The sequence below is a fragment of the Agreia sp. PsM10 genome (assembly GCF_030433855.1).
Taxonomy (GTDB): Bacteria; Actinomycetota; Actinomycetes; order Actinomycetales; family Microbacteriaceae; genus Agreia.
In genome coordinates, this window is sequence record NZ_JARUXC010000008.1 from 113421 (window position 1) to 158174 (window position 44754).

Genomic DNA, 44754 nt, shown 5'->3' on the forward strand with positions numbered 1-44754 from the left:
AACGCGCGCGTTCGGCGACGATCGCCTCCTGCTGCGCCGGCGTGTACCGTGAGGCGGCCGGCGAGGTCGAGGCCGGTGTCGAGGTCGACACGCTCACGCCTCGACCGCCTGCAGGGACTCCTCATCGGCGCCCGCGTGCAGCAGCGAACTCAGCTCGTCGCAGGCCGCGTGGAACTCGGGGGTCGAGAGCAGTTCGCGGCGTCGGGGCCGCTCGAAGTCGATGGTGATGTCGCCCACGATCCGCCCCGGCCGGGGCGACATGACGATCACGCGGTCGGCCAAAAAGGCCGCCTCCGAGATCGAGTGGGTCACGAGAAGGGCGGTCGCGCTCGTGGCACTCCAGAGCTTCTGCAGCTCCTCGTTCATGCGCTGGCGGGTGATCTCGTCGAGGGCGCCGAACGGCTCGTCGAGAAGCAGGATCTCGGGTTCTGCGACGATCGCCCGCGCGATCGCGACCCGCTGGCGCATGCCGCCCGACAATTGCGACGGTCGCGCATCCGCGAAGCCGTCGAGCCCGACGAGCGTGATCAACTCGTCGATGCGGCTCTTCGGAATGCCGACGCCCATGACCTGGCCGGGCAGGCGGATGTTGTCTCGAACGCTGCGCCACGGCAGCAGCGACGGGTCCTGCAGGGCGAGGCCCAGCCGATGGGCGGTGCGGATCGACGAGGGGCTCTCGCCGTGGATCGTCACCTCGCCCGCCGAGTACGACTCGAGGTCGGCCAGGATGCGGAGGATCGTGGACTTGCCGCAGCCCGACGGGCCGAGGAGCGCGGTGAACGACCCCTGGGGCACGGCGAGGGAGATGTCGTCGAGTGCGAGAACATCGCTCTTCTTCGACGAGTAGACCTTCGTCAGGTTGCTGAGGGTGAAGCCGGTGCCGTCCACGTCGGGTGTCCTTGTCGTCGAGTGCGGGTGGTGCGAGTGGATGCCGCGGGTGGGGGGCGTCGGGTGCGCCCCCACCCGCGGCGGTCGGTTCTACTGCAGGCTGGACTTGCCGCCGTAGATGTCGTCGAGCAGGGAGTTGTCGAAGAGCGACGAGTCGACTCCGGTGATGCCGAGGGTCGTGAGCGTGTCGACGTTCTTCTCGATGCCCTCGTCGGACATCCAGAACAGGCCGTGCTCGTCGGTCTCGTCGGTCACGAGCAGATCCATCTGGCGCTCGGCCTGCTTGGTCTGCTCCTCGACCGTGAGGCCTCCGTCTTTCGCGTAGTCGTTGACCGTGAGGTCGACGGCCTCGGTGGGATCGGCGACATAGCTCTGCCATCCCTCGATCTCTCCCTTGAGGAAGCCCTCGATGGCCGCCTTCTTGGCCGGGTCCTCGAGGGACTCCTTCGTGACGGCGTAGACCTGCGCGTAGACATCGAGCCCGAAGTCGGCGGTGAGGAAGGTGACTCCCTCTTTTCCGGTCGACTCCTCGTAGGCGATGGGCTGCTCGCTGTAGAAGACCCAGAGGCCGTCGACCTCGCCGCTGACCAGCGGGGCGACGTCGAAGCCGACCGGCACCGACGTGACCTTCGAGGCGTCGACGTCATTGACCTCGAGCAGCGCGTCCTGCGCCGCCTCGTCGCCGCTGGGAACGCCGATCTTCATCCCCTCCATGTCGGCCGGGGTGGCGATCGGCTTGTCGGGGCTCGAGAGGATCGCGAGGGGGTTCTTCTGGAATCCTGCGGCGATGATCACGAGGTCGGCGCCCTGCTCGTTGGCACGGGCGACGGTGTCGGCGTTGCCCATTCCGATGTCGGCCTGGCCCGAGACAACCGCGGCCATCGAGTCGACGTCGGGGCCGCCGGGCAGGATGTCGACGTCGACGCCGTTTTTGGCGTAGTACCCCTCGGAGTCGGCGACGTAGCTGCCGCCGAACTGCACGAGCGGGATCCACGAGGTCTGCAGGGTGAGGGCGACCGGACTGTCGGAGGACGGGGTCTCGGAACTGGCACTGCTGCTGCAGCCGGCGAGCGCCAGCACGGCCGACAGGCCCAGGGCGGCGCCGGCGAGCAGCCTCGTGGGGCGTCGGGCGGGGGAGGGGCGGGAGGTGCTGAGGGTGAAGGGGGAACGGGAGTGCATTGATTCTCCTAAGCGGGTGGGAGGCTCTGGCGGGCATGCGGCAGGCGCACAGGACTGTGGTGCGGGTCGGGCTGCAAATCGTTTTGCGACTTCTCTGTCCGACGCTACGGGCAGTGTGTTTCAGCCCGATTTCTTCCTGTTTCTGGACTGTAAAAGAAAGGCGCTCGCCCGCTCGGGTCGTACCTCTCTTATGCGGTCGAGTTTTCGGTCGCAACTCGTTTTGCAAAATGCGACACAGGGTCGTGAGTGCGCGGTTCTCTCGGTTACTGTGAGTTCGTGACCGACACCCCATCGAAGCCGTGGACCATGCAGCAGATCGCTGCCGCCGCCGGCGTGAGTGTCACCACCGTGTCGCACACCCTCTCGGGAAAGCGACCCGTGAACCCCGCGACGGCCGAGCGCATCCAGAAGCTGATCGCCGAGTTCGAGTACGTTCCCGACTCCGGCGCCCAGCGCCTCAAGTCCGGGCGCAGCGGAATGATCGGCCTGGCCGTGCCCGACATCTCGCACTGGTACTTCGGTCGCATCGCGCGCGGCGTCGAGGAGGTGGCCGACGAACTCGACTACGGACTCATCATCTGCAGCACGTCGAACTCCGACCCGCGCCGGGAGAAGCGCTACTTCAACCTGCTGCGCACCCGGTCGATCGAAGGGCTGATCTACACCGCGAGCAGGGAGATCTCGGCGAGCGACGAACTCGTGCGGGTGTCGGGCAGCTCGCCCATCGTCTTCGCCGACGAGAGGGTCGACGCCCTGCCCGACGTTCCGTCGGTCACCTCGAGCAACTTCGTGGGGGCGCAGGTGCTCGGCCGGCACCTGCGCGACCTCGGGCACACCCGGGCCGTCATCATCGCCGGGTTCGCGGGCCTGCACTCGACGATCGAGCGCACCAAGGCCATCAAGGAGTCGTTCCCGAATGCGCTGACTCTGCACGGCGACTTCGAGCTGAAGTCGGGCTACGACCTCGTCTCCGACCTGCTCGCCCACGAGGTGAGGTTCACCGCGCTCTTCGGCTGCAACGACTACATGGCGATCGGCGCCATGACCAGGCTCCGCGAGGCCGGCCTGCGCGTTCCCGAAGACGTCTCCGTGGTCGGGTTCGACGACGTCGACATGGCCGCGATCGTCACCCCGGGGCTCACCACGGTACGACAGGACATGGCCGAGATCGGCCGACGCTCGGCGCACCTGCTCATCGCCGGGCTCCACGCGGGCGGCTTCGACGCCGTCGAATCGGAGTCGCTGCCGACAGAGCTCATTCTGCGCGGCTCGACAGGCCCCGCGCCGCAGTAGGGCCCGTCGCCCGCATCGAGCGCGGGTGTTTCCGGCCACCGCGCCGGCTCGACCACCGCGGTCGGCGCGAACACCCGCGCTGCCCTTCGACAGGCTCAGGGAACGGCAGCCTGCCCTTCGACGGGCTCAGGGAGCGACAGGCTGAGGGAACGGGCGCGCCCTACGCGTTATCTCCGCCGGTCTCGTCGACGGCCTGCATGTTCTGCCGGTCGAAGCCCACGCCGTCGTCTCCCGACCACAGCCACTGGGCCACCTCGGGAATGTCCTCGCCGTGCTCGCGCGTGTACTGCCGGGCGCGCATGCGGGCATCCTGCATGTCCTGCCGCAGCGCGGCGGCCTTCGACCCCAGCCCGGGCACCCTGTCGATCACGTCGATCACCAGGTGGTACCGGTCGAGGTTGTTCAGCATGAGCATGTCGAACGGCGTGGTGGTCGTGCCGTTCTCGATGAAGCCGCGCACGTGCAGGTTCGCGTTCGCCGCCCGGCGGTAGGTCAGGCGATGGATGAGCCACGGGTAGCCGTGGTAAGCGAACACGATGGGCTTGTCGGTCGTGAAGATGGTGTCGAAGTCGCGGTTCGACAGGCCGTGAGGATGCTCGGTCTCGTCCTGCAGGCGCATCAGGTCGATCACGTTCACGACGCGCACGCGCAGCTCGGGCAGGTGCTTGCGCAGAAGGGATGCGGCCGCGAGCGTCTCGATGGTCGGAATATCGCCGGCGCACGCGAGCACGATGTCGGGCTCGTCGCTCGGCCGCTCCGTGCCGGCCCAGTCCCAGATCCCCAGGCCGCGAGTGCAGTGCGCCACCGCCTCCGGCATGCTGAGCCACTGCGGCCCCGGCTGCTTGCCGGCGACGACCACGTTGATGTAGTCGACGCTGCGCAGGCAGTGGTCGTAGGTCGACAGAAGGGTGTTCGCGTCGACGGGCAGGTACACCCGAACGACGTCGGCCTTCTTGTTCACGACGTGGTCGATGAAGCCCGGGTCCTGGTGGCTGAAGCCGTTGTGGTCCTGCCTCCAGACGTGGCTCGAGAGCAGGTAGTTGAGGCTCGACACGGAGCGACGCCACGGAATCGATCGCGCGACCTGCAGCCACTTGGCGTGCTGGTTGAACATCGAGTCGACGATGTGGATGAACGCCTCGTAGCAGTTGAACAGTCCGTGTCGGCCGGTGAGCAGGTAGCCCTCGAGCCAGCCCTGGCACTGGTGCTCCGACAGCATCTCCATGACGCGACCGGCGCGGGCCAGGTTCAGGTCGACCGGCAGGATCTCGGCGTTCCACTGCTTGTCGGTCGCCTCGTACACCTCCTGCAGGCGGTTGGATGCCGTCTCGTCGGGCCCGAAGATGCGGAAGTTGTCGGGGTTCATGCGAATGACGTCGGCGAGCCAGCCGCCGAGCACCTTCGTGGCCTCGGCCGTCTCGTGACCGGGCGCCGTGACGTCGACCCCGTACTCGCGGAAGTCCGGCATCCGGAGCTCGCGTCGCAGCAGCCCGCCGTTCGAATACGGCGTCGCGCTCATGCGCAGGTAGCCCTCGGGCGCGAGACCGGTGACGAACGGGGTCGGTGCGCCGGATGAATCGAAGAGCTCCTCCGGCTTGTACTTCTTCATCCACGACTCGAGCAGGCGGGTGTGCGCCTCGGTGTCGCGGGCGCTCGCCAGCGGAACCTGGTGCGCGCGCCACGTGTTCTCCACGGGCAGGCCGTCGATCTCGGCGGGGCAGGTCCAGCCCTTGGGCGTGCGCAGGATGATCATGGGCCAGCGGGGAGTTCCCTCGAGGGTGCCATCGGCCGCGTCCTGCTTGATGGCGGCGATCTCGTTGAGCACGGTGTCGAGCGTCTCCGCCATGCGGGCGTGAACGAGCAGCGGATCCTCGCCGTCGAAGCCGCCCGACACGATGTGCGGGTTGTGTCCGTAGCCGCGCATCAGCGCGAGCAGGTCTTCTTCGGGGATGCGCGCCAGCACGGTGGGATTGGCGATCTTGTAGCCGTTGAGGTGCAGGATCGGCAGCACGACGCCGTCCTGCAGCGGGTCGATGAACTTGTTGGAGTGCCACGCCGTGGCGAGCGGGCCGGTCTCGGCCTCGCCGTCGCCGATCACCGCGGCCACGAGGAGGTTCGGGTTGTCGAACGCGGCTCCGTAGGCGTGCGAGAGGGAGTAGCCCAGCTCGCCGCCCTCGTTGATCGACCCGGGGGTCTCGGGCGCCGCGTGGCTCGGGATTCCGCCGGGGAAGCTGAACTGTCGGAACAGCCCGCGCATCCCGTCGACCGACTGGTCGATCTTCGAGTAGATCTCGGAGTAGGTGCCGTCGAGCCAGGCATTGGCCACCATGCCGGGGCCGCCGTGGCCGGGGCCCGCGATATAGAGCGTCGGCAGCGAACGGTGCCGGATCATGCGGTTGAGATGGGCGTAGACGAAGTTCAGACCGGGGGTGGTTCCCCAGTGGCCGAGCAGGCGCGGCTTCACGTCGTCGCGGCTGAGCGGACGTTCGAGCAGCGGGTTGTCGAGCAGGTAGATCTGTCCCACGGAGAGGTAGTTGGCGGCCCGCCACCAGGCATCGACCTGAAGCAGCGCCTCGCCCTCGAGCGGCTCGGCCGGCCGCTGATACCAGGGGTTGTGCGCGTCACGCGGAATGACGGGCGACTGCATGGCGTCGATGGTGGATGCGGAACCGGTCATGGAACGTCTCCTTAGGCACTGCACGGGGTAGTGCTGCTCATCCTAGGCGCGCGGTGTGTCCATTCGGGAGGAGCTTGACGACCGTGCAGAACGGGATGCGCGCCACGCCTTCCACCGGGAGAGCGCGTTCGCGAGGACCCGCTTCAGCCACTGCCCCACGCGGTGCGCGGCGGGGAACTCGGTGCCGAGAATGGCGATTCCGAGGAACACGATCAGCCAGCCCGGACCGGGCAGGGGCACGAGGATGAGCCCTCCGATCACGACGATCGCACCCAGCACTCCGACGGCGAAGCGGTAGGCGAACCGGATGCGCGGGTGCCGCTCGACCCAGGCACGGGCACGGCGCAGGGCGCGGCGCACCGGATTCTGCGGGCTCTCGCCGATCTCGATCTCTCGGGTGAGGGTGTCGGTCATCGCTTCACGGTAGGCGAGAACCCTCCCGGTTGCCTGAGCAGAGCGTCGCTCCGTGAGCCTGACGAAGGGCATGCGTCCCGTTCCCTGAGCTTGTCGAAGGACATCCAAAATCTTTGTTTATCTTGCTTTCGCAGACAAACAGACATAAAGTCACATCACAACACAGCCAGACGCAGGTTCACGGACGAATCGAAAGACGAGGTCAACGACGACATGTACGCCATCGAGCGTCATCAGCAGATCGGCGAGGCGATCGGCGCGCAGGGCCGCGTCACGGTCACCGAGCTCTCCGAGCGATTCGGCGTGACCCCCGAGACCGTCCGCCGCGACCTCGATCTGCTCGAGCAGCAAGGCGTGCTGCAGCGCGTGCACGGCGGCGCCGTCGCCGGATCGAAGATCAGCCTGGCCGAGTCGACCGTCGCCGACAGGGCCGACAAGTCCCGCGACGCGAAGCTCGTGATCGCCAGGGCCGCCCTCGGCATGATCGGCGACTCGTTCCGCGGCTCGATCCTGCTCGACGCGGGAACGACGACCGGCGTGCTCGCGGAACTGCTCGCCGACTTCAGCCCCGCCCACGGCCACCCGCTGACCATCATCACCAACTCGGTTCCCATCGCGGCCGTGCTGCACCTCAACCCCGCCATCGATCTGCACCTTCTCGGTGGCAGCGTGAGGGGTCTCACCAGCGCAGCCGTCGGCGCATCCACCATCGAGCAGCTCGATCGGCTCCGCCCCGACATCGCCTTCCTCGGCACCAACGGCGTGAGCGCAGCCTTCGGCCTCAGCACTCCCGAAGAGAGGGAGGCGGCGGTCAAGGCCGCGATGATCCGCCGAGCCCGACGCTCGGTCGTTCTCGCCGACTCGACGAAGCTCGACGAGGAGGCGCTCTATCGGTTCGCCGAGCTGCGCGACCTCGACACCCTCGTCTCGAACGTCGACCCCGCCGGAACGCTGTCGGCCGCCCTCGACGCCGAGGGCGTGGAGGTGATCGTGCCGTGATCGTCACCCTCACCGTGAACCCCTCGTTCGACCGCACCGTCGAGCTCGACGCTCCGCTCGAGCGCGGTCAGGTGCAGCGCGCCGTCGTCACCGGCCAGGAGCCGGGCGGCAAGGGCGTGAACGTCTCGCGGGCCCTGCATGCGGCCGGATGCGACACCCTCGCCATCCTGCCCGGCGCGTCGGCAGACCCGCTGGTCGTGGCCCTCGAGGCGTCGGGCATTCCAACGGCGACCGTGTCGATCGACGCGCCCATCCGCTCGAACATCACCCTGACCGAACCCGACGGAACGACCACGAAGCTCAACGATCCCGGCGTGCACCTGAGTGCCCAGACGGTGGCCGAGCTCATCGACGTCGTCGTCGCATCCTGTGCCTCGGCGTCGTGGCTCGTGCTGGCCGGCTCGGTGCCTCCGGGCGTGCCCGACACCTTCTACGCCGATCTCGTGCGGGCCGTGCGGGCCGCGCCGAACTCTGCGGACTCGGCAGGGCCGCGCATCGCCGTCGACAGCTCGGGCGCGCCTCTCGCCGCCCTCGTCGCGTCGGGGGAGAGGGTCGACCTCATCAAGCCCAACGCCGAGGAGCTGCTGCAGCTGGCCGAGTCGCAGGGCCTCGACACGGGGTCTGCGACGCACGAGGAACTCGAGGCCGATCCGGCGCTCGCGGTGTCGCTCGCCGAGGCCCTGCTGTCGCCGGCCCTCGGTGCGGTGCTCGTGACGCTCGGATCGCACGGAGCCGCGCTCGTCGACTCCGGCGCCGCCTGGTTCGCGCCGGCCCCTCGGATCGTCGCCCGCAGCACGGTCGGCGCCGGGGACTGCTCGCTCGCGGGCTACGTGCTCGCAGACCAGAGAGGCGACCTGCCTGCGGGCCGCCTCGCCCAGGCGGTCGCCCACGGCGCCGCAGCCGCATCACTCCCCGGCACGACCGTGCCGAGGCTCGACCAGACGCATCCCGAACAACTCACCGTCACCACGCTTCCGCGCATTCCAGCGGAGCGAATCACCCTGTAAGGAGAACAACGATGTCTTCACTCATCACCCCCGGGCTGGTGATCCTCGACGAGGATCTCGGCACCGACCGCGCGGCCGTCATCCGGCGCCTCGCGGGGCTCGTCACCGCATCCGGTCGCGCGAGCGACACCGAGGCGCTCTTCGCCGACGCCTGGGCTCGCGAGAGCAAGACCGACACCGGCATCCCGGGCGGCATCGCCATCCCGCACTGCCGCTCGACGGCCGTGCTCGAGCCGACGCTCGCCATGGCCAGGCCGGCCCCCGCCGTCGACTTCGGCGCATCCGACGGCCCCGCCGACATCATCTTCTTCATCGCCGCGCCCGACGGCGCCGACCAGGCCCACCTCGTGCTCCTGTCGAAGCTCGCGCGCTCGCTCATCAAGCCCGAGTTCGTGACCGCGCTGCGGGAGGCTCCGAGCGCCGAGGCGATCGTCGAGCTCGTCGACGGTGCGCTGGCCGACGAGCCGGCCCCCGCGGCCGAGCCCGCCGGAGCATCGGCCGCCTCGCCCGCCTCAGCGGCCACGCCCGTCGCCGACGCTCCTGCGGACCGGCCCATCCTCGTGGCCGTCACCGCCTGCCCCACCGGCATCGCGCACACATACATGGCCGCCGACTCGCTCGTGGCGGCCGCGAAGCGCGCCGGCGCAGAGCTGCACGTCGAGACGCAGGGGTCGTCGAGCGTCACGCCGCTCGACCCCGCGATCATCGCGAACGCCGTGGCCGTGGTCTTCGCGGTCGACGTCGACGTGCGCGACAAGGCACGCTTCGCGGGCAAGCCCGTCATCAAGGCTCCGGTCAAGCGCGGTATCGACGAGCCCGACCAGATGATCGCCGAGGCGCTCGCCGCCGCGAACGACCCGCAGGCGCGACGTGTCTCGGGAGACGGCGCCGCGGCATCCACCGGCACCACGACCGACGAGCACGTGGGCCAGAAGATCAAGCGCTGGCTGCTCACCGGCGTCAGCTACATGATCCCGTTCGTCGCGGGCGGCGGTCTGCTCATCGCCCTCGGCTTCCTGCTCGCCGGCTACGACATCAACAGTCGCGCGACCGACATCATCCTGCAGAACAGCCTCTTCAACCTGCCCGACGGCGGCCTCGGAACCTACCTCGGTGCCGTCGCATTCGCCATCGGTGCGGCGTCGATGGGCTTCCTCGTTCCCGCCCTCGCCGGATACATCGCCTATGCGATCGCCGACAGGCCGGGCATCGCGGTCGGCTTCACCGCCGGCGCCGTCGCGCTCATCATGAACGCCGGATTCCTGGGAGGCCTCATCGGAGGTCTGCTCGCCGGATTCATCGCCTGGGCGCTGGGCCGGCTGCAGGTGCCGCGCTGGCTTCGCGGCCTGATGCCCGTGGTCATCATTCCGCTCGTCGGCTCGATCTTCGCGTCGGGGCTCATGGTCATCGTGCTGGGCGGCCCGATCGCCGCCCTGATGGCGGGCCTGAACGACTGGCTCTCGTCGCTCACCGGAGCGTCGGCCATCGTGCTCGGTCTGATCCTCGGAATCATGATGGCGGCCGACCTCGGCGGTCCGATCAACAAGGTGGCCTACTCGTTCGCCGTCGCCGGTCTGGCAGCGGGTTCGATCACGAACCAGGCGCCGTGGCAGATCATGGCCGCCGTGATGGCCGCGGGAATGGTTCCGCCGCTGGCGCTCGCCTTCGCGACCCTGATCGACAAGAAGCTGTTCAGCCAGGCCGAGCGCGAGAACGGCAAGGCCGCGTGGCTGCTCGGCGCCGCCTTCATCTCGGAGGGCGCGATTCCGTTCGCGGCCGTCGACCCGCTGCGCGTCATCCCCGCCGGAATCGTGGGCAGCGCCCTCACCGGTGCCATCGTGATGGGCACCGGAGTGACCTCGCAGGCACCCCACGGAGGCATCTTCGTGTTCTTCGCGATCGGCAACCTGGCGATGTTCATCGTCGCGATCCTCGCCGGAACCGTCGTGTCGGGGCTGCTCGTCGTGGCGCTCAAGCGCTGGGTGCGTCGCCGCCCGGTCGAGGGCGTCGACGGGGCCTCGGCCGATGTTACCGCCGGTGCGTCATCCGCCGCTCCGGTCCGCGCCGGCGTGCCGGTCGCGGCCCGCTGAGGCTTCGACGCCGACACCCCTTTACAGACACCCCTGAACAGACACCCCTGAACAGACACCCCTGAACAGACACCCCTGAACAGACGCCTCTTCATCGATACCTGAGATACAAGAAACGAGACACATCATGCCTGAACGCACCGCCACCATCGCCAGCCGCGTCGGACTGCACGCCCGCCCCGCATCCGTCTTCATCGAGGCGGTCAAGCGCCAGCCCGTGAAGGTGACCATCTCGAAGGGCGGCAGCACCCCGCTCGACGCCGCGAGCATCCTGTCGATCATGAGCCTGGGCGCGGCGAACGGCGACATCGTGACGCTCGCCGCCGAGGGCGACGGGGCCGAAGCGTCGCTCGAGGAGCTCGCCGCGCTGCTCGAGACGGACCTCGACGCGGAGTAGCTGCTCGTCTATGCGCTGAGGTGCGGAGAACGGCCGTTTCGATCACCAATGAAGCGGCCATTCTCCGCACCTCAGTGCATTCTTGGGTCAGGCGGCGAGGTGGAAGGTGCTCGCGAAGCGGTCGAGCAGCGCGCCGCGGCCATGCAGAACCTCCACGGCTCCCGTCTCGATCGCGCGCTGCGGAGCGAGCTCACCCGAGATGAGCCGGTGGATGGCCGGGCCGGTCGCGAAGGCGATGTCGACGGGGCCCTCGCTGCGAATCGTGTCGAAGGCCGACCCATTCACCCGGATGAACAGCTCCGCGTCGCCGATGCGGGCCGCGTACGAGGTGGCCGGTAGATCGAGTGCCACCTGCGGCTGGAAGGCCGAGCGCAGGTCCATGGTCATCGACGCGGGCGTGATGACCTGCTCGTCGCGGGCCTCGCCCATGGCCTTGAAGCCCCATGCGCCCAGTGCGAGCACCACCGGCTCGAGTTCGCGACCGTAGGCCGTCAACTCGTAGACGATGACTCTGGAGCGCGGGGCCCGCCGGATGACGCCGGCCGCCTGGAGCTCCTTGAGCCTGGTCGCCAAAATGTTGCTCGGGATGCGCGCCAGCCCCGCGGCGAGCTCGCCGTAGCGGCGCGGCCCCACGAGCAGGTCGCGTACGATCAGCAGCGCCCAGCGCTCGCCGACGAGCTCGACGGCCCGGGTGATGCCGGAGTACTGCCCGTAATCGCGCGCGGCCATCTGGCCCTAGGCCTGCTCGGCCTGCTCGGGCTGCTGCTCGCCGAATGCCTCGGGACCCTGCTCCTGCGCGACCGGGTCCATCCAGCCGAATTCGAGGAGGTTGCCGTCGGGGTCGGCGAGCTGCCGCTGGTACATGAAGCCGTAGTCGGATGCCGGCTGCGGCTCCGAGCCGCCGGCCGCAAGCCCGCTCGTCACGGCCTCGTCGACCGCATCGCGAGTGTCCATGAAGATCGCGGTGGACACGGATGGGTTCACCGCGTTGTCACCGATCGGCAGCTTGGTGAACGTCTGGAAGTACTCGCGCACCAGGATCATGAAGTAGTTGTGGCCGTCCTCGACGACGACGCAGGCCGCGTTGTGGTCGCTGAACTTGGGATTGATGCTGAACCCGAGCGACGTGTAGAACGTCTTGGCGCGCTCGAGATCGGTGACGGGCAGGTTGACGAACATCGACTTCATTGTGGGGCTCCTCAGGTGGCGGTATGAATGCTGGCGTGGCGAACTGATCTGATACTTGCAAAAAACAAGTGACCCGTCAAGACCCGCTGTCGATCCCGCCGACGCGCCGCTAGAAGCCCTCCGGGTGGCGCGGCGTGTACGGCTCGGTCAGGCGAGCGAGTTCCGACTCGGTCAGCTCGACGTCGAGCGAGGCGACGGCGTCGTCGAGGTGCTTCTGCGACGTCGCTCCCACGATGGGCGCCGTGACCGCCGACTGCTGCCGCACCCACGCGAGGGCGACCTGGGCGCGCGAGACGCCGCGCTCACCCGCGATCGCGGCCACGGCATCCACGATCGCGCGATTCGAGTCGTCGTTCGACGAGTAGAGCGTGGCCCCGAAGAGATCCTTGCCCGTGCGCTCGGTCTCGGCCTCCCAGTCGCGCGTGAGCCGGCCACGCGCCAGAGGCGACCAGGGCAGAACGCCCACCTTCTCGTCGATGCAGAGCGGGTGCATCTCGCGCTCCTCCTCGCGCTGAAGCAGGTTGTACTGGTCCTGCATCGACACGAAGGCCGTGAGCCCGTGGCGCTCGGCGACCCGCTGCGCCTTGGCGAACTGCCACGCCCACATCGACGAGGCGCCGATGTAGCGAACCTTGCCGGAACGCACGAGGTCGTGCAGGGCGCTCATCGTCTCCTCGATGGGGGTCTCCGCATCCCAGCGGTGGATCTGGTAGAGGTCGACGTGGTCCACACCGAGCCGTCGCAGGCTGTCGTCGATCGCCGACAGGATGTGCGCGCGCGACAGGCCGCCCCGGTTGGGAGCATCGCCCATGCGGCCGTGCACCTTGGTCGCGATGACCACGTCGTCGCGCTGCGCGAAGTCGGCGAGGGCGCGGCCCACGATCTCCTCGCTCGATCCGTCGGAGTAGACATCCGCCGTGTCGAAGGTCGTGATGCCCTGCTCGATGGCGCTGCGGATGAGCGGCCTGCTCGCCTCCTCGTCGAGGGTCCAGGCGTGCCCGCCGCGATCGGGGGTGCCGAAGCTCATGCAGCCGAGCACGACCTCGCTGATCTTCATTCCGGTGTTGCCGAGGCGCGTGTATCTCATGGATCGAGGTTAGCCTTGCGGGGGCTGTGTTCTCCGGGGTTAGGGTGAGCCCATGGATCTGGGTCTGCACTACTACACGTTCACCGCTCCCGAGTGGGAGACCACCCTCACCGATCGTCTGACCGAGACGGCTCGCATCGCCGACGAGGGCGGGGTGTCGCTGTTCTCGTTCATGGACCACTGGTTCCAGATGCTCGACGCCGGCGGCCCGTTCGAGCCGATGCTCGAGGGCTACACGTCGCTCGGTTACCTCGCGGGCGTGACGAAGCGGATGCGGCTCGGCCTGCTGGTCACCGGCGTGACCTACCGGCATCCGGGATTGCTGGCCAAGACCGTGACGACCCTCGACGTGCTCTCGAAGGGCCGGGCCGTGCTCGGCCTCGGCGCGGCCTGGTACGAGCGTGAGCACGCGGCGCTGGGCGTGCCGTTCCCGTCGACGAAGGAGCGCTTCGAGCGGCTCGAGGAGACGCTGCAGATCTGCCGGCAGATGTGGTCGCCGAACGACGGCCCCTTCGAGGGTGAGCACTACTCGCTGGCCGGGACGATCAGCCTTCCGCAGCCCGTGCACGGATCGGTGCCGATCCTCATCGGCGGGGGCGGCGAGCGCAAGACGCTCAAGTTCGTGGCGCAGTACGCGCAGGCCTGCAACCTCTTCGGCGCCCCGGGAGACGAGGCCCTCGCGACCGTCGCACACAAGCTCGAGGTGCTGCGCGGCCACTGCGACGAGCTCGGAACCGACTACGACGCCATCGAGAAGACGATGCTCTACCAGGGCGACCCCACCGGCGACACCGACGCCTTCCTGGCCGACATGGAGCGCTACGCCGAGCTCGGCATGACCCTCGTCGGCGTGATGCCGCCGCGCTACGTCGACCCCGTGCCGTGGACGGAGAACCTCACGACGAAGGTCGTCGGCAGACTCTCGCAGATCTGAGCTCTAGCGGGCGAGCACAAGACAGGTGGGGGAGCCGACCCCGAGCGAATCGAGAGGCTCGCCGATCAGGCCGGTCGCCGCATCCAGCGCGAACGTCGTGACCTCGCTCGAGCGTTCGTGGGCCACCCGCAGCAGACCGTCGTGAACGAGGTGGTGCCGCGGCCAGTCGCCGCCCGACGGCGACGCCTCGAGCGGGTGAGCACCCTCGTGGTCGACGCTCAGCACGGCGATGCGATTCGAGCCCCTGACGCCCACGTAGGCGCGGGTCGAATCGGCCGACAGCTCGATGTGCGCGGCCGTGTCGCCCTCGTCGGCGCCGCCCTCGATCGCCGGGGTCCGATGCGCGACGTCGAATCCGCCGTCGTCGTTCGGCGCGAGCGTGAACACCTCGACCGAGTACTCGGTCACGACCAGAACGCGCCCGTCCCGGTGCAGCGCGAGGTGCCGCGGCCCGGACTCGAACGGGAGCGTCACGAAGCCCGCGCGCACGAGCCCCCGTAGCGGGTCGTGGGTCCAGATGCGCACGACGTCGAGCCCGAGGTCGGTGGTGAGGATGCGCCCGTCGGGCAGGACGAGGCTCGCGTGCGCGCGCGAGGGTCGCGCGGTTCCGAGGGCCGGATACGCGGGGTTGCGGTGGGCGTGCGGGTCGCGCGCGGCGGGGGCGATGGTGCGCGAGACGATGCCTCCCCGCGTGTCGAGGCCGAAGAGGATCACCTGGCCGTCGCCCCAGCAGGTGACGATCGCGTAGCGGCCGCGCGGATCGACGGCCACGTGGCATCCGGCGTCGCCCGTGGTCCACGACTCGCCGAGCGGTGTCAGGGCCGGACCGAGATCGCCCTCCTCAGTGTCGCCGATCGAGTAGGCCTGCAGAAAGCCGGCCGCCTCGCAGACGGCGTAGACCACGGGTGCGGTGGGGTGCACCGCGAGGAACGACGGGGAGGGCGCTTCGGTGGCGGTGCCGAGCGACTCCAGCGATCGGCCCACGGCGGCGTCGAGCAGCTCGATGCCCACGCCGGATCCGCCGGAGTCCGAGGTGTAGGAGCCGGCCCAGAGATACGTGCGGGTATCTGTCACCTGTCGATTGTCCCACCTGTCGGTGCGCAGTGACGCGCCCGGTGCCGCGCCGAAAGGGCTACTCGGCGAGGGCGAATCCGCTCGTCCACGAGGTCTTCTCCGCCGCGGCCAGCGTGAGCTGCAGGAAGCCGAGGGCCTCGAGCTCGTGCGCGCGCTTCAGGCTGCCCGCGTCGACGGCCTTGAGCGCGCCGCCGTCGACGACGGCGGCGAGGGCCGCCTTGGCGTCGGCGTCGTCACCGGCGATGAGCACCGCGGTCTTCTCGGAGCCGACGGCACCGGTGGCCAGGGTCGCGGCGAAGTTCGTGTTGAACGCCTTGAGCACGGATGCGCCGGGTACGGCCGCGGCGATCTCTGCGGCGGACGACGAGCCGGGAGCGACGACGAGCGAGTCGAAGGTCGAGAAGTCGAGCGGGTTGGTCAGGTCGACGAGCACCTTGCCGTCGAGCTGTCCGGCGTAGGACTCGAGCACGGGAGCGACCGCGCCGTAGGGGAGGGCGAGAATCACGATGTCGCCCGTGATGGCGTCGCCGACGACGCCGGCGGTCGCCTGGGGGTTGACCGCCGCGGCCTTCTCTGCATCGCGTGCGAGAACCTGCACCGTGTTGCCGCCCGCAATCGCCACTCCGGCGATGGCCGAGCCCATGTTTCCTGCTCCGATGATGGTGACGAGCGCCATGAGAATCTCCTAATTGTCATCGATCGGACCGCAGCCCGATTTAGTTGTTGATACAAGTAATGTACGTCTACTTAGTTGTAGCGTCAACCATTCCGATAGAATGATCAGCATGAATGAGGATGTCTGGCTGAGCGACGTGCAGCAGCGCGCCTGGGTGAAGTTCATCGCCGTCGTCGAGCTTCTGCCGGGTGTTCTCGACAGTCAGCTTCAGCACGATGCCGACCTCACCCACTTCGAGTACTTCACTCTCGCGATGCTCTCCGAGGCGCCGAACCGCGTGTTCCGCATGACCGAGCTCGCGTCGGCCACGAACTCCACTCTTCCCCGGCTGTCGCACGTCGTCTCGCGCCTCGAGAAGAGGGGCTACATCGAGCGCGCCCCCTGCCCCGAAGACCGTCGCGCCACGAACGCCCAGCTCACCGAGGCGGGGTGGGAGAAGGTCGTCGCCACCGCTCCCGGTCACGTCGCCACCGTGCGCGAGAACGTGATCGATCCGTTGACGTCCGACGACGTGGCAGACCTCGACCGCATCATGGGCAAGATGCTGGTCAAGCTCGATCCCGAGAACAGGTTCCGCGTGCAGCGCTGACCGTCGTCGGCGACAATGGTTACCGGCGCGGACAGTAGCGCCCGGCACACCGGTCACATCTGTCCGCAGCGGCGACAGTAGGCCATGACGGAGGAGCCATGAAGCACACCAGCCAGGTCGAGATCGAGCGCAAGTACGACGTCGACGAGAGTGCGCTCGTGCCCACGTTCACGAGTGTCGAGGGCATCGAGAACGTGTCGGTCGACGAGACGGTCACGCTCGAGGCCGTGTACTACGACACCGACGGCTTCGACCTGCTGCGCAGGCGCCACATCGTGCGCCGCCGCGAGGGCGGTGGCGACGAGGGCTGGCACATCAAGCGTCCCGCGGCGGAGGGCCGCGCCGAGCTGCACTGGCCCCTCGACGTCGACGCGCCTGCTGGCGGCGAGGACTCGAGCGACGCATCCGCCGTGCCCGACTCCGTGCTCGAGCCGGTGCGCGCCATCGTGCGCGATCGCATCCTGATACCGGTCGCACGCATCTCGACCCGCCGCACGGCGACGCACCTGCTCGCCGCGGGCGGCGAGGCCGTCGCCGAATTCGCCGACGACGTGGTGACGGCATCGGATGTGCGGGGCGGGTCCGTGCGGGTCTGGCGCGAATGGGAGATGGAACTTCTTCCGGGCGCTCCCGACAGCGAGCAGGAGCGCACCGCGCTGCTCGACGCCCTCGAGGTCGCCGTGCTGGCCGAGGCCGCCACGGTGTCGTCGTCGCCGGCCAAGATCGCCCGTGCGCTCGGACAGACCTCGGTCGCAGAGCTGCTTCCCGAGACCGCCGCCGCGCCCCTCACATCGAAGAGTCCCGCGGCAGACGTGATCGTCGAGGCGCTTCGCCAGCTCGTCGAACAGCTCGAGCAGCTCGACCCCGAGGCGAGGGCCGACCAGCCCGATGCCGTGCACCGCATGCGCTCTACCGTGCGCCGGCTGCGCAGCGTGCTCGCGGCCTACAGCCGCCTGTTCGACGCGCAGCGGGTGGATTCGCTGCGCGATCAGCTGCGCTCCCTCGGCGCGGTCCTCGGCACAGCGCGCGACGCCGAGGTGCGCGCGCAGCTGGCCGACGACGAACTGTCCGAGATCGGACACCGGGTCGACGACGCCTCGCGCCGCCGACTGGTGGAGGGCTCGATCGAAGAGTACCGCCAGGCGCATCAGGCCGCTCTGAGGATGCTGTCGAGCGCGTCGTACTATCGGCTGTTCGACGCCCTCGACGAGTTCGTCGCCAATCCGCCGCTCTCGGAGCGGGGCGAGAAGCGCCAGTCGATCAAGGTCGTCGCTGCCAAGGTGATCGCAAGCGAACTCGCGCGTCTGCGCAAGCGGGCCGGCGCGGCCGCGTTCGCCGGGGCATCCGGATCGGGCGGCGCCGTCGACGCGCGCGGCGACCAGGCTCTGCACAGCGCTCGCAAGGCCGCCCGTCGACTGCGATTCGCGGCCGACGCGGTGTCGCAGGGCGGCACCGCGGTGCTCGGCAAGAAGTACCGGCACATCTCCCGCGAGGCCGAGCGCGTACAGGATGCGTTGGGCGACCACCGAGACAGCGCCCTGTTCGTGGAGCACCTGCTGCTGACCTCGAACCGCGCCCACGCGGAGGGCGAGAACACCTTCGTCTACGGCGCCATGACCGTGCGCGCGCAGCACCGAGGGGCCGCCGCGCTCAACGAGTCTCCGAAGGCGCTCAAGCGGCTCGATCGGCGGGCCGAGAGCCTCTGACCCGACACGGCGGAACGGACGCAGCGCTCCCTCAGAATTCGCCGCCGCTTCGGGGTTAGCATGACGCGTGTCCTTCCTTTCAGACGACAGCCGCGCGTGGCTCGCCCGCGTCGCCGAGCTCGATGCCGCAGCCGCCGCATCGCCCCAGTCCCCGCCCCCGCCCCTCGACCGCATCCGAGCGGTGCGCATGCTCGCCGCCGAACTCGAGAAGGACGCCGCGACCCTGCACGCCGTTCGTGAGGCCCGCGCATCCGGCATCACGTGGGAGGACATCGCGAACGCCGCCGGCCTCGGGGCCGCCGCGGCGAAGTGGCGCTGGCACGGAACCGACGCCGAGATCGCAGAGCGGCACGAGGCGGGGCGCAAGCGCTCGGCCCGACCGAGCAGCGTGCCCACCGACCTGCCAGGGGTGTCGGTGTCGGAGGCCGCGAAGCAGCTCGGCGTGAGCGCCCAGGCGATCTACCTGCGCATCACCCGAGGACTCCTGAGAGCCGAGACCGTCACACTGCCCGACGGGCGCACGTACAAGCGCGTCTTCCCCGACGAGAAGCCTCCGGCCTAGAGCAGCACGCTCTTCGGCAGGATGTGCAGGGTCACCGCACCGACGGGCGCCATCGGGTGCAGGGGGTCGGGATCGGCGGAGCCGGTGGGCCCGCCCAGCCTCGAGTGGCAGACGGCGCTCATGACCGCGTAGGCGTCGCCCTTGCTCCAGCCGTGGTCGACGGTGAGGAACTCGAAGAGATCCTCGTAGCCGCGGGTGATGCTCTGCTGCACCGGGTCGCCGAGGCCGACGAAGATCCATTCGTCGTCGGTCTCGACGCGCGGGGCCCGGATGCTCTTGCCCGGGATCAGATCGATGCTCACCACCGCGACACCCTCGGCCTCGATCGCCACGAACGACGATTCGCCCTCTGCCATCAGAGCGTGGATGTCGCCGATCGAGAGGTAGGCGCCCTCGACCATCACGGGCAGGTGCACCACCGATCCGGGACGGCATTCGGTCAGGTCCATGTTGCCGCCCTGCGCGTAGGCCGGCATGATCGTCGAGTTGGAGCCCTCCGCGGGGGCCGTGCCGATGCATCCGATCATCGGACGCACGGCGAAGGCGTGGCGATCGGTGACGTGGGCGCCGTCGGCGTCGAGGGGCACGCGGCGGCTGAAGAGCTCGGGCCCCATCACCGCCGACAGCGCACCCGTTCCGGGCAGGCTCACAGACCAGCCGCAGTCCTTCAGCCTGATCTCGTGGATCGTCACGGCCAGGGTGTCGCCCGGCTGGGCGCCCTCGACGAAGACCGGGCCTGTCACGGGGTTGATGCCCGCCGTGAGCTTCTGCATGTCCTTGTGCTCGTGCAGCTGGCGGTAGACCTCGTCGCTCGTCTCGAAGCCGATGCGTTCGCCCGTTCCGGGAGCGATCCGCAGAGAGGGCTCGACCGCCTCGAAGCCGAAGCGGCCGTTCTCCTTGCCGAGCAGGTGGTCGATTCCCGAGCTGTCGAGTACCCAGGTGGTGTTGCCGTGGTCTCGGCCCGGTGCGCCTGTGCCGCTCATACGTGCGCGTCCTCTTCTGCGAGTTCCGTCTTGCGGCCGGTGACCTTGTAGTAGGCGAAGACCCCGGCGCCCAGGACCAGCCAGATGAGGCCGCCGACCTTGGCCTCGACGGCCGCGTTCAGCAGCACGTAGCCGATGATCAGAAACCCGATGACCGGAACGACGAGGTGAAGCAGGTAGTTCTTCGACTTCTTCTTCACGATGTAGAAGACGATCACGGCGAGGTGCAGCAGCATGAAGCCGAACAGGGCGCCGAAGTTGACCAGCGCGGAGATCAGGTCGATCTGGCCCACGAAGAACAGCACCAGCACGGCCGAGAGGGCCGAGACGAGCAGGATGGCGTTCTGCGGGACCTGGCGCTTGTTGATCACGCTGAGGAAGCGCGGCAGCTGCCGGTCGCGGCTCATGGAGAAGAGCAGTCGACTGGTGGCGGCCTGGGCGGCCATGGCGTTGGCGATGCCGACGGCGAGCACGTTCACGACCAGGAAGGCCGTCATCCAGCCGCTGTTCGAGGCGGCCTGCACGATGGTGAAGAAGGCGTTGCCGACCTCGTCGTCGCTGAACGACTCGCGACCCCCGGCCAGCGCGCTGGCAAGCCAGGTCTGAACGATGAAGAGCACGGCGACGATGACCAGAGCGAGGATCATGGCACGGCCGGCCGAGTTGCGCCCGCCGGTGGCCTCTTCGGCCATGGTCGAGATGCCGTCGAAGCCCAGAAAGCTGAGCACGGCGATCGACAGGGCGGATGCGATGAGCGGCCCGGTGACCTTGCTCGGGTCCCACAGGGGGTCGATGGTGAAGGCCGCGCCGGGCACCGTGCCACCCGAGAGCGCGGTGACCGCGATCACGATGAAGATCACGACGAAGATCAGCTCGATGGCGAGGAAGATGCGGTTCATCAGCTTGAGCGAGCCGATGCCGAGCAGGTTGACGACGGTGTTGATCGCCACGAACACCAGCGCCCAGACCCAGCGCGGCGTGTCGGGGAAGATGCCCACCATGGACTCGGCGGCGAACACGTAGAGCAGGGTCGGCACGAGCAGGTAGTCGAGCAGGATCGCCCAGCCCGCGAAGAATCCGGCCGTGGGGTGGATGCCCCGGCCCACGTACGAGAAGACGCTTCCGGCAAGCGGAATCGACTTGGCCATCTGCTGGTACGCGAGGGCCGTGAAGATCATGGCGATGAGGCCGATGAGGTAGACCAGCGGAACCATGCCGCCGGCCGCGTTGTAGACGACGCCGAAGATCGCCCACGGCGCGATGGGCACCATGAAGACGAGACCGTAGATCAGCAGATCCACGGTCGAGACGCTTCTCTTGAGTTGCTGCTTGTAGCCGAGCGATTCGAGTTCCTGCTGGGCGGTCAGGGCGGGGCCGGACTGGGTCATGATGTGAGGTCTCTTCTGTCGGCGGTGCTGAAGTCATGCATGCTGAGGTCGTGCTTGCTCAAGAACTGCGCGATCTCGGCCCGGAATATCTCGGGCTGTTCGAGGTGCACGCAGTGGCTGGCTCCGGCGAAGACATGGGTGGTGGCTCCGGCGATGCGGGTGGCGAAGGGCTCCCAGGTGGCGGGTGTCGCTTCGTCGAACTCGCCGGCGACGACGAGCGTGGGGGTGTCGATGCGATCGAGGCGATCGACGATGGTCCAGGAACCCAGAGTGCCGACCACGTGGAACTCGTTCGGCCCGTTCATGGTGTGGTACACCGTGGGCTCCGCTTCCATCTGGTCGACGCTCTCCTGAAAATCGGGGGGCGTGGGTGTCACGCGGCAGACGTGCCGTTCGTAGAAGACGGCGGATGCCGCCAGGTACTCGGGGTCGTCGAGAGTGCCGGCGGCCTCGTGCCGGTCGAGCGCGCTCTGCACCGCGGGCGGCAGCTCGGCGCGCAAGGCGCTCGCGGCCTGCGACCACAGCGGCATCGAGGCGGGCGAGTTGCAGATGCTCACGCTCGCGAGGGCAGGATTGCGCCGGACCGCGATCTCGGCCGCGAGCATGCCGCCCCACGACTGGCCCAGCAGGTGCACCGAGTCGAGTTCGAGCGCTCGCAGCAGGTTCTCGAACTCGTCGACGAAGAGCTGTGGGGTCCAGAAGTCGGCGGGCGCGTCGGGCAGGTGCGTGCTGTTGCCGCATCCGAGCTGGTCGTAGTGGATCACCGTGCGGCCGGTCTCGTCGGCGAGCAGGCCGATGTTGCGTACGTAGTTGTGGGCCATTCCGGGGCCGCCGTGCAGCACGACGAGGGGCAGCGCTCCCCCCCGCGCGGTGTCGGGCGTCTCGATGCGCACCCATGTGGAGTGTTCGCCGAACGGGATGAGACGGGTGGTCACGGAAGACATGAGAGACATTGTGCACAAGAAAAGGTCTCACCAGAAGACCATTTGGCTCCGTTAACATGAGCGTTACATTCGGCCCGCCGACGACTCGTGGAACGGAGCATCCGATGACCGAGGAACGGACTCCGCTCGCCTCCCCGCTCGCGACCCCGATCGTGAGCTCGTCGCGGTCCGACGAGATCACCGATCGACTCATCACCGCGATCGCCGTCGGCGAGTATCTGCCCGGGTCGAAGCTTCCGCCCGAACGCGCCCTGGCCGCGTCGTTGAAGGTGGGCCGCATGGCGGTGCGGCAGGCCCTCGCCGTGCTGGTCGAGAAAGGGCTGCTCGAGACCCAGCGAGGCCGCGGGGGAGGCTCGTTCGTGCGCGAGCAGTGGGGGCCCGAGTCGGATGCGCCGGTGCAGCGCACCCTGACGGCCAGGCTCGACGACCTGCGAGACACGCTCGACGCCGTCGGATGGCTGCATGGCACGATCGCCGCGGCCGCCGCTACGAGGCGCACCGACGACGACATCGTGCGGCTCGAGCAATGCCTCGCCGGATACCGGTCGGCCGAGTCGGGCCTGGCGTCGCAGAAGGCCGACGAGCAGCTGCACCTGGCCATCGGCCGATCCACCCACAATGCGACCCTGCAGTCGCTGCTGCTCGACCTCGAATCGCGCATCAGCATCTCGGCCCCGGCTCACCTGTGGGGGTCGCCCGAGGGTATGCGCGAGATGGAGCTGCGCGCCCTGGGCGATCACGAGGAGCTGGTCGGCGCCATCGTCGAAGGCCGCGCCGACGATGCGAGCCGCATCGCCTCGCAGCACGTGCACATCGACCTCGAACTCATCGAAGCCGCTCTGGCCCGCTCGCTCGCGACCCACTGAGTCGCCGACACTCGCTGTGTGGTCGGCGCGGTGGCGAGTGGTTGGATTGAGTCATGGATTCCACGACGACCGACGCCTACATCGACGACTTCGCCCGTTTCATCCTGGCGTCGCCGAGCTCGTATCACGCGGTGGCCGAAGCCGCCCGGCGGCTCGACGAGGCCGGATTCTCGCGACTCGACGAGGAGCGCGACTGGAGCGTGCGAGACGACGCGGGTGTGCAGGACGGACCCGAGCGGCGCTACGTGATCCGCGACGGAGCCATCATCGCGTGGATCCAGCCGAGCGGGGCATCCTCGACCACGCCGTTCCGGGTGCTCGGGTCGCACACCGACTCGCCCGCGTTCAAGCTCAAGCCGAAGCCCACGATCTCGAACCGCGGATGGCTTCAGGCCGGCGTCGAGGTCTACGGTGGCCCGCTGCTCAACTCGTGGCTCGACCGCGAGCTCGAGCTCGCCGGCCGGCTCATCACCCGCGACGGGCGTGAGCACCTCGTGCGCACCGGCCCCTACCTGCGCATCCCCCAGCTCGCCATCCACCTCGACCGCGAGGTGAACTCCGGGCTCGTGCTCGACAAGCAGCGTCATCTGACCCCCGTCTTCGGCGTGGGCCACGCGGGCGACCTGCTCGCTCACCTCGCGCATCTCGGCGGCGTGCCCGCGTGGGATGTCGCGGGGTACGACCTTCTGACCGCCGACACCCAGGCGCCGGCCCGCTTCGGCAAAGACGGCGAGCTCTTCGCTGCGGGGCGCATGGACAACCTCTCGTCGGTCTACGCCGGACTGGTCGCGCTGATCGCGGCCGCGGCCGCGGCCGACGAGACGGCCGGCGGCGGTGCCAAGCACATCAGCGTGCTCGCCGCCTTCGACCACGAGGAGCTCGGCAGCGAGTCGCGCTCCGGCGCATCCGGCCCCCTGCTCGACGACGTGCTCACGCGCATCGGGGCCGGGCTCGGCGCGACCCAGACCGACCGCCTGCGCGCGTATGCCGCATCCTGGTGCCTGTCGGCCGACGCCGGCCACGCCATCCACCCGAACTACCCCGAGCGGCACGACCCCGTGAACACGCCCATCGCGGGCGGCGGGCCGCTGCTCAAGATCAACGCGAACCAGCGCTACGCGACGGATGCGCTCGGTGCGGCCCTGTGGGCGCGCGCCTGTGAGCGGGCGGGCGTGAGCTACCAGGAGTTCGTCTCGAACAACGCGGTTCCGTGCGGATCGACGATCGGCCCGCTGACGGCGACGAGGCTCGGGATCCGCACGGTCGACGTGGGGGTTCCGCTGCTGTCGATGCACTCGGCCCGCGAGCTGTGCCACGTGAACGACCCGGTGGCGCTGTCGGCCGCGGTGGGGGCGTTCTTCGCGGGGGCGTAGGCCTGCCGTTCCCTGAGCCTGTCGTTCCCTGAGCCTGTCGAAGGGGCTCCCTTCGACAAGCTCCCTTCGACGAGCTCAGGGAACGGGGCGCTAGATCAGACCGTCGCTCAGGTGGTTCGGCGTGCCGAAGCGGTGGGCCGTGATCGACACGGCCTGCTCGTGCAGGAACGGCAGCAGCTCGATGCGGCCCGACTCCGTGACGTCGCCGGCGTACACGGCCAGGTCGGGGCGGCCGCCCGTGGCGATCGCCAGTTCGCCGGCCGATGCGCCGACGAGCCGGATCGTCGCATCCGACATCGTGTTCGCGCGGGCCAGCCACGCCTCGTCGCTCTCGATGCGCATCGACAGGCCGCACTCCGAGACGGCGGCGCGCAGCTCCGACGGCAGCGCCACAGCGGCCGACACCTCGATCGGCGCGCCCGAGACGAACGCGGCGGCGAGCACGCGGACGACGTGCGCATCGCGGGCCTGGCTGCCGAAGCGGATCGTCACCGGGCGCGGAACGTAGCGGAACACGTTGCGCTCGGCGCTCAGGCCGGACACGTCGCGCGCCGTGCCGAACTCCGACGCCCACGCGGCGGCATCGCTCGCGACGGCTCGACGCAGGCTGCCGAACTCGTCGGCTCCGAGCTCGGTCGCCGCCGCGTCGATCAGGCGCCGAACCGACGCGTTCGCCACCGGGGCGTCGGCCTGGCTCACGGCCGTCTGCCACGACCCGAGGCCGAGCAGGTAGTTCGGCCCGCCGGCCTTCGAGCCGGGGCCGACGACCGACTTCTTCCAGCCGCCGAAGGGCTGCCGGCGCACGATCGCACCGGTCGTTCCGCGGTTCACGTAGAGATTGCCGGCCTGGATGCGCGACAGCCACACGCCCAGTTCGGTCGAGTTCAGCGAGTGCAGTCCCGCGGTCAGGCCGTAGTCGATCTCGTTCTGGATCTCGATGGCCTCTTCGAGGGTCGCCGCGGTCATGATGCCGAGGATCGGTCCGAAGTACTCGGTGAGGTGGTACTCGGATCCTCGGCGCACACCGGCGCGAACTCCCGGGCTCCACAGGGCGCCGCTGTCGTCGAGGCGCTCAGGCTCGACCAGCCACGTCTCGCCCTCGCCGAGGGTCGTGAGGCCCGAGAGCAGCTTGCCCTTCGCCTTCTCGATGATCGGGCCCATCTGCGTGCTGGGGTCGGCCGGGTAGCCGACCGTGAGCGACGACACCGCATCCACCAGCTGGGTGCGGAAACGGCGCGAGGTCGCGACCGAGCCGACCAGGATCACGAGCGACGCGGCGGAGCACTTCTGCCCCGCGTGGCCGAACGCCGAGGCGACCACGTCTTTGACGGCGAGGTCGAGGTCGGCCGACGGGGTCACGATGATGGCGTTCTTGCCGCTGGTCTCGGCGAGCAGGGGCAGGTCGGGGCGGAACGAGCGGAACAGCTCGGCCGTCTCGTATCCGCCGGTGAGGATCACGCGGTCGACGGCGTCGTGGGCGATGAGCGTGCGGCCGAGCGCCTGGTCGGCGAGCTGCACGAGGCGCAGCGCCTCGCGGGGGACTCCCACCCTCCACAGCGCCTCGACCATCACCGCGCCGGAGCGGCGGGCCTGGCGCGCGGGCTTGATGACCACGGCGCTTCCCGCGGCGAGGGCCGCGAGGGTGGAGCCGGCCGGGATGGCCACCGGGAAGTTCCACGGGGGAGCGACCACCGTCAGCGCGGCCGGCACGAAGTCGGCGCCGTCGATGGCGTCGAGCTCGCGGGCGCGCTCGGCGTAGAAGTGGGCGAAGTCGATGGCCTCCGACACCTCGGGGTCCGACTGGTCGAGGGTCTTGCCGGTCTCACTGGCCATGACCTCCATGAGGTCGGCGCGCGAGAGGGCGAGCTCGTCGCCGGCCCGGTGCAGCACCTCGGCGCGCTCGGCGCCAGAGAGCCGACCCCATGCGGAACCGGCCGTGGCCGCGGTCTGGATGACGGCATCCAGTTCGCTGTCGTCGTGCACGATCGACGCGGCGATGGTGTCGTCACCGAGCAGCGACGACGGAACGCGGCGCAGGATCTCGAGGCCCCACGCGCGGTTCTGCGGCAGGGCGGGGTCGGTGTCTGGAGTGTTGTCGAAGCCGGTGCGCGTTGCCGGGGCGTCGGCAGCGGTGCGGTTCTGGGTGCGGTTCGGCTGCGGAACGGCGCCGTCGAGCTCGGCGAGCGAGGCCTCGAAGCGCTCGCGCTCGCGGTTGAACAGCGCCTCGTTCTCGCTGAGCTCGAACACGGCCGACATGAAGTTCTGCTGGCTGGCGCCCTCTTCGAGGCGGCGGATGAGGTAGGCGATCGCCACGTCGAACTCCTGCGGGTGCACCACGGGCGTGTAGAGCAGGAGCGATCCGACCTCGCGGCGCACCGCCTCGGCCTGGCCCTGCGCCATGCCGAGCAGCATCTCGAACTCGAGCCCGGCGGTCACGCCCCGCTTCTGGGCGAGCAGCCACGCGAACGCGATGTCGAAGAGGTTGTGGCCGGCCACGCCGATGCGCACGTTGTCGATGCGGTCGCGGTGCAGCGCGTAGTTCACGACGCGCTTGTAGTTGGTGTCGCTCTGCTTTTTCGACGACCACGTCGCGAGCGGCCAGCCGTGCAGGCTCGCCTCGACCTCCTCCATGGGGAGGTTCGCGCCCTTGACGATGCGCACCTTCACCCCGGCCCCGCCCGCGGCACGGCGAGCGGATGCCCAGTCCTGCAGGCGGATCATCGCGGAGAGGGCGTCGGGCAGGTAGGCCTGCAGCACGATCCCGGCCTCGAGCTCGTGAAAACGCGGGTCGTCGAGGATGCGCATGAACACCGCCATGGTGAGGTCGAGGTCCTTGTACTCCTCCATGTCGAGGTTGATGAACTTGGCCGGAGTGCTCGCGGCCGCGCGCTCGAAGAGCGGGGTGAGGCGCTCGACGATGTGGGCGACGGCCTCGTCGAAGGCCCAGGCGGAGTGCGGGGCGACGGTGGAGGAGACCTTGATCGACACGTAGTCCACGTCGTCGCGCGCGAGCAGGCGGTGGGTTCCCTCGAGGCGGCGGGCGGCCTCGCCCTCGCCGAGCACGGCCTCGCCCAGCAGGTTGACGTTGAGCTTCGTGCCGTCGGCGTGGGTGCGCAGCTTGGCGATGGCCGAGCCGAGCCTGGCGTCGGTGGCGTCGATGATGAGGTGACCGACCATGTTGCGAAGCACTCGACGGGCAATGGGGATGGCGATGGCCGGGGCGACGGGAGCGGCCAGGCCTCCTAGGCGAACGGCGCTCTTCAGGTACCACGGCAGGAACGCGGGCACGTCAGGGGCCAGGGCGCGCAGGTTGCGGGCGGCGACGCCCAGGTCTTCGGGACGCACCACGCCGTCGACGAAGCCGACCGTGAAGTCGAGGCCCTTCGGGTCCTTCAGCACGCCGGCGAGGCGCTGCGCCGAGGCGTCGGCCGGGATGGCGGCGGCCTCGGTGAGCCAGCGGCGAACGAGCGCGGTGACCGCCTCGGAGGTGGGAAGATCTGCGCGTTCGGCCGGCGCGGACGCGGGCGTGGTGGAGTCGGCTTCCGGGTGTGCGGCGATGTCGGTCATGGGTTCAGTATGGGATGCGGCTCACATTAGATAAAGTGACCGTTCATAACCAATAACCATCAGCTCAGCTAACGAAAAGAGGGCCCGCCCGTGCTCGATGCCCGGCGCCTGCGCATCCTGCGCGAACTCAAGATTCGCGGCACCCTCGCGGAGGTGGCAGCGGCCATGAACTTCAGCCCGTCTTCGGTGTCGCAGCAGCTCGCCCTGCTCGAGAAGGAGACGGGCGTCGAGCTGCTGCGCAAGGTCGGCCGTCGCGTGCAGCTCACCCCGCAGGCCGAGATCCTCGTGACGCAGACGGCGTCGATGCTCGAGATCCTCGAGCGCGCCGAGGCCACGCTCGCCGCGTCGCTGACCGCCGTCACCGGCACGGTGCGCGTCGCCGTGTTCCAGTCGGCGGCCCTGGCGCTGATGCCGGATGCGCTGAGCCTCATGCGCTCCCGCTATCCCGAGGTGCGGGTCGAGATGGTGCAGCGCGAGCCCGAGACCGCGCTCTACGAGACCTGGGCCCGCGACTTCGACATGGTGGTCGCCGAGGAGTACCCGGCCCACGCGGCGCCGCGGCATCCGGAGCTCGACAAGAAGTGGCTCACCAGCGATGCCGTGTCGCTGGCCGTTCCGCCGACGTCGCGGCAGATCCACGCCGTCGCGACGATCCAGGATGCGCGGGATCTTCCCTGGGTGATGGAGCCCGCGGGCGCCGCGTCCCGGCACTGGGCGCTGCAGCAGTGCCGCATCGCCGGCTTCGAGCCCGATGTGCGCTACGAGACCGCCGACCTTCAGGCGCAGATCCGTCTGATCGAGTCGGGCAACGCGGTGGCGCTGATGCCCGAACTGGTGTGGGCGGGGCGCGAGACCAGCTGCCGTCTCATCGATCTGCCGGGGGATGCGCGCCGCTCGATCTTCACCTCGGTGCGCGACAGCGGGGCGCACCACCCGGCGACCCTGGCGTTCCGCGAGGTGCTCGAAGAGGTCGCCGCGTGACGCGCCCCGCCCTGAGGCGCCTCGTTCCCTGAGCTCGTCGAAGGGGTTCAGTCGAGGGGTTTCCCTTCGACAGGCTCAGGGAACGGGCGGTGCGGGCGGAACCGGCGGCTGCGGGCCCGGGTTCGTGGCGGGGCGGTACTCCTCGAGCCACCGCTGGTGCTTGTAGAGGGCCGACACGACGGCCGCGCGGATGACGAGATAGAGGATGAACGCGCCGATGGCGAATCCGATCACATAGATCAGGAGGCCGGCGAATATCGATGGTCCTGCGTTGGCGATCATGCCCTCAGCCTAGCCAGAGGTGATCTCGATACGTCGGCTCGTTCCCTGAGCTTGTCGAAGGGGCTCGGTCGAGGGGTTTCCCTTCGACAGGCTCAGGGAACGGGCGGGCGAGGTCAGCGCTCCGCCGCTCGGGCGCAGGCGATGCACAGAATGGCTTCGGGCCGCGCCTCGAGACGCGCGAAGCCGATCGGTCGGCCGCAGCGCGCGCAGACTCCGTAGCTCCCCGATGCGACGCGGTCGAGGGCCGCATCCACCGCTTCCGATGCCGCCGCGAGCTCGCCGTGCACCCCGTGGATGCGCGACCATTCGCTCGACAGCGTCGGACCCTCCGGGTCGTGCTCGTCGTCGACCGACTCCGCGCCCCGGGCCTCGCGCACCTCGACGAGCGTCTGCGCCAGTCCGCCGAGTTCCGCGTCGATCTCGGCCCGGCGCTCGCGCAATCTCGCCTCGAGAAGCCGCAGTTCGGCATCCATGAGCTCTGTTTCGGGCATGGTCCATGCTCGCACGGGGTCGACGCGGCGTGCCCGCGCGAGCGAGCGCGGGTGTTCCGGCCGAGCGCGGCGGCGAAACCACCGCGCCACGCGCGAACTCCCGCGCTCGGCGACGCGAGCGACGAGTCGAGCGGCGCTACCGCGTCAGCGCGCGCACCCACGCCTCCACGTCGGCGACCTCCACGGGCAGGGCTCCCGACAGGTTCTCGTAGCCCGACTCCGTAATCAACAGGTCGTCCTCGATGCGCACGCCGATGCCCCGCAGCTCCTCGGGAAGGGTGAGGTCGTTGGCGTGGAAATAGATGCCCGGTTCGACGGTGAGCACCATCCCGGGCACGAGGGGAGTGCGCAGGTAGAGCTCCTCGCTCGTCTTCGCGCAGTCGTGCACATCGAGTCCGAGGTGGTGGCCGTTGCCGCAGATGGCGTAGCGGCGGTGGTACTGGCCCTCGGGGCTCAGCGCCTCCTCGAGCGTGCCCGGCAGGATGCCCCAGCCGTGCAGACCGCGGGCGATCACGTCGTGCGCAGCCTCCTGGAAGTCGGAGAAGAGACCGCCGGGACGCAGCACGGAGAGCGCGGCGGCGCGGGCCTCGAGGACGAGCTCGTAGACCCGGCGCTGGGCCGGCGAGAACGTGCCGGATGCCGGGAAGACGCGCGTGACATCCGCCGTGTAGAGGGTGTCGACCTCGACGCCCGCGTCGAGCAGCACGAGGTGGTCTTCCCTCACCGGGCCGTCGCTGCGCGACCAGTGCAGGGTGGCCGCATTGGGCCCCGACCCCATGACGGTGGTGTAGCCGACGCCGTTGGCGCCCTGCCGCGAGTGCCTGTCGAAGGTGGCCTGCAGCCAGCGCTCGCCGCCGCCCGAGAGTGCGGCGGGCAGCTCGGCGACGACGGCCGAGAAGCCCGCGACCGTGGCGTCGACGGCGGCGCGCAGCTGGGCGATCTCCCACTCGTCCTTCACGAGTTTCAGGTCGGACAGCGCCTGCTCGAGCAGCGGAGACGGCTCATCGATGCCCGCCTCGGACAGAGCCGGCTCGCTCGCACCGGCGCCCAGTATGGCGGTGTGGATCGCGAGCAGGTCATCGGGAAGCGTGGCGAGCGAGCGCACGTCGATCTGGAGGGCCGACGCCCAGTCGTCGAGGCCGGGCGCCGCCCCGACCCACAGCTCGCCGCGCAGCGCGTCGGTGTAGAAGGCCTCGTCGCCGGCGTAGGCCGGTTCGGTGAGATAGAGCACGGCATCGTGGCCCTGCGCGCCCTCGCTGAAACTGCCGGGCCGCATCACGAGCACGGCCGCCTCGGCGGCGCATCCGGTGAGCCAGGCGAAGTCGCTGTGCGGGCGGAAGCCGAACTCGGTGTCGTTCGAGCGCACGGCGCTGCGCCCACTCGCGACGACGAGCGTCTCGCGCGGGAATCTCTGCGAGAGCAGGCGGCGGTGGGCGGCCGCCGCCTCTGCTGCGCCGGGCGTCACCCGGGCGGTGCGATCGGGCTGCTCCCAGCCGCCCGCCATGAACTCGCGGAATGCGTCGGAGGTGGGGAGCCGAGGCATCCGGGGGTCGCGCGGGGCGGGCGAAAGAGTAGTCATGACTGCAAAGTAGCCCGATCGCCGAACAGGTTTCAAGCTCGTTACGACGCCGACGACGATCTGTCCTGACTCTGGTTGTGATCGAGTGTATTCGTCCGTAGATGTCATGCAGCTGACACCCGGCCACGGACTTTCTGCGCGGGAATTGACTCACCGCGGCGCACTCCGCAACAGTGGGCGATCATGAGCACCCCCTCCGACGCCTCCGCTGCCGCCGCCCCCCGCACCTTCGACGAATCGATCGACGACACCGTCTTCGACATGGTCTCGTCGACCGCCAGCGCAGTGTCGACGACGGCGCCGTCTCGATTCCACTACCGCGAGGATCGCGGTGTGATCTGGGGCGACTACACGGGCGACACGGTGACGGTCGGACGGTTCAGCGGCTACCGCGACCGCGACGTGCTGCACGTCTCATTCGTGCACCTGGGCACAGACGGAACCACCACCGCGGGCTCCGCGACGAGCGTCGTGACCCGCACCGACGACGGCGTGCTCGAGCTGACCGAGGACTTCGTGGGCCCCGACGGCGCCGACCACGTCAGCGTGTGCCGCGAGGTGCGCGCCTAGCGTTCTGTGCGCTCTCCGCACTCTTGGCCCGCTCGTCGCTGGTGCGCACGAACCGCGTCATTCCGTAGCGCTCGCCCGATTGCTGCAGGGTGTCGCTCGTCGCGGCGCCCATGCGCAGAGATACGTTCGAGGTCATCTCGTCCATGATGAAGACGGTCACCGTGGCCTTGACCGAAGGCCACTGGGCGAGCCGCGTGGCGACGAGGTCGTGGATGGCGGCGACGCCCGATCCGCGCACGAGCAGCATGGCGTCGTGCTCACCGGTCATCACAGTGAACGACTCGAGCTCGTCGAGCGTCGTGAGCCGGCTGCGGAAATCGGCCCACTGGCTCTGCCGCACCGTGACGAAGACCATGGCCGCCACGGCGAGGCCCACGGCGGCCGGGTCGATGTCGGCGTGCACTCCTCGGATGACCCCGTTGCGCACCAGGGATTCGTAGCGCGTGTAGGCGTTCGAGCGCGAGATGCCGAGCTGCTCCGAGAGGGTGGCGATCGAAATGCGCCCGTTGTCTCTCAGGATCTCCAGCATGCGCACATGCGTCTCATCAAGATCCACGTTCGACTCCCTGTTTTGTCCGTCTCCGCGGCTGCAGAGTCTCTTGTCTGGAGATGTTATGTCGAAAAGCCGGTTGTTGTCATCACTTTGTCTCTATCTGATGCGCTCAGATTGACACTTGATCTGTGTGAGAAGTAATTTCAAGACAACATTCCACATTCGGTTCGTTCAGAATTCATCGGCTCATCGCACCGGACCCCGCCCTGCACCCTTCCTCACCCGATAGGAGACCACCCTCGTGTTGTCACCATTCCGCCGCGTCGCCGGCATCGTCGGCATCGCCGTCGTCGCGACGCTCGGCATCACAGCCTGCAGCGCAGGCTCGAGCGACTCCGCGTCCTCCGGCGGCAAGTCCGTCGTCGTCGACTCCTCGTTCGACCTGAAGACCGCCGACCCGAACCGCGAGTACGAGACCACGGGCTCGATCGTGGCCAAGGCGCTCTACGAGACCCTCCTCACCTTCGAGGGCGACGATGTGACGAAGCCGATCGACGGTCTCGCCAGCTATGAGATGAACGCCGACAACACGGTGCTCACCCTCACCATGGCCGACGGTCACGTCTTCTCCGACGGAACGCCGGTGACCGTCGACGACGCCGTCTTCTCGCTGCAGCGCGTGCAGGGCATCAAGGGCAACCCGTCGTTCCTGCTCGACGGCGTGACCGTCGAGAAGACGTCGGACACCACGCTGACCCTCACCTCGGCCGAGCCGAACCCCGCCCTGCCCTACATCCTTCCGAACCCGGCCCTCAGCGTCGTGAACAAGAAGGTCGTCGAGGAGAACGGTGGAACGGCGACCGACGCCGACGGCGCCGAGTCCTACCTCAACGGCGCGTCCGCCGGCTCCGGCCCGTACATGCTCGAGTCGTTCGACGTGGCCTCGCAGGTCGTCTTCACGAAGAACCCCGAGTACACGGGCGACGCCCCCGCCTACGACCGCGTGGTTCTGCGCAACGTGCAGGGCCCGACGCAGAAGCTCAACATCCAGGCCGGCGAGTCGCAGGTCGCCCTCGACCTGAACCCCGACCAGGTCGCCGAGCTCGACGGCTCCGACGTGACGGTTCTCTCGAGCCCGTCGCGCTACATGATCTTCCTGCTCCTCAACCAGGACCCGTCGGTCTCCGCGATCACCAGCAACCCCGACTTCCTGAAGGCGGTCAAGGCCGGAATCGACTACGACAAGATCGTCGACCTCGCCGGTGAGGGCTCCGTACAGCCCGGCGGATTCATCCCGTCGCTCTTCGTCGGCGCGATCGACGCATCCGACGGCAACCAGTACGACGCCGCCGCCGCGAAGTCGGCCCTGGCCGCATCCGGTTACGCCGGTGAGGATGTCACGCTCAACTTCCCGAACGACATCACGGTCCAGGGTCTGTCGCTGCAGAGCGTCGCCGAGTCGGTGCAGGCGCAGCTCAAGGAGGTCGGCATCAACATCGTGCTGGCTCCCGCCCCGGTCGCGACCGAGCTGGACGCCTACCGCGACGGCAAGGAGACGGTCGGCCTCTGGTACTGGGGCCCCGACTTCCCCGACCCGTCGAACTACCTCGCGTTCACCCCGGGCGAGCTCGTCGGCCTGCGCGCCGGCTGGGCCGCCGGAGCGGACCAGACGGTGACCGACCTGGCCACCGCCGCCAAGGCCGCCGTCTCGACCAACGAGCGCCAGAGCGCGTACGCCGCTCTGCAGGAGGCACAGAACGCGAGCGGTCCGTTCGTTCCCCTGCTGCAGCCCGCGCAGAACGTGGTCACGTCGACCAGCATCACGGGCGTGAGCCTGAACCCGGTCTGGACGATCGACCTTGCCGGAATCAAATAGCATCGACGCCGTGAAGACGGATCGACGCAGCGCGCCGGCGGGCATCCCCCCGCTGGCGCGCTACCTCGCCATCCGGCTGGGGGTGACGGCCCTGCTCATGCTGGGCGTCACCCTCGTCACCTTCATCCTCACCAACCTGGTGCCGGCCGACCCCGTGCAGGCCGCACTCGGCGAGCAGGCGGCGGCGAACCCCGAGATCGTGGCCCAGTTCCGCGAGAACGCCGGGCTCGACAAGCCGCTGCCGGTGCAGTACTTCACCTACCTCGGCCACCTCTTCCAGGGCGACCTCGGCACCTCGACGCAGACGCGCACCTCGGTCGCCACCGAGCTGGGCAAGGCCTTCCCGGCCACCATCGAGCTCGCGGTCGGCGCCATCCTGATCTCCGCCGTCATCGGAATCGGCCTCGGTCTCTGGGCCGCGCTGCGCCGCCGCACCTTCATCGACCAGATCATCCGCGTGGTCAGCCTGATCGGGCTGAGCGTTCCCGCGTTCTGGATGGCCCTGCTCGTGTACTTCATCTTCTTCTTCCAGCTGCGCCTGTTCCCGGGGTCGGGGCGACTCGATCCCACGGCCGTGGCGCCCCCGCACGTCACCGGTCTCTACACGGTCGACTCGCTGCTCGCCGGACAGTGGGCGACCTTCGGCGACGCGGTCTACCACCTGGTGCTGCCGGCATCCGTTCTCGCCCTCTACACGATCGGCCTGCTCACGCGGTTCTCGCGCTCCGCCATCCTCGAGGTGCTCGACGCCGACTACGTGCGCGGGGCCCGGGCCAAGGGGCTCACCGGTCGTACGGTGGTTCTCAAGTACGTGCTGCGCGGAGCCCTGATTCCCATCATCACGGTGCTCGGCATCGCCTTCGGCTCGCTGCTCAGCGGAACCGTGCTCGTCGAGAAGGTCTACTCGTGGCACGGCCTCGGCGAATACGCCTTCTCGTCGGCCACCAAGCTCGACCTGCCCGCCATCATGGGCGTCGGCCTCGTCGTGGGCATCGTCTACATCGGCCTGAACTTCATCGTCGACATCGCATACGGCTTCATCGACCCGAGGGTGAGGGCCGCATGAGCCAGACCACAGCGCCCGCTTCGCGGCCCCAGCCGGATGTCCTGGCCGTGGCCGCCCGACGCCGGCTGCGGTTCCCCGCGGCCCTGCGCAATCCGCTGGCCGTGACCGGAACGGCGATCATCGTCGTCTGGCTGCTCCTCGCGCTGCTCGCGCCGATGATCAGCCCCGCCGGGCCCCTCGCCCAGGACTTCGAACGCCTGCAGCCGCCGAGTGCAGCGCACTGGTTCGGCACCGACCAGCTCGGTCGGGACGTGCTCGCGCGCGTTCTCGACGGTGCACGCGTGTCGATCATCCTGCCCCTGCTGCTGGTCGTGTCGTCGCTGCTCGTCGGCACGATCGCCGGATCGGTGGCCGGCTACTTCGGCAAGGTCGCCGACGAGGTGATCATGCGCATCGCCGACCTGGTCTTCGCGTTCCCCACGATCATCCTCGCGATGGTCATCGCCGCGTCGCTCGGCCCGAGCCTCACCAACGCCGTGATCGCCATGCTCATCGTGTCGTGGCCGGCCTACGCCCGCGTGACTCGCTCGCTCGTGGTCGTGGCCTCGCGCTCGGAGTATGTGGTTGCCGGCCGCCTGCTCGGCAACAGCCCGTTCGTCTCGCTGGGCAAAGACATCCTGCCGAATATCATCGCGCCGGTCGTCGTGCTGGCCACGCTCGACGTGGGCACGGCCATCCTGCTGCTCGCAGGCCTGTCGTTCCTGGGTCTCGGTGCGGTTCCGCCGACTCCCGACTGGGGAGCCATGGTCTCGGACGGCGTGCAGAACTTCTCATCGTGGTGGATCTCGGTGTTCCCCGGCCTCGCCATCCTCACCGTGGTGCTGGCCTTCAACTTCCTCGGCGACGCGCTGCGAGACACACTCGACCCGCGCACCGCCGACGCCGTGAAAGGTCGAGCCCTGTGAGCCAGCCATCGGCATCCGGCGGTCTCGGCATTCGCGACCTGACGCTCTCGATCGGACGCGGCGAGAAGGCCAAGCGCATCCTGCGCGGCATCTCGCTCGATGTGCCCGCGGGCCGCATCACGGGCCTCGCGGGGGAGTCGGGCTCGGGAAAGACCATGACGGGCATGACTGTTCTTGGCCTGCAGCCCGAGCAGGCGACCGTCGGCGGCGTCATCGAGTTCGACGGCCGCAACCTGCTCGAGCTGCCGACGAAGAAGCTCAACACCCTGCGTGGAAACGACATCGCGATGGTGTTCCAGGATCCGACGTCGAGCCTGCACCCCATGCTCTCGATCGGATCGCAGCTCACCGACCACCTGCGCCAGCACACCGGCATGTCGAAGCGCGAGGCCCTCGAGCGCGCCCGCGTGGTGCTCGAGCAGGTCAAGGTTCCCGACCCGGCCGGGGCGCTGAAGAAGTACCCGCACCAGTTCTCGGGTGGTCAGCTGCAGCGCGTGGCCATCGCGTCCGCGATCATGTGCAGCCCCAGCGTGCTCATCGCCGATGAGCCCACGACCGCACTCGACGTCACCGTGCAGGCGGGCATCCTGCGCCTGCTGCGCGAACTGTGCGACGACCTCGGCCTCGCGATTCTGCTCGTGACCCACGACCTCGGCGTCATGAGCGCGCTGGCCGACACCATCGCCGTGATGCGCGAGGGCGAGATCGTGGAGCACGGCGACCGCTTCCAGGTGATCACGGCCCCGCGCGACCCCTACACGCGGGCGCTCATCGACGCGCTGCCGCGCGACGGCTCGACAGGTGCCGAGCAGGCCACGACAGGAGATGCATCATGACGGCGCTGCTCGAACTCGAGGGTGTGAAGGTCAGCTACCGCGTCGCCGGTCGCCCCCGGCTGGTGGCCGTGGATGACGTGAGCCTCTCGCTCGGCACCCGGCAGGTGCTGGGGCTCGTCGGGGAGTCCGGCTGCGGCAAGTCCACGCTCGCCCGCGCGATCTGCGGCCTCGAAGGCCTCGACAGCGGATCGATCACGTTCGACGGCACCCCCGTGACCCGCCTCGGAATGCGCACCCGCGATCGAAAACTGCTGCGCATCCAGATGGTCTTTCAGAACCCCTACGCCTCGCTGAACCCGCGTCGCACGATCGGCAGGCAGATCGAAGACGGGCTGCGCGTCAATCCCGATCGCACGGCGTGGACGGTTCCCGACCTGCTCGCGCACGTCGAATTGGATGCGTCGGCCCGGTCGCGCTTTCCGCACCAGTTCTCGGGTGGGCAGCGCCAGCGCATCGCCATCGCCAGGGCGATCGCCTCGGGGCCGGACCTGCTCGTCGGCGACGAGCCCATCGCATCCCTCGACGCGTCTCTGCAGGCGCGGGTCGCGGGCCTCATGCGCAGCCTCGCGCTCGAGACCGGCGCGTCGCTGCTGTTCATCAGTCATGACCTGTCGGTGGTTCGCGTGATCGCCGACGACGTCGCCGTGATGAGCAGGGGCAGGATCGTAGAGCGCGGCGACGTGAACGAGGTGTGGTCGAACCCGCAGCAGCCGTATACGAAGCAGCTGCTGTCGGCGATCCCGAAGGTCGACGGCCTGGGCGTGCTGCCGGGCTGACCGCCGCCGCTGCTCAAGACGATTTGTTGGGCGCGTCAGCAATACCTGTTGCGTCGAAGCGCTTCGCGTCGTACTCTGCTGAGAGCGCGTTCATCATCGAAGCGCTTAACCAGACCGCACCACCCCAGACACCGGAGTCTTCAGATGGCGACAATCACCGACGTGGCACAGGCCGCGGGCGTGTCGATCTCCACGGTGTCGTACGCGCTCTCGGGCAAGCGTTCCATCGCCGCCTCCACGCGCCAGCGCATCATGCGGGCCATCGACGAGCTCGAGTACGAGCCCAATGCCGGCGCCCGCATGCTTGCGGGCGCTCGCACGAACATCCTCGCCCTGAGCGCGCCGCTCGGCCCCGACGGCCACCTGCCGACCCACATGCGCTTCGTGACCAGCGTCGTCGAGGCGGCACGGGCGCACGACTACGACGTGCTGCTGCTCGCCACCGACGACGAGGTCTCCGGCATCCGCCGCGCCGCCTCGCGGTCGTTGATCGACGGTGTGGTCATCATGGGCGTCGCCACGGTCGACGAGCGCGTCCCCCTGGTGCGGCGTCTCGGTCTTCCCTCGGCATTCATCGGAGTGCCCCCGGGCGTCGACGACATGTCGTGCATCGACCTCGACTTCGACCGTGCAGGGCGTGATGCGGTGGCCATGCTCGCCGACGCCGGGCACACGGCGATCGGGGTGATCGGGCATCCGCACAGCTACGTCGACCGCGACACCAACTTCATCCGCCGGTTCACCCACGGCTTCGACGAGGAGTGCCGGGCGCGCGGCGTGCGCACGGCGACGCAGTGGCCCGAGATCGGGCGCACGGGAGGGCAGCAGGCCTACGACCGGCTGCGCGAACAGCTTCCCGAGATGACCGCCCTGGTCTTCCACTGCAACGAACCGATCGTCGAGGGGGCTCTGCGCCGCATCGCTCAGCTGGGCCTCTCGATTCCCGACGACCTCTCGGTGCTCGCGGCATGCGCGAGCTACGCCGCCGACGAGCTCGAGACGCCCCTGAGCGCCATCCCTCTTCCTCTGGACGAGATGTGCCACTCGGCCGTCGAGAACGCGTTGGCCCTGGTCGATTCGCTGGGCCACCCGCAGGTCACGCTCATCGCCCCGACCTACCTCGACCGCGGCTCCATCGCCGCCCCGAAGCCCGCCGCCCACCCGGCCTGACACTCGACCCGAAAGGAGTTCTGCGCGCATTATCGAAGCGCTTCGACGATTGTCGGGACGCCCGTTCGATACCCCACAGCACCACCGCCGGTACGGCCGGCAACTCATTCCTACAAGGAGGTAGACACATGAAAATGAAACGCACACTCACCGTTCTCACGACCGTGATCGCCGCGGGAGCCCTGCTCTCGGGCTGCTCGGCCGGAGCATCCGAAGAAGACGCCAACACACTGAAGCTCTGGCACTTCGAGGGCGAGGACAGCGCGATGGGCATCGCGTGGGACGAGGCCATCAAGACGTTCGAGAAGGAGACCGGCGCGAAGGTTGAGTTCGAGGCGAAGAGCTTCGAGCAGATCCGTTCGACCGCCAGCCAGGTGCTCAACTCGAACGAGGCGCCCGACATCCTCGAGTACAACAAGGGGAACGCGACGGCCGGTCTGCTGGCCAGCCAGGGGCTCCTCACCCCGATCGACGATGCGGTCGAGGAGTACGGGTGGGCCGACAAGCTCGCCCCGTCACTGCAGACCACCGCGCGCTACGACGACAAGGGCGTCATGGGCTCGGGCTCCTGGTACGGGATCCCGAACTACGGCGAGTTCGTCGAGGTCTACTACAACAAGGACATGTTCGCGAAGTACGGCATCGCCGTGCCCACGACCTACGACGAGTTCGAGGCCGCCCTGCAGACGTTCGTCGACAACGGCGTGACGCCGCTGGCCGAGGCGGGCGCCGAGTACCCCATCGGGCAGCTCTGGTACCAGCTCGCTCTCTCCAAGGGCGACCGGGACTTCGTCGACGACTATCAGCTCTACAAGAACCCGGTCGACTGGCAGGGCCCCGAGCTCAGCTACGCCAGCGAGAAGCTCGCCGAGTACGTCGACAAGGGCTACATCTCGAAGGACGTCACGGGCATAAAGGCAGAGGACATGGGCGTCTCGTTCATGTCGGGCCAGTACCCGATCATGGTGTCGGGCTCGTGGTGGTACGGACGCGTCATCAACGAGGCCACCGGCTTCGACTGGGGAACGTTCCTCTTCCCCGGATCGGAGATGGCTCCCGGCTCGAGCGGAAACCTGTGGGTGGTTCCCGAGAACGCCGCCAATAAGGATCTGGCGTACAAGTTCATCGACATCACCATGCGTCCGGAGATCCAGGCTCTCATCGGCAACAACGGTGGCGTGCCGGTCGCGGCGGATACCGCGGACATCACCGACCCGAAGAGCCAGGAGCTGATCGCCAACTTCAACACGCTCACGGAGCGCGACGGACTGGCGTTCTACCCCGACTGGCCCACCTCGACGTTCTACGACCAGATCGTGGCGGCGACGCAGGAGCTGCTCAACGGTTCGACCACCCCGGAAGAGATGAACACCACCCTCGGCGACGAGTACGAGTCCGGCGTGGCCGACATCACGGGCGAGTAATCCGCCTTCCTCTCCGAGCCCTTCGACGGGCTCAGGGAACGAACCCGTTCCCTGAGCCCGTCGGGGGCCCACTCCTCGCTTCACTCCCTCAGACCGCACGAAAGGGACACCCCATGGCAACGCTGCCACCCGCCTCCGTCATCGCACGGAGTCGCCGAGCACCGGAGATGAGCCTGCTCCCCGGAGTGCGCAAAAGAGGATTCTGGCTCTACCTGATCCCCGGCCTCGTTCTGTTCACGATCATCATCCTCGTTCCGCTCATCTGGAACATCTACCTCAGCTTCACCTCCTACCGCGGCATCCGCCCGCCGGAGTGGATCGGTCTCGACAACTGGATCAAGCTGATGGGCGACGACAAGTTCTGGGTCTCGTTCCAGAACAGCGTGGCCATGATCGTCGCGATGGTCGTCGTGCCCACCCTGCTCGGACTGGTGCTGGCCGCCCTGCTCTTCGACCTCGTCGGCAAGAAGTTCGGCGGCAGGCTCGCCAGCTTCCTGCGCGCCACCTACTACCTGCCGCAGATTCTGCCCGTGGCCATCGCCGCGATCGTCATCGGCTGGATCCTGCGGCCCGAGAACGGGGCGCTCAACACCGTGCTGGATGCGATCGGCCTGGGCTCCCTGCAGCACAACTGGCTGGGCAGTCCCGATACGGCCCTCGCCAGCGTGATGGTCGTGATGGTCTGGGTGCAGATCGGCTACCCGGTCGTGATCTTCATGGCCGCGCTCCAGCGCGTCGACCCGGAACTCTACGAGGCCGCCGAGCTCGACGGCGCCAACTGGTTCCAGCGCTTCACGTCGATCACCGTCAGCATCATCCGCCCCGAGATCTACGTGGTCGTGCTCACCGCCACGATCGCGGCCCTCAAAGTGTTCGGCCCGATCTACGCGCTCACCCGCGGCGGCCCGGGCAACTCCACGATCGTGCCCAGCTACTACTCGTACAGCGAGTTCTTCCAGAGCCAGCAGGTGGGCTACGGAGCCACGATCGCCACCGCGCTGACCGTCGTCGTCGTCGCGATCACGATCGTCTTCATCCTCGCCCAGAACCGCGCAGAACGTTTGGAGAACGAACGCTGATGACCGCCACACTGACTCCGCGCAGCGCACCCGGCGCCTCGACCCCGCAGCCCGAGAAGAGGCTCAAGCCGCACAAGCAGAAGCCGCGCCGCACCGTCGGCGACTGGATACTGCTGATCGCCGTGATCGTGGTCGCCGTGCTGGTCGCGGTGCCGTTCCTCATCATCCTGGTGAACTCGTTCAAGTCGCCATCCGACTACGCCAACGGCGGGCCGCTCAGCCTTCCGACGAACATCTATCTCGACGGAATCGCGAGCTTCTGGCAGCGGGTCAACTTTCCCGAGAAGCTCTGGAACAGCTTCTTCATCAGCGGAACCGTGGCCGTATTCGCCGTGATCGTCTCGGTCTTCAACGCCTACGCCATCGGCATCGGCCGGGTGAAGGGGCGTGTCTGGGTTCTCGTGCTCTTCATGATCGCCAACACCCTGCCGCAGGAGGCGATGCTCTACCCGCTGTACTTCATGTTCAAGCAGGTCGGCCTCTACGACAACGTGTGGAGCGTCATCATCATCTTCACCGTCGTGCAGAGCGCGTTCGGCACCTATCTGCTCTCGGCGGTCTTCGGGACCTTCCCGAAGGAGATCATCGAGGCGGCCTCGCTCGACGGCGCCAACCGCTGGCAGATCCTCCGACGCGTCGTCGTGCCCATCAGCCGTCCGACGCTCTCGGTGCTGCTGATCTTCTTCTTCATCTGGACCTGGAACGAGTTCCTCATCCCTCTCACCTTCCTGGTGTCGAACGCGAACCAGACGGTTCCGGTCGCGATCACGGCCCTGCAGGGCGACAGGCTGATGGATGTGACGACCACGAGTGCGTCGGCCCTGCTCGGTCTCATCCCGACCCTCATCTTCTTCCTCATCTTCCAACGCACGTTGACCCGCGGAATCACCGCCGGTTCGACCAAGTAATACCGAGTAAGGAAATCCATGAAGTTCACCGACGGTTTCTGGCAGCTGCGCCCCGGCGTCACCCCCCTCTACGCGCAGGAGGCGTACGACATCTGGCCGGAGGGCGACAACGGCATCGTCGTGACCGCTCCGACGATGGTCATCGAGAAGCGGGGCGACGTGCTGAACCGCCCTGTGCTCAGCGTGTCGTTGTCGTCGCCGCTGCCGAACATCATCGGCGTGAAGGTCTCGCATTTCTCCGGCGGTCGCGACGAGCTGGGCTTCGACCTCGTCGGGGCGGAGGACGGGCACGGTGTCGTCGAGATCTCCGAGGAGCGGGGCGTGCTCACCTCGGGTGATCTGAGCGTGACGGTGCAGAAAGGCGCGCCCTACGGGCTCAGCTTCTCTGCGGGCGGGCGGGTGCTCACGACGGCGGGCCCGAAGTCGACCGCGCACATGCAGGTGCGACCGGATGCGCAGCTCGACGGCGCCCCGGTCGGCAACGCGCGTGGCGGCACGGCCCGGGCGTTCGCCCCGAACTACACGCTCCAGCAGCTGTCGCTGGGCGTCGGCGAACTGGTCTACGGGCTTGGAGAGCGCTTCGGCCCCCTCGTGAAGAACGGGCAGACCGTCGACGTGTGGAACGCCGACGGGGGCACCTCCAGCGAGCAGGCCTACAAGAACGTGCCGTTCTACCTCACCAATCGGGGCTACGGCGTGCTGGTGAACCACCCCGGACACGTGTCGTTCGAGGTCGGATCGGAGTCGGTCGAGCGCGTGCAGTTCTCGGTCGCCGGGGAGGGCCTCGAGTACTTCGTGATCCACGGCGAGACGCCCGCAGAGATCCTCGAGCGGTACACCGCCCTGACCGGCCGACCCGCCCACGTGCCGGCATGGTCGTTCGGCCTCTGGCTGTCGACGTCGTTCACCACCTCGTACGACGAGGAGACGGTCTCGTCGTTCATCGACGAGATGGCCGCGCGCGAACTGCCCGTGAGCGTCTTCCACTTCGACTGCTTCTGGATGCGCGAGTTCAACTGGTGCGACTTCGAGTGGGACCCGCGGGTGTTCCCCGATCCCGAAGGCATGCTGGCTCGCCTGCACGACAAGGACCTGCGCATCTGCGTGTGGATCAACCCGTACATCGCCCAGCGCTCTCCCCTGTTCGCCGAGGCGAAAGAGGCGGGCTTCCTCGTGAAGCGCCCCGACGGCTCGGTGTGGCAGTGGGATCTGTGGCAGGCGGGCATGGGGCTCGTCGACTTCACCAACCCCGGCGCGACCGAGTGGTTCAAGGAGAAGCTGCGCGTGCTGCAACGCCAGGGGGTCGATGCCTTCAAGACCGACTTCGGCGAGCGCATCCCGCTGGAGGTCGACTATTTCGACGGTTCGAGTCCGGAGCGCATGCACAACTACTACGCGCAGCTCTACAACAAGGCCGTGTTCGAGGTGCTCGAGGAGGAGCGCGGCGTCGGAGACGCCGTGCTGTTCGCACGGTCGGCGACGGTCGGCGGGCAGAGCCTCCCCGTGCACTGGGGCGGGGACTCCACGTCGACCTACGAGTCGATGGCCGAGACGCTGCGCGGCGGGCTCTCGCTGGCGTTCAGCGGCTTCGGCTTCTGGAGCCACGACATCGGCGGATTCGAGGGCACCCCCGACGCGGGGGTCTTCAAGCGCTGGACCGTCTTCGGCCTGCTGTCGAGCCACAGCCGTTTCCACGGCTCGAACTCGCACCGCGTGCCGTGGGCATTCGACGACGAGGCCGTCGAGGTCACCCGTTTCTTCACGACGCTCAAGCTCTCGTTGATGCCGTACCTCTATGCCGCAGGCCTCGAGGCCACTCGGCGGGGTACCCCGATGCTGCGGCCGATGGCCCTCGAGTTCCCCGACGACCGTGGAGCCGCGCACCTGGACACGCAGTACATGCTGGGGCGTGACCTGCTGGTGGCGCCGGTGTTCTCCGAGTCGGGCGAGGTCGAGTTCTACCTGCCCGCCGGGCAGTGGACGAACTTCTTCACGGGCGAGGTCGTCGCCGGCGGTGGCTGGCGCACCGAGCAGCACGGCTTCCTGTCGCTGCCGCTGTACGTCCGCGAGGGGGCCGTGCTTCCGGTCGGCGCGCGAACCGATCGACCCGACTACGACTACCTCGACGGCCTCGAGCTGCGGGTGTACCCGGGGTCGGACGGCGAGAGGTCGCTCACGGTGACTGCTCCGGATGGCCGCGACGCCACGTTCACGGTGACGCGTTCGGGCGGCACGGCCACCGTTGCATCCGATTCGGGAGTGGTCGTCACGACCACCGTCGTCTGACGCGCGCGAACGCGGGTGTTGGGGGGGCCCGGCGGGGGGGGCCCGCCCCGGCGCGGGGGGCCCCCCGCGGGGGGGGGCCCCCCCCCCCCGGGGGGGCGCCCCCCCCTCAAAGGCTCTAACCGGCCTCGGCACCCCCGCCGGCCCCCTGGCG

41 protein-coding genes (1 of these 41 cut by a window edge) are annotated in these 44754 nt (G+C 68.7%); 23 read left to right on the forward strand and 18 right to left on the reverse strand.

The genetic code is table 11. The features are described from left to right. The 3 genes from QCD70_RS11945 to QCD70_RS11955 all read right to left on the reverse strand — a co-directional run. Positions 1–91, reverse strand: partial view of an ABC transporter permease gene (locus QCD70_RS11945; RefSeq protein ID WP_301216482.1) — the 5' end (the start) only. It extends 1589 nt beyond the left edge of the window; the window shows 91 of its 1680 coding nt (coding positions 1–91); its start codon is at positions 89–91; its stop codon lies beyond the left edge, outside the window. Positions 92–93: 2 nt separating this feature from the next. Then, the gene (locus QCD70_RS11950; protein ID WP_301216484.1) at positions 94–888 is read right to left on the reverse strand and encodes an ABC transporter ATP-binding protein; all 795 of its coding nucleotides are present in this window, start codon (positions 886–888) and stop codon (positions 94–96) included. Positions 889–978: 90 nt separating this feature from the next. Continuing rightward, positions 979–2067 (reverse strand): ABC transporter substrate-binding protein, encoded by a 1089-nt coding sequence (locus QCD70_RS11955; RefSeq protein WP_301216486.1) that lies wholly within the window; start codon positions 2065–2067, stop codon positions 979–981. Positions 2068–2343: 276 nt separating this feature from the next. Here QCD70_RS11955 and QCD70_RS11960 point away from each other — a divergent pair, with 276 nt between their 5' ends. Then, complete coding sequence (locus QCD70_RS11960) at positions 2344–3360, forward strand: LacI family DNA-binding transcriptional regulator (protein ID WP_301216488.1); 1017 nt, start codon at positions 2344–2346, stop codon at positions 3358–3360. 160 nt (positions 3361–3520) lie between these two features. On the opposite strand, the gene QCD70_RS11965 is transcribed toward QCD70_RS11960, so the two are convergent. Then, positions 3521–6007: a phosphoketolase family protein gene (locus QCD70_RS11965; RefSeq protein ID WP_441004940.1), complete on the reverse strand. Its 2487-nt coding sequence runs from the start codon at positions 6005–6007 to the stop codon at positions 3521–3523. Positions 6008–6079: 72 nt separating this feature from the next. Next, positions 6080–6451: a TIGR02611 family protein gene (locus QCD70_RS11970; protein WP_301216492.1), complete on the reverse strand. Its 372-nt coding sequence runs from the start codon at positions 6449–6451 to the stop codon at positions 6080–6082. A gap of 213 nt (positions 6452–6664) precedes the next feature. Between QCD70_RS11970 and QCD70_RS11975 the strand changes: the two genes are divergently transcribed. The 4 genes from QCD70_RS11975 (at position 6665) to QCD70_RS11990 (ending at position 10944) form a co-directional block, all read left to right on the forward strand. Then, positions 6665–7450, forward strand: a complete 786-nt coding sequence (locus QCD70_RS11975) for a DeoR/GlpR family DNA-binding transcription regulator (protein ID WP_301216494.1) — start codon at positions 6665–6667, stop codon at positions 7448–7450. Further along, positions 7447–8457 (forward strand): 1-phosphofructokinase family hexose kinase, encoded by a 1011-nt coding sequence (locus QCD70_RS11980; RefSeq protein ID WP_301216496.1) that lies wholly within the window; start codon positions 7447–7449, stop codon positions 8455–8457. The genes QCD70_RS11975 and QCD70_RS11980 overlap by 4 nt, the downstream gene beginning before the upstream one ends. An 11-nt stretch (positions 8458–8468) precedes the next feature. Continuing rightward, entirely contained in the window at positions 8469–10547 is a 2079-nt protein-coding gene (locus QCD70_RS11985) for a PTS fructose transporter subunit IIABC (RefSeq protein ID WP_301216498.1), read from the forward strand. A gap of 127 nt (positions 10548–10674) precedes the next feature. Continuing rightward, a complete protein-coding gene (locus tag QCD70_RS11990) occupies positions 10675–10944 on the forward strand; it encodes an HPr family phosphocarrier protein (RefSeq protein ID WP_301216500.1) in 270 nt (89 codons plus the stop codon). Positions 10945–11031: 87 nt separating this feature from the next. On the opposite strand, the gene QCD70_RS11995 is transcribed toward QCD70_RS11990, so the two are convergent. The 3 genes from QCD70_RS11995 to QCD70_RS12005 all read right to left on the reverse strand — a co-directional run bounded on the left by QCD70_RS11995 (position 11032) and on the right by QCD70_RS12005 (position 13219). After that, entirely contained in the window at positions 11032–11673 is a 642-nt protein-coding gene (locus tag QCD70_RS11995; protein ID WP_301216502.1) for a winged helix-turn-helix transcriptional regulator, read from the reverse strand. A 6-nt stretch (positions 11674–11679) separates the two neighbouring features. Beyond that, entirely contained in the window at positions 11680–12132 is a 453-nt protein-coding gene (locus QCD70_RS12000) for a VOC family protein (RefSeq protein ID WP_301216504.1), read from the reverse strand. Between the two features lie 109 nt (positions 12133–12241). Further along, positions 12242–13219, reverse strand: coding sequence for an aldo/keto reductase (locus tag QCD70_RS12005; protein ID WP_301216506.1), 978 nt, complete (start codon positions 13217–13219; stop codon positions 12242–12244). Between the two features lie 52 nt (positions 13220–13271). Between QCD70_RS12005 and QCD70_RS12010 the strand changes: the two genes are divergently transcribed. Further along, positions 13272–14153: an LLM class F420-dependent oxidoreductase gene (locus QCD70_RS12010; protein ID WP_301216508.1), complete on the forward strand. Its 882-nt coding sequence runs from the start codon at positions 13272–13274 to the stop codon at positions 14151–14153. A 3-nt stretch (positions 14154–14156) separates the two neighbouring features. Here QCD70_RS12010 and QCD70_RS12015 read toward each other — a convergent pair whose 3' ends face one another. Both QCD70_RS12015 and QCD70_RS12020 read right to left on the reverse strand, forming a co-directional pair. Beyond that, entirely contained in the window at positions 14157–15227 is a 1071-nt protein-coding gene (locus QCD70_RS12015; protein WP_301216510.1) for a lactonase family protein, read from the reverse strand. A gap of 58 nt (positions 15228–15285) precedes the next feature. Beyond that, on the reverse strand, positions 15286–15903 hold the full coding sequence (locus QCD70_RS12020; RefSeq protein ID WP_301216512.1) for an NADPH-dependent F420 reductase: 618 nt from the start codon (positions 15901–15903) through the stop codon (positions 15286–15288). Between the two features lie 109 nt (positions 15904–16012). Here QCD70_RS12020 and QCD70_RS12025 point away from each other — a divergent pair, with 109 nt between their 5' ends. The 3 genes from QCD70_RS12025 to QCD70_RS12035 all read left to right on the forward strand — a co-directional run bounded on the left by QCD70_RS12025 (position 16013) and on the right by QCD70_RS12035 (position 18760). Beyond that, positions 16013–16492: a MarR family winged helix-turn-helix transcriptional regulator gene (locus QCD70_RS12025; RefSeq protein ID WP_301216514.1), complete on the forward strand. Its 480-nt coding sequence runs from the start codon at positions 16013–16015 to the stop codon at positions 16490–16492. A 98-nt stretch (positions 16493–16590) separates the two neighbouring features. Next, positions 16591–18198, forward strand: a complete 1608-nt coding sequence (locus tag QCD70_RS12030) for a CYTH and CHAD domain-containing protein (RefSeq protein ID WP_301216516.1) — start codon at positions 16591–16593, stop codon at positions 18196–18198. Positions 18199–18265: 67 nt separating this feature from the next. Then, positions 18266–18760 carry a hypothetical protein gene (locus QCD70_RS12035; RefSeq protein WP_301216518.1) on the forward strand — a complete coding sequence of 165 codons (495 nt, stop codon included), beginning with the start codon at positions 18266–18268 and terminating at the stop codon, positions 18758–18760. Here QCD70_RS12035 and QCD70_RS12040 read toward each other — a convergent pair. Genes QCD70_RS12040 through QCD70_RS12050 form a run of 3 tightly spaced genes read right to left on the reverse strand, consistent with a single transcriptional unit; the run spans position 18757 to position 22075 of the window. Beyond that, positions 18757–19743, reverse strand: a complete 987-nt coding sequence (locus QCD70_RS12040; protein WP_301216520.1) for an acetamidase/formamidase family protein — start codon at positions 19741–19743, stop codon at positions 18757–18759. The genes QCD70_RS12035 and QCD70_RS12040 overlap by 4 nt on opposite strands. Continuing rightward, a complete protein-coding gene (locus tag QCD70_RS12045; protein WP_301216522.1) occupies positions 19740–21131 on the reverse strand; it encodes an APC family permease in 1392 nt (463 codons plus the stop codon). The genes QCD70_RS12040 and QCD70_RS12045 overlap by 4 nt, the downstream gene beginning before the upstream one ends. Continuing rightward, positions 21128–22075: a proline iminopeptidase-family hydrolase gene (locus tag QCD70_RS12050; protein WP_301216523.1), complete on the reverse strand. Its 948-nt coding sequence runs from the start codon at positions 22073–22075 to the stop codon at positions 21128–21130. Before QCD70_RS12050 ends, QCD70_RS12045 begins: the two co-directional genes overlap by 4 nt. A gap of 104 nt (positions 22076–22179) precedes the next feature. On the opposite strand from QCD70_RS12050, the gene QCD70_RS12055 reads away from it, so the two are divergent. Together QCD70_RS12055 and QCD70_RS12060 are read left to right on the forward strand one after the other, a co-directional pair. Further along, complete coding sequence (locus QCD70_RS12055; RefSeq protein WP_301216524.1) at positions 22180–22941, forward strand: FadR/GntR family transcriptional regulator; 762 nt, start codon at positions 22180–22182, stop codon at positions 22939–22941. 53 nt (positions 22942–22994) lie between these two features. Further along, positions 22995–24314, forward strand: coding sequence for a M18 family aminopeptidase (locus QCD70_RS12060; protein WP_301216526.1), 1320 nt, complete (start codon positions 22995–22997; stop codon positions 24312–24314). Positions 24315–24404: 90 nt separating this feature from the next. On the opposite strand, the gene QCD70_RS12065 is transcribed toward QCD70_RS12060, so the two are convergent. Beyond that, positions 24405–27881: a bifunctional proline dehydrogenase/L-glutamate gamma-semialdehyde dehydrogenase gene (locus QCD70_RS12065; RefSeq protein ID WP_301216528.1), complete on the reverse strand. Its 3477-nt coding sequence runs from the start codon at positions 27879–27881 to the stop codon at positions 24405–24407. A gap of 90 nt (positions 27882–27971) precedes the next feature. Between QCD70_RS12065 and QCD70_RS12070 the strand changes: the two genes are divergently transcribed. Continuing rightward, on the forward strand, positions 27972–28862 hold the full coding sequence (locus QCD70_RS12070; protein WP_301216530.1) for a LysR substrate-binding domain-containing protein: 891 nt from the start codon (positions 27972–27974) through the stop codon (positions 28860–28862). A 75-nt stretch (positions 28863–28937) separates the two neighbouring features. Here the strand turns inward: QCD70_RS12070 and QCD70_RS12075 are convergent, their stop codons facing one another. From QCD70_RS12075 to QCD70_RS12085, 3 genes are all read right to left on the reverse strand, one after another. Next, the gene (locus QCD70_RS12075) at positions 28938–29144 is read right to left on the reverse strand and encodes a hypothetical protein (protein WP_301216532.1); all 207 of its coding nucleotides are present in this window, start codon (positions 29142–29144) and stop codon (positions 28938–28940) included. A gap of 113 nt (positions 29145–29257) precedes the next feature. Further along, positions 29258–29635, reverse strand: coding sequence for a TraR/DksA family transcriptional regulator (locus QCD70_RS12080; protein ID WP_301216534.1), 378 nt, complete (start codon positions 29633–29635; stop codon positions 29258–29260). Positions 29636–29771: 136 nt separating this feature from the next. Beyond that, positions 29772–31214 (reverse strand): aminopeptidase P family protein, encoded by a 1443-nt coding sequence (locus QCD70_RS12085; RefSeq protein WP_301216536.1) that lies wholly within the window; start codon positions 31212–31214, stop codon positions 29772–29774. A 183-nt stretch (positions 31215–31397) separates the two neighbouring features. Here QCD70_RS12085 and QCD70_RS12090 point away from each other — a divergent pair, with 183 nt between their 5' ends. Then, entirely contained in the window at positions 31398–31784 is a 387-nt protein-coding gene (locus tag QCD70_RS12090; protein WP_301216538.1) for a hypothetical protein, read from the forward strand. Here the strand turns inward: QCD70_RS12090 and QCD70_RS12095 are convergent. After that, a complete protein-coding gene (locus QCD70_RS12095) occupies positions 31756–32340 on the reverse strand; it encodes an Lrp/AsnC family transcriptional regulator (protein WP_301216540.1) in 585 nt (194 codons plus the stop codon). The two genes, QCD70_RS12090 and QCD70_RS12095, sit on opposite strands and share 29 nt — an antisense overlap. Before the next feature lie 238 nt (positions 32341–32578). On the opposite strand from QCD70_RS12095, the gene QCD70_RS12100 reads away from it, so the two are divergent. The 10 genes from QCD70_RS12100 (at position 32579) to yicI (ending at position 44603) form a co-directional block, all read left to right on the forward strand. Then, positions 32579–34153 carry an ABC transporter substrate-binding protein gene (locus QCD70_RS12100; RefSeq protein WP_301216542.1) on the forward strand — a complete coding sequence of 525 codons (1575 nt, stop codon included), beginning with the start codon at positions 32579–32581 and terminating at the stop codon, positions 34151–34153. Positions 34154–34163: 10 nt separating this feature from the next. After that, entirely contained in the window at positions 34164–35219 is a 1056-nt protein-coding gene (locus QCD70_RS12105; protein WP_301216544.1) for an ABC transporter permease, read from the forward strand. After that, positions 35216–36124, forward strand: a complete 909-nt coding sequence (locus QCD70_RS12110; RefSeq protein WP_082500783.1) for an ABC transporter permease — start codon at positions 35216–35218, stop codon at positions 36122–36124. The genes QCD70_RS12105 and QCD70_RS12110 overlap by 4 nt, the downstream gene beginning before the upstream one ends. Further along, on the forward strand, positions 36121–36960 hold the full coding sequence (locus tag QCD70_RS12115) for an ABC transporter ATP-binding protein (protein ID WP_301216549.1): 840 nt from the start codon (positions 36121–36123) through the stop codon (positions 36958–36960). Before QCD70_RS12110 ends, QCD70_RS12115 begins: the two co-directional genes overlap by 4 nt. Next, positions 36957–37736, forward strand: a complete 780-nt coding sequence (locus tag QCD70_RS12120) for an ABC transporter ATP-binding protein (protein WP_301216551.1) — start codon at positions 36957–36959, stop codon at positions 37734–37736. The genes QCD70_RS12115 and QCD70_RS12120 overlap by 4 nt, the downstream gene beginning before the upstream one ends. 144 nt (positions 37737–37880) lie before the next feature. Beyond that, entirely contained in the window at positions 37881–38906 is a 1026-nt protein-coding gene (locus QCD70_RS12125) for a LacI family DNA-binding transcriptional regulator (RefSeq protein WP_301216553.1), read from the forward strand. A 128-nt stretch (positions 38907–39034) separates the two neighbouring features. Next, a complete protein-coding gene (locus QCD70_RS12130; RefSeq protein ID WP_441004939.1) occupies positions 39035–40330 on the forward strand; it encodes an ABC transporter substrate-binding protein in 1296 nt (431 codons plus the stop codon). Positions 40331–40443: 113 nt separating this feature from the next. Further along, a complete protein-coding gene (locus QCD70_RS12135) occupies positions 40444–41409 on the forward strand; it encodes a carbohydrate ABC transporter permease (RefSeq protein ID WP_301216556.1) in 966 nt (321 codons plus the stop codon). Beyond that, complete coding sequence (locus tag QCD70_RS12140; protein ID WP_301216557.1) at positions 41409–42317, forward strand: carbohydrate ABC transporter permease; 909 nt, start codon at positions 41409–41411, stop codon at positions 42315–42317. Before QCD70_RS12135 ends, QCD70_RS12140 begins: the two co-directional genes overlap by 1 nt. A gap of 18 nt (positions 42318–42335) precedes the next feature. Next, complete coding sequence (gene yicI, locus QCD70_RS12145; protein WP_301216559.1) at positions 42336–44603, forward strand: alpha-xylosidase; 2268 nt, start codon at positions 42336–42338, stop codon at positions 44601–44603. Positions 44604–44754 lie beyond the last annotated feature (151 nt).

What these genes read in the sequence shown, in the direction of transcription:
- QCD70_RS11955 (WP_301216486.1), bottom strand. Translation starts at nt 2,067, where the DNA reads ATGCACTCCCGTTCCCCCTTCACCCTCAGCACCTCCCGCCCCTCCCCC.
- QCD70_RS11965 (WP_441004940.1), bottom strand. Translation starts at nt 6,007, where the DNA reads ATGCAGTCGCCCGTCATTCCGCGTGACGCGCACAACCCCTGGTATCAG.
- QCD70_RS11970 (WP_301216492.1), bottom strand. Translation starts at nt 6,451, where the DNA reads ATGACCGACACCCTCACCCGAGAGATCGAGATCGGCGAGAGCCCGCAG.
- QCD70_RS11975 (WP_301216494.1), top strand. Translation starts at nt 6,665, where the DNA reads ATGTACGCCATCGAGCGTCATCAGCAGATCGGCGAGGCGATCGGCGCG.
- QCD70_RS11985 (WP_301216498.1), top strand. Translation starts at nt 8,469, where the DNA reads ATGTCTTCACTCATCACCCCCGGGCTGGTGATCCTCGACGAGGATCTC.
- QCD70_RS11990 (WP_301216500.1), top strand. Translation starts at nt 10,675, where the DNA reads ATGCCTGAACGCACCGCCACCATCGCCAGCCGCGTCGGACTGCACGCC.
- QCD70_RS11995 (WP_301216502.1), bottom strand. Translation starts at nt 11,673, where the DNA reads ATGGCCGCGCGCGATTACGGGCAGTACTCCGGCATCACCCGGGCCGTC.
- QCD70_RS12000 (WP_301216504.1), bottom strand. Translation starts at nt 12,132, where the DNA reads ATGAAGTCGATGTTCGTCAACCTGCCCGTCACCGATCTCGAGCGCGCC.
- QCD70_RS12005 (WP_301216506.1), bottom strand. Translation starts at nt 13,219, where the DNA reads ATGAGATACACGCGCCTCGGCAACACCGGAATGAAGATCAGCGAGGTC.
- QCD70_RS12010 (WP_301216508.1), top strand. Translation starts at nt 13,272, where the DNA reads ATGGATCTGGGTCTGCACTACTACACGTTCACCGCTCCCGAGTGGGAG.
- QCD70_RS12020 (WP_301216512.1), bottom strand. Translation starts at nt 15,903, where the DNA reads ATGGCGCTCGTCACCATCATCGGAGCAGGAAACATGGGCTCGGCCATC.
- QCD70_RS12025 (WP_301216514.1), top strand. Translation starts at nt 16,013, where the DNA reads ATGAATGAGGATGTCTGGCTGAGCGACGTGCAGCAGCGCGCCTGGGTG.
- QCD70_RS12030 (WP_301216516.1), top strand. Translation starts at nt 16,591, where the DNA reads ATGAAGCACACCAGCCAGGTCGAGATCGAGCGCAAGTACGACGTCGAC.
- QCD70_RS12040 (WP_301216520.1), bottom strand. Translation starts at nt 19,743, where the DNA reads ATGAGCGGCACAGGCGCACCGGGCCGAGACCACGGCAACACCACCTGG.
- QCD70_RS12045 (WP_301216522.1), bottom strand. Translation starts at nt 21,131, where the DNA reads ATGACCCAGTCCGGCCCCGCCCTGACCGCCCAGCAGGAACTCGAATCG.
- QCD70_RS12050 (WP_301216523.1), bottom strand. Translation starts at nt 22,075, where the DNA reads ATGTCTTCCGTGACCACCCGTCTCATCCCGTTCGGCGAACACTCCACA.
- QCD70_RS12055 (WP_301216524.1), top strand. Translation starts at nt 22,180, where the DNA reads ATGACCGAGGAACGGACTCCGCTCGCCTCCCCGCTCGCGACCCCGATC.
- QCD70_RS12060 (WP_301216526.1), top strand. Translation starts at nt 22,995, where the DNA reads ATGGATTCCACGACGACCGACGCCTACATCGACGACTTCGCCCGTTTC.
- QCD70_RS12065 (WP_301216528.1), bottom strand. Translation starts at nt 27,881, where the DNA reads ATGACCGACATCGCCGCACACCCGGAAGCCGACTCCACCACGCCCGCG.
- QCD70_RS12075 (WP_301216532.1), bottom strand. Translation starts at nt 29,144, where the DNA reads ATGATCGCCAACGCAGGACCATCGATATTCGCCGGCCTCCTGATCTAT.
- QCD70_RS12080 (WP_301216534.1), bottom strand. Translation starts at nt 29,635, where the DNA reads ATGCCCGAAACAGAGCTCATGGATGCCGAACTGCGGCTTCTCGAGGCG.
- QCD70_RS12085 (WP_301216536.1), bottom strand. Translation starts at nt 31,214, where the DNA reads ATGACTACTCTTTCGCCCGCCCCGCGCGACCCCCGGATGCCTCGGCTC.
- QCD70_RS12090 (WP_301216538.1), top strand. Translation starts at nt 31,398, where the DNA reads ATGAGCACCCCCTCCGACGCCTCCGCTGCCGCCGCCCCCCGCACCTTC.
- QCD70_RS12110 (WP_082500783.1), top strand. Translation starts at nt 35,216, where the DNA reads ATGAGCCAGACCACAGCGCCCGCTTCGCGGCCCCAGCCGGATGTCCTG.
- QCD70_RS12120 (WP_301216551.1), top strand. Translation starts at nt 36,957, where the DNA reads ATGACGGCGCTGCTCGAACTCGAGGGTGTGAAGGTCAGCTACCGCGTC.
- QCD70_RS12125 (WP_301216553.1), top strand. Translation starts at nt 37,881, where the DNA reads ATGGCGACAATCACCGACGTGGCACAGGCCGCGGGCGTGTCGATCTCC.
- QCD70_RS12130 (WP_441004939.1), top strand. Translation starts at nt 39,035, where the DNA reads ATGAAAATGAAACGCACACTCACCGTTCTCACGACCGTGATCGCCGCG.
- QCD70_RS12135 (WP_301216556.1), top strand. Translation starts at nt 40,444, where the DNA reads ATGGCAACGCTGCCACCCGCCTCCGTCATCGCACGGAGTCGCCGAGCA.
- QCD70_RS12140 (WP_301216557.1), top strand. Translation starts at nt 41,409, where the DNA reads ATGACCGCCACACTGACTCCGCGCAGCGCACCCGGCGCCTCGACCCCG.
- yicI (WP_301216559.1), top strand. Translation starts at nt 42,336, where the DNA reads ATGAAGTTCACCGACGGTTTCTGGCAGCTGCGCCCCGGCGTCACCCCC.